Genomic DNA, 55106 nt, shown 5'->3' with positions numbered 1-55106 from the left:
TCCAGCGTTGCAGTGCCGGGTTATCCGAGCGCGTCGACGTCAGTTGCGCCCCCAGTAACAGGGTGTCGCCCTGATGCTTGAGGAGGATTTCGTCGTTGCCTTCGAACACGCTCAGTTGCGCTTGGCGGCTGTTCAACCAGTCGTTGATGACCCCGCGCACGTTATTGAAAGCTCTCGAAGGCACTTTTGAGCAACAGATGGTTGACGCGGTTATGTTCCAGATACGCCATCTGGGTGGTTGAACTCTTGACGGCCAGGTTGAAGAAGTAATCGGCGTCTTCACTGTTTTCCATCGCCTCTCCCGAACTGGAGGTAAAACGTTTGTGGGCGGTGGTGCTGTTGTTCAGCAGTTGACGCGACAGATCCTTGTAAAAGTCCATGGGGTGTTCCTCTCATGTTCTGTGGATGTGCTGGGATGAAACGAGGGGTGATTTTTCGCGCGGAGCGTTTAGTCAGATGTCTATCCAGTAGTCCTTGCCTTGGTTGAAGAACGTGTCGAGCATCGAGCGCCAACTGATGCGGAAATCGCCTTCGTCGGTGTTCAATACCAGTGTCTGGAGCGGGATCGTTTCGTCGGCGTGGAGCTTCCAGAACGTCGCCTTGTGCTTGGCCAGACAGCGTTTGATCTCCTCCAGGTCTTGGGGGTGGCAGAGCAACGTCGCGTCGATCTCCTGAACCTGGCTCGCGAGCAATTGCTTGAGCAGGGCAGCCAGTCGCTGGGGCGCGACGGTTTCGTCCAGCAGCGAGCGGATCGCTTGGTGGGTGATGGCGGTCGCGTAGTGTTCCAGGCTGTCGTGCATCGCCTGGCGCTCGCGCTCCCAGCGTTTGAGCTGGGCATCCGCGCGTTGCCAGATTTCCAGCGAGGCCTGTTCGCGCAGTGCTTCGCATTGTTGCTCTGCCTGCCTCACTTGCTCTTCGGCCTGGGCCTTGGCGCGGCTCAGGAGTTGGTTGGCCTGCTGCCAGTTGGCGAGCTCTTCGCGGGGGATCAGGCTGGTGCGCACGCCAGACAGGTTCTGGGGCAATTCGATCGTGTGTCGGCATAACATCGCGGGTGTCCTTACTCGTTCGAGTCCGGTGGCAAGGGGTCGCTTGCCAATGTGGTCACGCGCCACACGACGGCTTGCCATAGGGTGTTCAGTCGGCTGCTGCCGTTTTCCAGCGAGAGGTTTTGCTGCTCAACCTGGTGCACGCGCTCGCGGGGAAAGCGCAATCGAAGGCGCTGCCAGGTCGTGGGGTCCACCCAGCTGTGGAGCAATTGCAACGGGTCGGCATCGGGCGCCAGCATGGCCGGCGGCAGCGCTTTGGAAAGACGCATGCACCACAGGTGATGGCTGTCGCTCAAGGGCGTGGCGGCTTGCGGGTTGAAGGTGTCGTGAACCAATGTCAACGCCAGGTTGAGTTGTTCCGTCGAGGCCAGGGCCAGGCGTAGCACGGTTGGATGGGGAGCGGGCGGCAGGCACGGCGCAATGCCCGTGAGGCTGGCCGGCGCCGAGCATCCACTGTGATGAAACGCGTCGATCGCGGGGTGTTTGTCGCCTTTCCAGTCGCCGTGGGCGTACTTCCAGGGGAACGCCCACCATTGCGCCCAGGCCAGGTGTTCGCTCATGGGATGATCGGACCTAGACGTCATGGGCAGTGCCGGTCAATTCGCCCGCGCCAGGCGACCTTTGCGCAAGACGCTGACGCCGATTGTGCAGGAACAGGGCGGCGACCACGGCTGACACCAGGCCGAGCAGGGTGACGATTATGCTGCTTCGCCAGTACCCGAGGTCGTCGCTGGGCACCAGGAACGGGCCGAAATACACCAGGCGTTGTTGTTCCTGATACGTGGCGGCCGGCACGAATATCACCGTGAGTTTCTGCGGGTTGTCGACGGCCGTGGTCATGCCCGGGATGCTGCTCGCCACCATTCGGCGAACGCGTGCGCGAATATTGTCGGGGTCCAGGCGCGGATCATGCTTGATGAAGACCGACGCGGAGGCAGGCTGGACCGGCTCGCCCGGTGCGATGCGCTCCGGCAGCACCACATGCACGCGGGCAACGATCACGCCATCAATGTTGGACAGTGTGGCCTCAAGCTCCTGGGACAAGGCGTAGATATAGCGCGCACGCTCTTCCAGCGGTGTGGAAATGACCCCTTCCTTGCGAAACGTATCGCCCAGTGTCGTCCTGGCCACGCGGGGCAGGCCGGCGGCCTCCAGCGTGCGCACGGCACGCCCGATGTCCTGCGCGTTGACCGCCACGACTACACCGTCCTTGGCCGGTATTTTCTGCGCGCGTATATGTTTATCCGCCAATTCGGCGACGACTTCGTTGGCTTCCTGCTCGGAGAGTTGGCGATGAAGTTCCACGCGGTCACTGCAGCCGCTCAACATCAACGTAACGGCCAGTAGGAAAGCGGCAGGCAGAAAGTTAGTCATCTTCACTATTGCAGGTTACTGAGTTTGTCGATGCATTGGGTTGCTTTGCCAAGGCTCTTGACGAGCAATTGCGACGTGAGCACCGCATTGGACAATTCCCGTGGGTATTCTTTGAATTGATCCATCTCGATGCCTTTGCTTGAAGACTTCAGTGCACGCGCAAGGCGGCTTTCCGAAGCCTTGAGCTGCTTGGAGACGTCGCTCAGCAGCGTCGATGCGCCCGTGTTCGCTGTGGCGGTGGGGGGCGGTGTCGAGTGCTCCAGCATCGACCTGAAGAACGTGACATCGGTATTGGGGCCTGAAAACTCTCGCGTGTTGTAGGCGCCTTCCAGACCGTCAGGTTGGGGGCGCGCGCCATATTCTTTTATCTGCATACAAGGCCTGCGATGGAAGTGACTGAAGCAGGCTCCCCGGCCGCTGAGCCGGGGAGGTAAACGTTGTTATCGGATCTCTTTGGCGGCCGCATACTTGTTGGTGATTCGGCGAGCGGCCAGTGTTTGCTGGAAACCTTCTTCGGCGACCGCTTCGGCTTGTTTGGCCTGACTGCTTGAACTACCTGAACTTCCACTTCCCAATCCGCTGCTGGACCAGGAATTTGCGCCATATGAGTTGTTACCCGAAGACAGACCCTGAATAGACATGATAAGACTCCAATTTCAATTTAAGAGTTGGTTCATTTGCCGTGGGTTAAGTTGTGCTGATGTTCAGCCCTGTTTTCTCGCTTTAACCAGGCTATGACTGTGTGGTGCAGGCCGATAAAGCGTTCCAGATGTTTCCGAGAGCAAATGTTTCTATATGTTTGATGGCGAACGGTCTTGTGCCAGTGATATGCCCAGTTGTTTCATCCTGTGGTACAGCGTGCGCTTTGCAACGCCCAGATCCATGGCCACGGTGTCGACACAGTGCTGATGGCGGTGCAGTGCTTCTTCAATCAGGGCTTTTTCAATCTGCTGCAGCCGTTCCTTGAGGCACAGCGGGGTGTCCTGTTGGCTGCTCCCGGGCGTCGATAGCGGTGGCAGGCCCAGGACGAAGCGTTTGGCCGTTGACCGCAGTTCACGCACATTGCCCAGCCACGGATGGCACAGCAGCTGTTGCAGCAGCCCACTGGAGGGGAGCGGGGCGGTGCATTTGAAGTGGTTGGCTTCCTGCTGGATCATGTCCAGAAACAGCGGAATGATGCGCTCGCGCCGCTCCCGCAGGGCCGGGAGCTGGATGTTGACCACATTGAGGCGAAAGTACAGGTCGCGCCTGAAGGTGCCGTGCTCGACCATCGTATGCAGCGAGTGCTGGGCAGACGCGATGACGCGCATGTCCACCGGGATGAACCGCGTCGAACCCAGGCGCTCCACGCCGCGCGACTCCAATACGCGCAGCAGCTTGGCTTGCAAGCTCAAGGGCATGCTGTCGATCTCATCGAGGTACAAGGTGCCCAAGTGGGCGGCCTCGACAAAACCGGCACGGGATTGCATCGCGCCGGTATAGGCACCGCTGTTCACGCCGAACAATTGACTTTCGGCGAGGCTTTCAGGGATGGCCGCACAATTGACGGCCACAAAGTTACCCCGCCGGCCCGATAAATGATGAACCCGTTGAGCCAACGTATCCTTGCCCGTGCCGGTTTCTCCCAGTAACAGAATGTCAATGTTCAGGGCGGCAGTGCTGTTGAGTGTGCGTTCAATATCCGGGCCTTCGATGAGTGAAATGCCTGTTTCATGTTTCCTGTGGACGAAGGCCGACATCGGATGCAGCTCCATTATCGTGATGACTTCACTGTAGAAAGGCCCGCATACAGACGCCGATCAGAAGAACGCAGATTATAAAAATTGTCCTGTGTGCTTAAAGTAGTCACGTGCCGGAATGCTGTAGGAAAATGTTGGTAAATGAGTGATTTATAGTGAAAGAGGGTGAGCGTGAGGTTCAGCTGGAAAGGTAAATAGGAGAAATCCGGGAATGTTTTTTAGGGTGTGGCGGATGTTCGTTTTATTTTGAATTGAAATGAAATGAGCTTTTTTTGTGTGCGCGGCGGTGATGGTTTGTCGTCAGGTGGGGCTTGGTAGGGGGCAGTAAGTCGAGTATTTGCTTTTGATGCCCCTTGTTATAGCCGTTAGTCAGTGCTCATGGGGACATTTACCTTGGCTTTGATGAACGGTACGTCTGGAGATAGATAGGGCTTGATGAAATTTGCTACCGCTTCTTTTTGTTTGCGCTTGCAGAAGATATTGAGGTTCCATTTCACTATTCGTCCAAGACGTTGATCAAAGTGACAAAACTTCAAGTCCACTACTTCTCTATTGGTTGCAATTGCTAATTGCGTGAAATCTTTCCATTCGCAGCACTCTATTCCAGAACGAGTAAAGCGATAGGCAAAGTTCATTCGTTGGTGGGTTATTGATATTAAAGCGGTAGTGACGGTAATGAGAAATAATAGGGTTGATATTACGTTGAAGACTGGATCTTCTTCCGTGCTTCGATATAGGAAGATGGATCCGGTTGTTATTGTGATGAAGCAAAACCAAAACATTGCGTTGGCTACAAAAGTGTTGTAGTTGCGCGCGCGGATTGCCCACGCCAATAGTTCCGGTTCATTTGTATACTTCCAATGAAGTTCTGGCGGCAGAACAAGTGGTTTGCTGATATTAAACATCGTTGGGCTCGTTAGTTTGATTGTTTGGGATGTTTAGCTTTAATGGCTGCGTTGCTTTTTGGCTAAGCACGATGCCATCTTCTTCTGTTAATTCACCGCTAAAGGCATTGTTAGCCCGGTCGGCCTCATGGGTGGACCATTCGAGTTTCAGCCGACATATATAACCGCGCCCATCCCCTCTCTGAAGCACCCCAGGCGGATACTTGATTTCGAGTTCAAGGATTGGATTGTCTATCGGTGTGCCAATCCACACCTGCCAAAGTCGGTGTTGTTTGGTGTTTGTATAAGTGAAGTCAGCCGGATTGGGTTTGCCGCCGGGGCCGTTGGGCAGTTGTCCAAGCTGTGTTGGATCAACCCAATTGCCATCGAGAAATTGCTCGTAAAAACCAGCAGGCATGGTTCGCAGCCTATTCTCGGCGCGCAATAACGCGATAGCGACTCAGGCGTTTGCCGGCGTCGCCTTGGGCGACACGGTAGACCTGGCCGTGTATGCCGTGGCCTCGTGGATCGAAGGACAGGAACGCCTGCTTATGCAGGAGTTTTTCCAGGTCGATGTCAGGTTTTTCGCTGACCAGTTCGAGGTCGAAGCGATAGGGTTGGCTGATGCCTTCGGTGCCTGTGAACGAGAGGACTTGCAGGTCGCCGGTGAAGTCTTCGATGGTGAGGCTGAAGTTAATTTTGTTAAAGGGGTTGAACATGGTTGGCTCCCTGTTTAGTGGTCATCCGTAGTCGTAAATAAATGGGGTTTAGTTCACATCGCACAATCACGGGAAACAGCCGTGCATGAAAATCACCAAATCACTAACGATGCTTGCCCCTAAACATGTCCGCATTTTTTCAACTAATTAACTTTTTCAAATTTTGGCGACTGGTAATTTTCGTCTATTGAAACGCCCGCAGCTTTAGCTCGTGCCTCTGTACTAAAGCGCTTATTTAGAAGCTGTTGCAAGCGGGCAGGAAAAAGTTGTTTCCAGTTAGGCCTCAGCGTTTCTTCAAAGTCTGCCCTCCAGAATTTATCAAAAGACATAACCTCCAGCTTTATGAGGTACACGCCGGCCTGAGTTGGATCGGCGACTGCATTCCTTCTCTGGACTTTTACATGCGCCACATAATCACCACTGTATATATACCAGTTATAAAATCCATCAACCGCCAACCACTCCGAAAGGCTCATTTCATAATTCACATCAAATAGAGGGTGGCTGAGCGGCATAGCGCCAAATACGCTATCACTCCAATTAAACTTATTTAATTCGGCACGGACAATTCGAGGGTCGGATGGGAAATAATATTTTGTCCAGCCAGCCGACTTTAAATTAGATATCAGTTCGTAGACAAGTTTCCTGTTCGCCTCGTGAGCACTATTGTCGGGTAGGCCGCGCAGGGTAACAATAAGCTTTTCAATATTGTTGGTTTCTGCACCGTCCACAACGACGTTCAGACCTACTGCCTTTTCAATTAACGTTATGCCCTGAGGCTGATAGATAGATACGTTAATCAACGACTGATCCTTACCGCCACGTCTAATTTCGTACCAACACATGTCTACTGCAGCCAAGCAGTCCTTGGAAAATTTCAAAGGGCTGTTCCTCAATAAAACCTCAACAGGCTGCCCTAGTTCTACACTGATACTCATCATTTCATTTCTCAATTTATCTTCACCTTTATCCTTGCTGCTGTCATCGCCACCAAGACTAAAAAAAAGCAAGACCCAAAACCACCTCATGTTTTGCTTCTCCATCCTGAGAGTTCAACAAGCACACGTTCCATATATTTATTTTTATATATCATCAGTTCATGATATTTATCAGCAACCTTTTGAATAAACTCCATCCGATCCTGAGCATTATATAAATCACCTTCGTGCATCTGCTCTCGTAATTCAGGCTGTTTCAGATCGCAAGCCGCCGCAAATGCAACTGACCGTAGAGGAACAAAGGGGAGTCCTTCCGCCGTCTTCTGTACGTCAAGAATTGCTCGAAAGGCAGGGGCCTCATATATCAGGGGCTGAAGTATATTCAGCTGTTCATGATTTGCCGTCGCAATCAACGAGTCATATTGGAGATATTGTCTGTCTACACCCACTGCCATTTTTTCAATTTTTTTGATTTTCGAAAACGCATCCAACACCTCTTTCTTAATCTTAAAACCATCAACAATAGTTAAAGACTCTTCCGCCCAAGGTAGACTTCTTAAAACACGTTTGACTTTTTTATCAAGATTTTCACTATTGCGCTCACCGGAACACTCCTCAAACTTATGTGGATATTTGCTATAAAACCAATGCCAGCAAAATATATCTTGAAATAGCCAAAAATTTCCTTTGCCCAGTCCGTTCTTCCCGATATCAACCAGCGGTTTTCCTATTGGCATTGCGGCAATGGCTAGCGTTGTAAAGTCCAGACCACACATCACCTGTTTACTTGCGAATGCCGCCAACCCCATCCAGTAAAAGCGGCCCTTGAACTTTTCGTTGCCGCCATCCTCTTTCTCTAAATAGAAAGAAGCATAAATACCCGCGATACGAGCAGCACGAAGGCTGAAGTCACCTTCCAGCATCCACTTCGTCTTACCAAACAGGTGATATTCTTTTCGATAGGTACTTAGCCGCTTTATTGCCTGCACTTGTGCAAGGGACCAAAGATGATTGCACGTTATTTCGATTTGGCGAGGTGGGTGATTTTTAGTCTTATTAATCTCGATTTTCGCGAGCGGGACGGGAGCATTGTTCATTTTTTTCGACTCCGCTCATAATCATCTGCGCCCTCTGGAACACCGAAATCATCCCAAATGAGATGCACGTCTGCCGTTTGTATAGAGTCCGCTTTTGTCTGCGGCGAATGACCATTGGCATCACTGAGAAAAATCAGTGGCGACGCCTTATCTGGGAAAATAAAGGCGGCGGCAAGATCATCAACTGGATCACCAGAACGCGTCACGAATTGAACTTTTTCGTAATAGGTCTTGACCGCTTTGTTATCTAAAACATTTCCCGCCCGGGCCTGATCAACGATCAACGGCAAGCCTGGCGACAACACACCGATCCCCGTCCCATTCCCCGGCGAACCGCCCGCATTCACTTTCACCTCCGGCCCCATTACTGCGATCCCACCCACATCCACCTTGATAAAACTCCCTCCGGCTTTCACCGTGAGTTCCATCCCGGCGTCGATGACGATCTTCTCGCCGGCCTTCAGGTGAATTTCGTTTCCCGCGCTCACCAATTGCGCCATGCCCACCTTTACGTGCTGGTTTTTTTCGATGGTCAGGTGGTCGTCCATGCGCACTTCAACCTTGCGGTCGGCGTGGGTGATGCGATGTTCTTCGGCCTTGAGTTCGGTGTAGGTGTTCTGCTCGACCGTGTCGTGGCGTTCGTTGCCGACGCGGATTTTCTGGTCGTGTTCGATGTTTTCATCCCAGTCGCGCTGGGCGTGCAGGAAGATTTGTTCCGCCCCTTTTTTGTCTTCGATGCGCAGTTCGTTGAAGCCACTGCCGCCGGGCGAACTCAGGGTTTTGAACACGGTGCGGGTTTTGTTCGCTGGCAGCGGATACGGAACGGGGTGTTCCTTGTGGTACAGGCAGCCGCTGATCAGCGGTTGGTCGGGGTCGCCTTCGAGGAAGGCCACCAGCACTTCCATGCCGACGCGGGGGATGGCGATGCCGCCATAGCGGTCGCCGGCCCAACTGCTGGAAACACGCAGCCAGCAACTACTTTTGTCGTCGCCCCGTCCTTCGCGGTCCCAGTGAAATTGCACTTTGACGCGGCCGTACTCGTCGCAGTGGATTTCTTCGCCTTTAGGGCCGGTGACCACTGCGCTTTGGCTGTCGAGGATGCGCGGTTTGGGATGTTTCAACGGCGGGCGGTAGAACACGTCCCACGGGGTGGCAAGAAAACGGTTGCGGTAGCCCTGGTGGAAATCGTCTTCGCTGGTGATGGATTCTTCCAACACTTGAGGCTGTTTGCCTTCATGGGTGACTTGGGTCAGCAGCCACAGGTCGTTCCAGGCTTTGCGCGGGTGATCGGAGAGTTCGAGGAAGTGGCCACTGTTCAACGTGGTCTGGTCTCCCCAGCCCTCTGCCAGCTGATAGTCGGCACGGTGGCGCTCGACCGCGCGTTGGCTGAGGACGTTGCCACGGTCGCGTGTGAGAAAGCGGCCGGGGTAGTCGTAGTCTTCAAGGTCCGGGCCGGGGTCATCGCCGTGGGGTTTGTAGTCGGCTTCGAGTTGCAGCCTGGGCTTTTCAAAATCGTAGTCGCGACGGGTTACGCGACCGGTGCGCGCGGCCAGGCGCACGCTGAAGCCTTTGATCACCGGTTCGTCGGCCACCAGGCCGCTGCCTTGGACGTAGGCGGTGGGTTGGCCGAGCCTGGGGAAGACGGTCTGGTCGTCGCCGAACACCAAAACATGGCCGCGGGTGCTGTGCTGGAAGTGGTAGTGCACGCCTTCTTCTTCACACAGGCGCTGGATGAAATGCAGGTCGGTTTCATCGTATTGCACGCAGTAATCGCGATCCGGGCATGGCTGGCTGAGGTGGAAGCGGTAGGCGTTGCTGTGGATGCCATGTTCTTCGAGGATCAGGGCGATGATCTGCGGTGCCGACATCTGCTGATAAATACGTTGGTTGGTGCGGTGATGCAGGTATTGAAGCTGTGGCACCAAGGAGATGCTGTAGCGACTCAGGCGCTTGCCGGCATCGCCTTGGGCGACACGGTAGACCTGGCCGTGTATGCCGTGGCCTTGTGGGTCGAAGGACAGGAACGCCTGTTTATGCAGGAGTTTTTCCAGGTCGATGTCAGGTCTTTCGCTGACCAGTTCGAGGTCGAAGCGATAGGGTTGGCTGATGCCTTCGGTGCCTGTGAACGAGAGGACTTGCAGGTCGCCGGTGAAGTCTTCGATGGTGAGGCTGAAGTTAATTTTGTTAAAGGGGTTGAACATGGTTGGCTCCCTGTTTAGTGGTCATCCGTAGTCGTAAATAAATGGGGTTTAGTTCACATCGCACAATCATGGGAAACAGCCGCGCATGAAAAACACTAACGATGATTGCGCCTAAACATGCTTGTGAATTTTTAATTAGTTAACGCGCTCCATTCTGGGCGGCAGGTAATTTTCGTCTATCGAAATTCCAGCAGCTTTAGCACGCGCCTCTACTTTTAATCGCTTGCTCATAAGTTGATGTAAGCGGTCCGAAAAAAAATCTTTCCATTTAGGACGAATTGCCTCGTCAAAATCTACTCTCCAGAAACGTTCCAAAGACATAAAATTGATATTTATCAGGTAAGTGCCCGTTCGAGATGGATCGGTGACTGAGTTTCTCTTCTGAACTTTTATATGGGCAATGTAATCACCATTGTACATATACCAATCATAAAAATTATTGACTGCCAACCACTCTGGCAAGCTCATTTTATAGTTCACATCAAATCGCGGATGATTGAGTGGTGTTTCATCAAATACGCCGCCACCCCCCTCAAACCGGCTAAGCTCCGCACCTGAAATACGAGGATCGGCGGGGTAATAATATTTCTCCCAACCTGCGCTTTTCAGATTGGATATCAATGCGTAGATGATCTCTTTATTTTCATCATGAGAACTGTTGTCTGGCAACCCGCGAAGCGTCACTGACAAATTTTCGATATTTTTTGTTTCTAGCTCATCTACAACGATATTTAGATTCACTGTGTTTTTTATTAAAAACGTGCTTTCTGGCGTACCAATAGACACATCGATCAGAGCCTGATTTTTATCTCCGGCGCGAACTTCATACCAACACATACGTACTGCGGCCAGGCAATCGGTAGAAAATCTTAAGGGACTACTTTTTAATAACATCTCCACAGGCGTGCCTAGCATCACCTCGATATTGGCTAATTTGTTTTTCATTTTATTGGCACCTTCTTTTTTGGCTTCATCACATCCGGCAAGAGATACAAACAGAAACACCCAATACGCTCTCATGTCGTATGCCTCCACTCTGAAATTTCTGTAATTACCTTCTCCATATATTCATGCCTAGTAATCATCAGTTGATGATACTTATTGGAGATTCTTAGAATAAATCCCATCTGATCCTGAGTGTTATATAAATCCCCTTCATACATCTGCTCTCGTAGTTCTGGCTCTTTGAGGTCGCAGGCTGTCGAAAACGCTGCCGACCGTAAAGGTACAAGTGGCAAACTCTCAGCGCTTCTTTGAATATCAAGTACAGCTTGGAATACTTGATCATCATAGATGAGTGTTTGAAGAATATTTAGTTGTTCGTGATTTGCCATCGCAAGTAATGATTTGAGCTGGAGTTCCTGTCTTTCTCTCCCCGACTCTGTCACCTCAGCCTGTTTTATTATTAAAAAAGCATCAATCACTTCTTGTTTCACCTTGAAGTTATCGATAGCGTCTAAAGCCTCCCTTGCCCAAGGCAGACGTCTTAAAGCGCTCTTGACTTTTTCATCAAGATTTTCACTGTTGCGCTCGCCGGAACACTCCTCAAACTTATGTGGATATTTGCTATAAAACCAATGCCAGCAAAATATATCTTGAAATAGCCAAAAATTTCCTTTGCCCAGTCCGTTCTTCCCGATATCAACCAGCGGTTTTCCTATTGGCATTGCGGCAATGGCTAGCGTTGTAAAGTCCAGACCACACATCACCTGTTTACTTGCGAATGCCGCCAACCCCATCCAGTAAAAGCGGCCCTTGAACTTTTCGTTGCCGCCATCCTCTTTCTCTAAATAGAAAGAAGCATAAGTACCCGCGATACGAGCAGCACGAAGGCTGAAGTCACCTTCCAGCATCCACTTCGTCTTACCAAACAGGTGATATTCTTTTCGATAGGTACTTAGCCGCTTTATTGCCTGCACTTGTGCAAGGGACCAAAGATGACTGCACGTTATTTCGATTTGGCGAGGTGGGTGATTTTTAGTCTTATTAATCTCGATTTTCGCGAGCGGGACGGGAGCATTGTTCATTTTTTTCGACTCCGCTCATAATCATCTGCGCCCTCTGGAACACCGAAATCATCCCAAATGAGATGCACGTCTGCCGTTTGTATAGAGTCCGCTTTTGTCTGCGGCGAATGACCATTGGCATCACTGTGAAAAATCAGTGGCGACGCCTTATCTGGGAAAATAAAGGCGGCGGCAAGATCATCAACTGGATCACCAGAACGCGTCACGAATTGAACTTTTTCGTAATAGGTCTTGACCGCTTTGTTATCTAAAACATTTCCCGCCCGGGCCTGATCAACGATCAACGGCAAGCCTGGCGACAACACACCGATCCCCGTCCCATTCCCCGGCGAACCGCCCGCATTCACTTTCACCTCCGGCCCCATTACTGCGATCCCACCCACATCCACCTTGATAAAACTCCCTCCGGCTTTCACCGTGAGTTCCATCCCGGCGTCGATGACGATCTTCTCGCCGGCCTTCAGGTGAATTTCGTTTCCCGCGCTCACCAATTGCGCCATGCCCACCTTTACGTGCTGGTTTTTTTCGATGGTCAGGTGGTCGTCCATGCGCACTTCAACCTTGCGGTCGGCGTGGGTGATGCGGTGTTCTTCGGCCTTGAGTTCGGTGTAGGTGTTCTTCTCGACGGTGTCGTGGCGCTCATTCCCGACGCGGATTTTCTGGTCGTGTTCGATGTTTTCATCCCAGTCGCGCTGGGCGTGCAGGAAGATTTGTTCCGCCCCTTTTTTGTCTTCGATGCGCAGTTCGTTGAAGCCACTGCCGCCGGGCGAACTCAGGGTTTTGAACACGGTGCGGGTTTTGTTCGCCGGCAGTGGGTAAGGAACTGGGTGTTCCTTGTGGTACAGGCAGCCGCTGATCAGCGGTTGGTCGGGGTCGCCTTCGAGGAAGGTCACCAGCACTTCCATGCCGACGCGGGGGATGGCGATGCCGCCATAACGGTCGCCGGCCCAACTGCTGGAAACACGCAGCCAGCAACTACTTTTGTCGTCGCCCCGTCCTTCGCGGTCCCAGTGGAATTGCACTTTGACGCGGCCGTACTCGTCGCAGTGGATTTCTTCGCCTTTAGGGCCGGTGACCACTGCGCTTTGGCTGCCGAGGATGCGCGGTTTGGGATGTTTCAACGGCGGGCGGTAGAACACGTCCCACGGGGTGGCAAGAAAACGGTTGCGGTAGCCCTGGTGGAAATCGTCCTGGGTGGTGTCGCTGGTGATGGATTCTTCCAACACTTGAGGCTGTTTGCCTTCATGGCTGACTTGGGTCAGCAGCCACCGGTCGTTCCAGGCTTTGCGCGGGTGATCGGAGAGTTCGAGGAAGTGGCCGCTGGTCAACGTGGTCTGGTCGCCCCAGCCCTCTGCCTGCTGATAGTCGGCACGGTGGCGCTCGACGGCGCGTTGGCTGAGGACGTTGCCACGGTCTCGTGTGAGAAAGCGGCCTGGGTAGTCGTAGTCTTCAAGGTCCGGGCCGGGGTCATCGCCGTGGGGTTTGTAGTCGGCTTCGAGTTGCAGTTTGGGCTTTTCAAAGTCGTAGTCGCGACGGGTCACGCGACCGGTGCGGGCGGCCAGGCGGACGCTGAAGCCTTTGATCACCGGCTCGTCGGCCACCAGGCCGCTGCCTTGGACGTAGGCGGTGGGTTGGCCGAGCCTGGGGAAGACGGTCTGGTCGTCGCCGAACACCAAAACATGGCCGCGGGTGCTGTGCTGGAAGTGGTAGTGCACGCCTTCTTCTTCACACAGGCGCTGGATGAAATGCAGGTCGGTTTCATCGTATTGCACGCAGTAATCGCGATCCGGGCATGGCTGGCTGAGGTGGAAGCGGTAGGCGTTGCTGTGGATGCCATGTTCTTCGAGGATCAGGGCGATGATCTGCGGTGCCGACATCTGCTGATAAATACGTTGGTTGGTGCGGTGATGCAGGTATTGAAGCTGTGGCACCAAGGAGATGCTGTAGCGACTCAGGCGTTTGCCGGCATCGCCTTGGGCGACACGGTAGACCTGGCCGTGTATGCCGTGGCCTTGTGGGTCGAAGGACAGGAACGCCTGTTTATGCAGGAGTTTTTCCAGGTCGATGTCAGGTTTTTCGCTGACCAGTTCGACGTCGAAGCGATAGGGTTGGCTGATGCCTTCGGTACCGGTGAAGGACAGCACTTGCAGGTCGCCGGTGAAGTCTTCGATGGTGAGGCTGAAGTGGGTCTGGTTGGCCGGTGCGAACATCCTTTTTTCCTTCTGTCATGCAGCGAAAAAACGACATCGGCCAGCCGCACTGACCGATGTCCGCAGGGTTCAGCCAGGCTTAGCCAGCGACCGGTACGCGCCAGTCATCGGAGCCGGAAGTGCCGGACACTTCGTGGGTCCAGGTGATCTTGCGGTAGGTGAACGCGACGTCTTCGAGGTGGGTGAAATGCGCATTCGCCGGGTCCTGACAGTTGTGCATGTGGTCCCTGATATCGACGATGATTGCGTCCTCGAGCTTGGTGGTGAAGTAGTGCTCCTGGGTGCCGGCCGCCGAGGTGCGGAACCACTGGATGGTGATTTCGCTCAGGCGCTCGCCGGAGGTGAGGGCCGCCAGCAGCAGCGGCGAGGATTTGTCGAAGACCTTGGTGATCTTGACGGGCTTGTGCACGCGCTGACCGGTGGGTTGGCCGGACTGTGGGTCGCGGGGGATGATCACTTCGTGACTGAAGCCCTGGACCATGACCTGGTCTTCGTGACCTTCCTGATAGGTGTTGCCCACCGAGTCGGCAGTGAAGGCCCCGGCGGTGATCAGACCTTGTTTGGTGCCGGTGATGGACATGTAAGCGGGGGTTGCCATGGAGATGCTCCTTGCTTGAAAAATGAAGGTGCCCAAGGGGCGAAATTGCCCGTTGGGGAGCGTCTTCATATCAAACGGCGTGCCAAGACAAATAATTGCTATATAGAACAGTGGCTTAGTTTAAAAAAGGCAGGCAAAACAGCTTTTTTGGACGAAAAAAGGCGAAAAAGTGCGCAAGAAGTTGCACAGTGCTGTGCAACTTCTTGCGCACTTGGCTGTAGCCCTTGTGAATCAAGGGCTGTAGGGGATTTAGGGATGGTTTTTCAGCGTTTTACTGTGCAACTTTTTGCCATGTAGGGTGAGTGGCGTAGATCGGGTTTTTGCATCGAAAAATGCCTCACCAGAGTTTCCAGGTGTAGTCGATATTCACCCGTAGTTCATTGTCATCCCGATGGCTGGCCTGGGCGGTGAAGTCATTGCGATACCATGCGTTGCGCACGCGCAGATTCAGGCCTTTAAGGGGCGTGCTCTGAAGCACATAGTTCAGTTCGATATCTTTTTCGCTTTCCTTCAGGTTGCTGCCGCCCAGTTTGGGCAACTCAATGTTGTCGCCGCTGACGTAACGCAGCATGCCATTGAGCCCGGGCAAGCCCAGCGCGGCAAAGTTGTAGTCATAGCGCACCTGCCAACTGCGCTCTTTGGGGTTGAGAAACTCCGAGCTCAGCGTGCCTTCGGTGATGACCAACGGCTCGGTGCCGAACAGATAAGGCATGGCGGTCTTGCCGGTCAGTTGCATGTAGCCGGCGCCGAATTTGTGCGCGCCGAGGCTGTACGTCAGCATCAGCGCGGCGTTGCGATTGTCCACCGGGCCGGCTTTGGCCGCGCCGTCCTCGCCGGTGACGAACAGGCGAAAGTCACTCTTGAGGCTGCCGGGCCCGATCGGGTGGTTGTCGACAAAGCCGTAGAAGTCTTTGCGATACAGATCAGCCAGTTCGGCGTGGTAGTACTTCAGCGTCAGTTGTGGCGACCAGGCATAGTCCCCACCGATAAAGGAAAACCGGTCCGACTCGGCGGCACCCTTGAAGCGTCCGTTGGGCGAAGCCACTGACATTTTTTGATAGTCGGTGGAGTCGCGCAGGTTGATACGGTCGAGCCAGCCGAGGTGCAGCGTCAGGTTGTCGATTTCCTGGGACTTCAGATACGCGCCACGGAAGGTCTGCGGCAGCAGGCGGGTCGGGCTGGCGAAGGCGATGGGCAGGAAGGTACTGATGGTGCCCAGTTGCAACTCACTCCTGGAGGCACGGACCTTGGCGGTCAGGCCCAACTCCGAATATTCACTGGCCGGTTCGCGGGTCGTGGCGTTGTACGGCAGCAGGCCGGTCCCGGCGCGATCGGGCGAGGAGTCCAGGCGAACCCCCAGCAAACCCTGGGCGTCCAGTCCGAAGCCCACAGGTCCTTCGGTATACCCCGAGCGCACGTTGAGAATGAAACCCTGCGCCCACTCCCGAGCCGCCGCCTGGGGCGTCGCGTTCACGTAGTTGCGATCGAAGTAATAGTTGCGTATCTGCAAGTCGGCATGGCTGTCGTCGACGAAACCGGCGGCGCAAGCCTGGCCAATGGACAAAACGCAGGTGCAGGCGCTGAAGGCCCGAAGAAAATTCCTGAGCATGGCAGTGTTCACTTTTATTGTTGTTGGGATAACCCCCGCGCCATCACGACGCGGGGGGGAAGAGCGGGTTGGACCTCAGTCCTCCGGGGAGCGGTTGCGGCGTACCGACAGGTAAAACACCGCCAGCGCCGCCATGACGATGCCCGGTGCCGAGGCCATCATCACGCCGGTGGTGCCCGTGCCCAGGGCGAGCATCTTGCCGGCCACCAACGGGCCGCTCATCGCGCCCAGCCGGCCGATGGCGACGGCGCTGCCGACACCCGTGGCGCGAATCGACGGACGATAGAAATGCGGTGCCAGGGCATACAACACGCATTGCCCGCCCGTGGCGAAGAAACCGGCGACGAAGCCGGCCACCAGCATGCTTTGCAGTTGGGTGGCGATACCCAGAGCCGTCAGCGACGCGAGAATGCCGAGGTAAATCAGGGCCGACAACGCCCAGGCCGGCAACCGATCCATGACCCAGCCCAGCAACAACGTGCCGGCCGCCGCGCCGAATTGCAGCGCCAGCATCACCCAGCTTGCCTGAGCGCCACTGAAGCCCTGGCCGATCAACAGGCTTGGCAGCCAGTTGATCAGGATGTAGACCACCATGAGGGTAAAGAAGTAGCTGACCCAGATCATCGCGGTTGGCAATGCCGCGCCGTTGCGGAACAGCCCGCTGACCACGCCGATCGGAGCGGCATCGCGCACACTGCGAAACGCCGCGGATTCCGGCAGATAAAGGCCCAGCAGCGGCACGATCAGCAACGGCACGATGCCGCCGACGTAGAACACCACTTGCCAGCCACCGGCCAGTTGGGCGATGCCAATGCCGGCTGCGAGCGCGGCGCCCAGGGGCACGCCGCAATACATCAGGCTCACGGCGGTGCCACGCAGGCGTGGGCCGGCCACTTCACTGCTCAGGGCGATGAGGTTGGGCAGTGCGGCGCCCAGGCCGACCCCCGTGAGGCAGCGGGCGATCAACAGGCTGTTGAAGTCCCAGGCCATGGTCGTGACCAGCGAGAACAACCCGAACAGGGCCACCGACGCCATCAACACCCGTTTACGACCGATTCGATCAGCCAGCAAACCGCCGAGAAACGCCCCGGGCAGCAGGCCGAAAATGCCGGCGCTGAAGACCCAGCCCATGTGTAACTTATCCAATTGGAACGCCGCCGCCATACCTTGCGCGGCGATCCCCGAAGCTTGTAGGTCGAGGCCTTCCATCAGGGCGACGAGGAAGCACAGACCGATGGTCCGCGCCATGTACAACGGTGTGAGCACGTTTAGCGATGTCATGGGAAATACCCGTTTTATTGTTGTAATGGGCACAGCAAAACCGTCCGACCGCTGCGTGGGCGACCGGACGGGGGGATGCACGGTTCAGCGGTTGAGCAGGTCCAGCGCCACGTCGACGATCATGTCCTCCTGGCCACCGACCATCCGGCGCTTGCCCAGTTCGACGAGGATGTCCACGGTCTTGAGGCCATACTTGGCCGCCGCAATCTCGGCATGGCGCAGGAAGCTCGAATACACCCCGGCATACCCCAACGCCAGGGACTCGCGGTCGACCCGCACCGGGCGGTCCTGCAACGGCCGCACGATGTCGTCGGCGGCGTCCATCAGCGTGTAGAGGTCGGTGCCGTGGTTCCAGCCCAAACGTTCGGCGGCGGCGATGAATACTTCCAGTGGTGCGTTGCCGGCCCCGGCGCCCATGCCGGCGAGGCTGGCGTCGATGCGGTCGCAGCCTTCTTCGACGGCGGTGATCGAGTTGGCCACGCCGAGCGAGAGGTTGTGGTGGGCGTGCATGCCGGTTTCGGTTTCCGGCTTGAGCACGGCTTTGAACGCGCGGAAGCGATCGCGGATGTCCTGCATGTTCATCGCGCCACCGGAGTCGGCCATGTACACGCAGGTCGCGCCGTAGCTTTCCATCAGCTTGGCCTGGGCGGCGAGCTGCTCGGCCGGGATCATGTGGCTCATCATCAGGAAGCCGACGGTGTCCATGCCCAGTTCGCGGGCGTACTCGATGTGCTGTTTGGAGACATCGGCCTCGGTGCAATGGGTGGCGATGCGCACCACGCGAGCACCAGCGTTGTAGGCGGCCTTGAGGTCGTGCACGGTGCCGATGCCGGGCAGCAGCAGCGTGGTGATCTTGGCGTGGCTGATCACGTCGGCGGCGGCTTCGATCCATTCCAGATCAGTGTGCGCGGCGAAGCCATAGTTGAAGCTCGAACCTTGCAGGCCGTCGCCGTGGGCGACTTCGATGGAGTCGACCTTGGCCTTGTCGAGGGCGCGGGCGATGTCCTGCACGTTCTGCAGCGAATACTGGTGGCGCACCGCATGGCTGCCGTCACGCAGGGTCACGTCGGAGATGTAGAGTTTCTTGCCGGGATTGAAGGTCATGTCGGTCTCCTCAGGCGTTCAGCATCGACTGCGCCATGCGCTCGGCGGTGGCCAAGGCAGCGGAGGTCATGATGTCGAGGTTGCCGGCGTAGGCCGGCAGGTAATGGGCGGCGCCTTCGACTTCGAGGAACACCGAGGTTTTCAGGCCGGAGAATTTGCCCAGGCCGGGAATGTTCAGCGGCGCGTCTGCCGGGATCACGTCGAACTGCACGTTTTGCTTGAGGCGATAACCCGGCACATAGGCCTGCACGGCAGCGGCCATCTCGACGATGGAGGCTTCGACCAGCGCCTGATCCGCCGCTTCGGACAGCACGAACACCGTGTCGCGCATGATCAACGGCGGCTCGGCCGGGTTCATCACGATGATCGCCTTGCCCTTGGCCGCGCCGCCGATCACTTCGATGGCCTTGGAGGTGGTTTCGGTGAATTCGTCGATGTTGGCGCGGGTACCAGGGCCGGCGGATTTGCTCGCGATCGAGGCGACGATTTCGGCGTAGTGCACCTTGGCCACCCGCGACACTGCCGCGACCATCGGAATGGTCGCCTGGCCACCGCAGGTGACCATGTTGACGTTGAGCTGCTCGAGGTTCTGCTCCAGGTTCACCACCGGCACGCAGTACGGGCCGATGGCCGCCGGCGTCAGGTCAATCAGGCGGATACCGGGTTTGATCGCGCGCAGGAACGCATCGTTCTGCACATGGGCACCGGCCGAGGTGGCATCGAAGACGAAGTCGATGTCCTTGAACACCTCCATGCGGGTCAGGCCTTCGACGCCTTCGTGGGTGGTGGCCACGCCCATGCGCTGGGCGCGGGCGAGGCCGTCGGAGGCGGGGTCGATGCCGACCATCACCGCCATTTCCAGATGCTTGGCGTTGCGCAGGATCTTGATCATCAGGTCGGTGCCGATGTTGCCGGAGCCGATGATGGCGACGTTGAGTTTTTTCATTATGGTTGCCTCATGTGCACGCAAGTCGCCGATCACTCGGCGTGACTGTCTACCGAGAAATTCACACCGACGCGGCCGATGCCGTCGATCTCGGCCTCGAACCGATCACCGGCGGCTACCGCCACCATGGGCCCCAGCGCACCGGTGAGAATGATGTCGCCGGCCCGCAGCGGATCGCCCAGGCGCGCCATGGTGCAAGCCAGCCAGACCGCCGCATTGAGCGGATGGCCGAGGCATTCGGCCCCGCTGCCGCTGGACACGTCTTCGCCGTTGCGGGTCATGCGCATGCTGGCCTGGCGCAGGTCGAGCCCATCGAGACGTCGAGCCGGACCGCCGAGTACGAAGCAGCCGCTGGACGCGTTGTCAGCCACGGTATCGACGAAGCGGATGTTCCAGCCCTGGACCCGGCTGCCGACGATTTCCAGGGCCGGGACGACCCAGCCGGTGGCCGCCATCACGTCGGCGAATGTGGTATCGGCGCGGGGCAGGTCGCGGTCGAGGATCAGGGCGATTTCAGCCTCGATCTTCGGTTGCAGTACGCGGTCGACGGGCATGGTTTGGTTGTCGCCGTAGCACATGTCGGCAAACAACGTGCCGAAGTCCGGTTGGCCCACGCCCAGTTGGGCCTGGACCTTGGGGTTGGTCAGGCCGATCTTGCGGCCGACCACGCGGCGCCCGTTGGCCACGCCATGGTCGACGTTGAGGCGCTGGATGGCATACGCGGCTTCGGCGTTGTCTTCACCGATCTGCTCGCGCAGCGGCCCGATGGCTTCGCCTTGGGCTTCGGCCTGGCGCAGATCGGCGGCGAGTTGTTGCAGGGTGTCTTGAGTCAGGTGCATGTCAGCCTCGATGATCAGTGGGTCAGGAAGTCCAGGACCATGCGGTTGAACTTGTCGGCGTGTTCCCACTGCGCCCAGTGACCGCAGCGGTTGAACACGTGCAGTTGCGCCCTCGGCAGACCTGCCAGCAGGCGCAAGCCGGTGTCCATCGGCACGAAGCGGTCCTCGCGACCCCAGACGAGCAGGGTGTCGGCGTTGATCTCGTGCAGGCGGTGGCTGAAATCCGGAAATTGCTTGGGGTTGAGGGTGCTGCTCTTGACGAAGTTGTCCAGGTGATCGCGGCGCGACAGGATGTTGTCCAGGCGGGTCTGGAACAGTTCGTCGGTGAGGCCGCTGGCATCGAAAACGAAGACGTTCATCATCCTCTTCAAGTTCTCGATGGTCGGGTCGCGGTACAGCGCGCCGATCAGTTTGATGCCTTCGGTGGGCTGCGGCACGAAGGCGCTCGGGCCGCCGGTACCGCCGCCCATCAGGATCAGTTTGCCGATCCGCTCGGCGTATTCGAGGGCGAAAGCGACGGTGCTGTGAGCCCCCATCGAGTTGCCGATGATGTGCACGCGCGCAAGCTTCAGCACGTCGAGCAGGCCCTTGAGCGCTTGTGCATTGAGGTTCGAGCGCGAGCCTTCGCTGACGATCGTGTCGCTTTTGCTCCAGCCCGGGCAGTCCATCAGGATCACGCGAAAACCGGCATTCACCAGCGGCTCAATGTTGCGATTGAAGTTGGCCCAGCCGCTCGCGCCCGGCCCGGAGCCGTGCAGCATGACCACGGTTTCGGCACCTTCGCCAAGGTCGTTGTAGTGCAGTTGCAGGTCCAGCTCGCCTTCCTTGATACGGGCAAAGCGGCTGGTGGAAGCTTCACTGAATGCAGTGGCGGTCATGGCAGTGTTCCTTGAATTCATGGGTGATGGTTCAGCGGCTGGGCGCCGAGCGCACCGAAGCCTGCAATCCATTCGGGAATCGGGCGGTAGTAGCGGCCCTCGGTCCGGTACGGGCCGAAGGTACTCAGGGCCGCGAAGGCGGCGACCCAGGTTTTGACTTCATGGGTCGACTTGCCGGCCAGCGCCGACAACGCGTCATTGCCCAGGCTGTCGAGGTCGCTCATGCGGCCCTGTTCGAGGGTGTCGAGAAATTGTTTATCCCACGTCGGGTTCAGCGGGTGCAGGCTGTACGGGTCGTCGACGAAGACGCGGGCGGCTTGAATGACCCGGTCCTGGCGGGCCTGTCGTTCATCGGCAGGAAGCTGACGGCCGCTGCCCATCAGGCGGTCGGCCATCCGCGCATCGACCTTGGCCAGTTCCGGTACCGGCGGCTGATGGGACAAGCCGCCGGAAGCCAGGAACAGCACACGTTTATCCAGCGATTTCGCCCATTGGCCAATCGCCTCGCCCAGCAGCCGGGCACGTTTGAAACTCGGCAACGGTATGGCCACGGAGTTGATGAACACCGGGATCACCGGGCAGTTGTGCAAGCCGCCGAGCAACAGTTCCAGGGGTTGGGCGAACCCATGGTCGACCTGCATGCGATACGACACCGCCGTGTCGACACCGGCTTCCAGCACCGCCTGGGCGCAGGATTCGGCCAGCGTTTTAGGCACCTCCAGCGGGCCGGCGGCGGTGTCGAAATCACCAATCGCGTGGGCCGCCATGCCGATGCAAAAGGCCGGCATCACGTCGTAGAAAAAGCCGTTGTAATGGTCGGGACCGAACAGCACCACCAGCTCTGGGTCGAAGCGGGCGATGCGTTCGCGAGCGGCGTTGATCACGCCGTCGACTTCGGCCAGCACATGCGGTTCAGGGTCGACGTAGCCCACCAACGGCGTGTGAGACAAACAATGCAGATAGGCGCTCATGTCACGCGACCTTGCTGACGACAGCGTTCGCCGCCGGCTGTGGCAGGGCTTTGAGCGCCCGGGCCAGTTCATCGCAGGCCTGGCCGACGGTTTGCGGGATGGCCAGCCCGGCGAGGAAGCGGTCCGGACGCACCAGGGCGATGGACGACGTGCCGAGGGCGAACCACTCTTTCAAGCGACCGGTGCTGTCACCCACGCGGATCACGTCGGGGCCGGCATCGCTCGGTACTCTGAGCTGGACGTCCGGCAACACTTGAATAAAGCGGGTGCCCAGGGCTTTCCATTGCGCGATTTGCGCGGCTGTCAGGCCCCAGGTCGGATCGCAGCCCCAGGCGATAATCGCAAAGTTTTCGCCGATCACTTCATCCAGCAGCACCGTGGTGCCGGCGTCGGTCAACACCATCGGCTGAATGAACATCTTGCCGACCGGCGAGCCCTTTTCCCTCGGCACGATCAACGCGCCCTGGGTGTATTGCGGCATCGGTTTGAAGCGCATTTCCACGAAGTAGCGCTTGACCGGCGGCAGGTAATTGAGCAACCACGACACGCCATCGCGCAGGGTGCCTTGCCAGCGTTTCGGCGGCGCCAGCACGTGGCCGGCGAGTACGGAGAGATTGATCATCGCCTGGGCGTGGTCGCGACGTTCCTGTTCGTAGCTGTCGAGCAGGTTGTCGGCGGCCAGGCCCTTGATCACCAGCGCCAGCTTCCACGCCAGGTTCAAGGCATCGCGCATGCCGCTGTTGTAACCCTGGCCTTGCCATACCGGCATGATGTGCGCGGCGTCGCCGGCCAGCAGCACGCGGCCCTGGCGGAAGCGACCGGCCAGACGCGCGTTATGGGTGTAGACGCGGCTGCGGATCAGCTCGATGCGGTCCGGGTTCGGCAATACCTTGCTCAGCAGTCGACGCAGGTTCTCGGGCTTGCTCAGTTCGGTCTCGGTTTCGCCGGGCATCACCATGAACTCGAAACGGCGCACGCCATGGGGCAGGGCGGCGGACACGTAAGGACGCACGGGGTCGCAGCACAGATAAACATGGGGCGTGGCCAGCGGGTCGTTGGCAATGTCGACCACGATCCACTGATTGGGCGCGGTCTTGCCTTCAAAGCTGATATCCAGGCTACGCCGTACCAGGCTGTTGCCGCCATCGCAACCAATCAGGTAACGGGCGTTCAGGCGTTCGCTACGACCCTGCTGATCCTTGAGGTCGAGCACCACCGCGCTGTCGCTTTGTTCGAAGCTGTTGAGCTCACGGCTGAACAGGACCTTGACGTTATTGAAGCGCTGCAGACCGTCGAACAGTACCCGGTCGGCCAACGGTTGGATGAACGCGTTGCGTCGGGACCAGCCGAACTCGTCAGTCTTCGGTTGAATGTCGGCAAAGCAGCGACCCTTGGGGGTCAGGAAACGCATGGCGTGCCAGGGTGTGGTATGCGGCAGCACTTCGTCCGCCAGACCGACGGCCTGGAAAGTGCGCAGGCTTTCGTCGTCCAGGCCGATGGCGCGAGGGTAGTCGATCAGGCTGTCGAGCTTTTCCACCACCGTGACGTTTACGCCGCATTGTCCCAGGTAATTGGCAATCATCAGGCCGACAGGGCCGGCGCCGACGATGGCAACGTCGGTGGTCAACTCCAATGGGGAAGGAGTGTGTGCAAGGCTCATGGGTATCTCCGTACAGCGCTTTTGGATTTTTTGTTGGGCGCAGTATGGAAATCACGAGGCTGGTGGACAACGAAAACCCTTGCTAGTGTGCACCAGGTGCACAAGCCTGATTTATAACAAAAAAGGAGTTCCCATGAGCGAGACAGAGTACAAGGCTGTTCGTGGGTTGATGCGCGGTTTGGCCCTGATCAACGGCTTGAACCGTTTCGATGGCGGGGCCAGTACGGCGCAGTTGGCCGAGCAAAGCGGGTTGCATCGCACCACCGTTCGACGATTGCTGGAGACCTTGCAGGCCGAGGGTTACGTGCGCCGCAGCGAGTCGGATGACAGCTATCGCCTGACGCTGAAAGTGCGCGAACTGAGCGAGGGATTTCGCGACGAACAATGGATTTCTTCGATTGCTGCACCACTGCTGGGGGAGTTGCTGCAACAAGTTGTGTGGCCAACCGACCTGTGCACGCTGGATGGCGACGCCATGGTGATTCGCGAGACCACTCATCGCTTCAGCCGGCTGTCATTTCACCGCTCCATGGTTGGTCGGCGCTTGCCATTGCTGATGACGGCGATTGGACGCGCGTACTTTGCATTCTGCCCTGCGGCTGAGCGCGAAAAGCTGATTGAGTTGATGATCAGCCGCGAAGATGAACAGTCGGCGCTGGCGGCCGATCGCGGTTTTGTCGAGCGGTTGGTGGAGCACACGCTTTCGAAGGGCTACGGCGAAAACAATTCCCACTGGGGCCAGGAACGCAAAATTGCCGCCATCGCGATTCCGATTGAACACGATGGCCGGGTGATGGGCTGCCTGAATCTGGTTTACATCGCCAAGGCGATGTCCGTTGAAGAGGCCGCGCGCCGCTATCTACCGGCGATGCAAGATGTGGTGCAAAAAATCAGGGCGCAATTGGCGTAGGGTTGGCGGCAGTCTGCGTGCTTTGCCGTGCGGCGCGATTCGGGCCTGCAAGACGCAAAAATCCCCGTATCAGCGAGTGATTACGGGGATTTTTGTGTCTGTCGCCTTGCGTGAAAATTTACACGTTGAAGCGGAAATGCATCACGTCGCCATCTTTGACGATGTATTCCTTGCCTTCCAGACGCCACTTACCGGCTTCCTTGGCACCGGCTTCACCCTTGTATTGGATGAAGTCGTTGTAGGCGATCACTTCGGCACGGATGAAGCCTTTTTCGAAGTCGGTGTGGATCACGCCAGCAGCCTGTGGCGCGGTGGCACCGACCTTGACGGTCCAGGCGCGGACTTCTTCGACACCGGCGGTGAAGTAGGTCTGCAGGTTGAGCATTTCGTAACCGGCGCGGATTACGCGGTTCAGGCCAGGCTCTTCCAGGCCCAGGGCCTCGAGGAACATGTCTTTCTCTTCGCCGTCATCGAGCTCGGCGATTTCCGCTTCGATCTTGTTGCACACCGGTACCACGATGGCGCCTTCTTCGTCGGCGATGGCCTTGACCACGTCGAGCAGCGGGTTGTTCTCGAAGCCGTCTTCGGCGACGTTGGCGATGTACATCACCGGCTTGGTGGTCAGCAGGTGGAAGCCCTTGACCGCGGCCTTCTCGTCAGCGCCCATGGTCTTCATCAGGCTGCGTGCGGGCTTGCCCAGGGTGAAGTGAGCGATCAGTTGCTCCAGCAGGCCTTTCTGGACCACTGCGTCCTTGTCGCCGCCCTTGGCATTGCGCGCGACTTTCTGCAGTTGCTTCTCGCAGCTGTCGAGGTCGGCAAAGATCAGTTCCAGGTCGATGATCTCGATATCGCGTTTCGGGTCGACGCTGTTGGAGACGTGAATCACGTTCTCGTCTTCGAAGCAGCGGACTACGTGGGCGATCGCATCGGTTTCACGGATGTTGGCCAGGAACTTGTTGCCCAGGCCTTCGCCTTTCGACGCGCCGGCGACCAGGCCTGCGATGTCGACGAATTCCATGGTGGTCGGCAGGATGCGCTTGGGGTTGACGATGACCGCCAGTGCTTCCAGGCGCGGGTCCGGCATCGGCACGATACCGCTGTTGGGTTCGATGGTGCAGAAGGGGAAGTTCTCCGCCGCAATACCGGACTTGGTCAAAGCGTTGAACAAGGTGGATTTGCCGACGTTGGGCAGGCCGACGATGCCGCAATTGAATCCCATGGTGTTTCCCCTCGGTAAGAGTCAGGCCTTCTGGCTGTGCAGGTTTTTCATCGCGCGGTTCCATTCACCGGCGAAGATATCCGGCAGCACGCCGAGGGCAAAGTCGATGCTGGCATCGAGTTTTTCCTGTTCGGCGCGTGGCGCACGACCCAGGACGAAATTTGAAACCATACTGGCAACGCCTGGGTGGCCAATGCCGAGCCGCAGGCGGTAAAAATTATTCTGATTGCCCAACTGCGCGATGATGTCGCGCAGTCCATTGTGCCCGCCATGCCCGCCGCCTAGCTTGAGCTTGGCAACGCCGGGCGGCAGGTCCAGTTCGTCATGGGCCACCAGGATTTCTTCGGGTTTGATCCGGAAGAAACCCGCAAGCGCCGCGACAGCCTGGCCGCTGCGGTTCATGTAGGTGGTGGGAATCAACAGACGAACATCCTGACCCTGATGCGAAAAGCGTCCGGTCAGGCCGAAATATTTGCGATCGGCCACCAGGTTCACACCTTGGGCGTGGGCGATGCGCTCAACAAAAAGGGCCCCCGCGTTATGCCGGGTCTGTTCGTATTCGGCGCCTGGATTTCCCAGGCCAACGATCAGTTTAATGGCAGTCACGACAGGGGCCCTTCCTTTGGAGTTGTGGATAACATCGCCGACCTGAGTGCGGCGAAAGTGGACGACAAGAGCTCGTTACCTCATGAGGTGAACTTCGCGTTATCGCCCGCTTTCTCGCTACGTTTCGGTCCGCGATGTGTCCTCAAGCTCCGACATTACAGAGTGAATTACTCTGCAGCGCCTTCTTCAGCTTCTGGAGCAACGCGTGGAGCGTGTACGTTGGCAACAGCTTTGTCATCACCGTGTACCAGTGCGACAAACTCAACGCCTTTAGGGGCCTTGAGGTCGGACAGGTGGATGATGTCGCCGATTTCCATCGCCGACAGGTCGACTTCGATGAACTCAGGCAGGTCTTTCGGCAGGCAGGTCACTTCGATCTCGGCAACAACGTGCGAAACTTCGCCGCCTTTCTTGACCGGAGCTTCTTCGCCAACAAAGTGCACAGGCACGATGGCGGTCAGTTTCTGGCCGGCGACAACGCGGACGAAGTCAGCGTGCAGTACGTGGCCTTTGGCTGGGTGACGTTGCAGAGCCTTGATGATGACGTTCTGCTTGGTGCCGCCGATGTTCAGCGAAATGATGTGGCTGTAGGCCGCATCGTTTTCCAGCAGTTTGGCAACTTCTTTGGCCAGCATGCTGATGGATTCAGGGGCTTTGTCGCCACCGTAAACTACAGCTGGAACCAGGCTTGCGAGACGACGCAGGCGGCGGCTCGCACCTTTCCCCAGGTCGGAACGCACTTCAGCATTCAGAATAAATTCGTTCATGTTGTATCTCCAAAATAACCACATTCGCCCCAGCGTTTGCGACCAGCGCTAAAGGCGATATGGGCAAAAAAGCCCCGCCCCAACAGTATGTTGGGGCGGGGCGCTTTTCGTCAGTGAGGTGTTCCGAAAGGGTTGACCCTTAACGGAACATCGCGCTGATCGATTCTTCGTTGCTGATGCGGCGAACCGCTTCGGCAACTACCGGTGCGATATCCAATTGACGGATACGCGAACAGGCTTGAGCTGCAGCGGACAACGGGATGGTGTTGGTCACCACCAGTTCGTCCAGCATTGAGTTCTCGATGTTCTCGATCGCTCGGCCCGACAGCACAGGGTGTGTGCAGTAGGCGAAGACTTTAGCCGCGCCGTGCTCTTTCAAGGCTTTAGCCGCGTGGCACAGGGTGCCGGCGGTATCGACCATGTCATCGACCAGAATACAGGTGCGCCCTTCGACATCACCGATGATATGCATCACTTCAGAGTGATTGGCTTTCTCACGGCGTTTGTCGATGATCCCGAGATCCACGCCCAGGGATTTGGCGACAGCCCGTGCACGCACGACGCCACCAATGTCCGGGGACACGATCATCAGGTTTTCAAAGCGCTGGTCTTCGATGTCATCCACCAATACGGGAGAGCCGTAGATGTTATCTACCGGAATATCGAAGAACCCCTGGATTTGGTCAGCGTGCAGGTCAACCGTGAGAACACGGTCGATGCCTACCACGGTGAGCATGTCAGCCACGACTTTCGCGCTGATAGCCACACGTGCGGAACGCGGACGGCGATCCTGACGGGCATAACCAAAGTAAGGGATTACAGCTGTGATTCGAGTCGCTGAGGAGCGGCGGAAGGCATCAGCCATCACGACGAGTTCCATCAGGTTATCGTTGGTCGGAGCGCAGGTCGGCTGAATAATGAAGACGTCTTTACCGCGGACGTTTTCATTGATCTCGGCGGTAATTTCGCCGTCGGAAAACTTGCCGACAGAGATGTCACCGAGAGGGATATGCAGCTGACGTACGACACGTCGAGCCAGATCGGGGTTGGCGTTCCCCGTAAAGACCATCATCTTGGACACGCGCAGTACCTAGAGGCTGAGGGTAACCTGGATGAGTATAGGAAAATGGCAGGGGCGGCTGGATTCGAACCAACGCATGGCAGGATCAAAACCTGCTGCCTTACCGCTTGGCGACGCCCCTGTATCTGTTGCAACGAGTACCCAGTACTCGATTCCTTTTAGAGCAGACTTTGCAGCTTGCGATGCAACATCGAAACGTTGCTTCCCTTTGCTACAAACCCTGTAAGGGTCTCTGTAAGAAGGGCCGAGACTTTATCAGCTTCAGCTTTGTTTGGGAAGCCCCCAAACACACAACTTCCAGTGCCGGTTAATTTTGCTTCGGTAAATTTACCTAACAAATTCAAAGCGTTACGTACCTCTGGATAACGCCTTGCTACAACCGGTAAGCAGTCATTTCGACTGTTTCCCTTGGGAACGGGGCGCACTTTAATGGGAGGAGAGTTACGTGTCAACAGTGGATCTGAAAAAATTTCTGCTGTACTTACAGATACTTGCGGGACAAGCACGACATACCACGGCTCTTCTGGGTATTCGGGGGTGAGTTTTTCGCCGACGCCCTCGGCAAAAGCTGCGTGCCCACGCACGAAAACCGGGACGTCGGCGCCGAGCGTCAGGCCCAGCGCGGCCAGGCGATCGAGGTCCCAGTCGAGCTGCCACAGGTGGTTCAGACCCAGCAGTGTGGTGGCGGCATTCGAGCTGCCGCCGCCGATGCCGCCGCCCATGGGCAGGATCTTATCGATCCAGATATCGACGCCGAGGGCGCAGCCGGATTGTTCCTGGATTTTTTTTGCGGCCTTCACAATCAGATTGCTGTCGTGGGGCACGCCTTCGAATTCGGTATGCAGCTGAATCACGCCATCGTCGCGCACGGCGAACGTCAGTTCGTCGCCGTAGTCGAGAAATTGAAACAGCGTCTGCAACTCGTGGTAGCCGTCTTCACGGCGACCGAGAATGTGCAGCATCAGATTGAGTTTGGCCGGGGAGGGCAGGGTCAGTTTTTCTACCGTCACGTTATTGCCCCAGCTTGCGCGGTTGCCAGTCCTTGATCACCAGCGTGATATCAAGGTCGGTGCCGTGCAGCTTGATGCGCTCGGGCAGCCAGTAACCGCTTTGTTGCACATAGCTCAGGTATTCGACCTGCCAGCCATCCTGTTCGAGGGTCGCCAGGCGGCTGTCGCTGTTGAGGCTCAGGCGACTCTTGCTGTCGGGGGCGGGCAAGCCGCGTACCCACCACACCAGATGCGATACGGGCAGCTTCCAGCCGATCTGTTCTTCCAGCAGCGCTTCCGGCGAGGTCGCTTCATAGCGCCCCTGATTGGCCACTTCGAGGCTCACCTGTCCCGGTCGGCCGGTCAGGCGCGCGGCGCCTCGGCCCAGTGGGCCGGACAAGCGAATGTCGTAGTAGTCCTGGCGTTGCAGCCAGAACAGGGTGCCGCTGCCGGAATCTTTCGGGGCGCGAACCCCGACCTTGCCGTCGATCTGCCAGCCGTCGATGCTGCCGAGCTGTGCCTTGTGTTGTTTCCATTGCGCCGGGTTGCCCGGGCCTTCAACGGATTCGCGGGCACCGAAACCCGCGCAACCGGCGAGCAGGGCGATGAAGCTGAAAACGATAACGTGGCGCAAAAACATAAGCTTATAGGGTCTCGGATCCGGTCAGGCGCTTGATGGTGCTGCGCAGAATGGGGCTTTCGGGTTGTTCCTTGAGGAATTTTTCCCAGATTTGGCGGGCTTCGCGTTGCTTGCCGTTAACCCACAGCACTTCGCCCAGGTGGGCGGCGACTTCCTGGTCGGGGAAGCGCTCCAGTGCCAGGCGCAGCAAGCGTTCGGCTTCGTCCAGGTTGCCCAGGCGGTAGTTCACCCAGCCCAGGCTGTCGAGCACGGCCGGGTCTTCCGGGTTGAGCGTGTGGGCCTGTTCGATCAGCACCTTGGCTTCGTCGTAGCGCGTGGTGCGGTCGGACAAGGTGTAGCCCAGGGCGTTAAGCGCCATGGCATTGTCCGGATCGCGTTTGATGATCAGGCGCAGGTCTTTTTCCATCTGCGTCAGGTCGTTGCGTTTTTCCGCCTGCATGGCGCGGGTATACAGCAAGTTCAAATCGTCGGGAAATTGCAACAACGCTTGTTGCAGCACTTTCCAGGCGCGCTCGCCCTGGTTGTTGGCCGACAGGGTCTCGGCCTGGATCAGATAAAGCTGGATCGCATAGTCCGGTTCGGCATCCCGCGCGGCGGCCAGGCGTTTTTCCGCTTCGTCGGTGCGTCCGTTGCTCATCAGGATATCGGCCTGGCGCAGTTGGGCCGGCAGGTAGTCGTTGCCGGGGTTGACCTGGGCGTATTCAAGCAGGGCTGCCTGCGGGTCGTTGCGTTCTTCGGCAATGCGGCCGAGGTTCAGGTGCGCCGAGTCCACATGACTTTCCCGTGCGATCAGGTCTTCCAGGTAGCCTTTGGCCTCGTCCCAGGCCTTGGCTTCCAGGCACACCAGCGCCAGGGAGTAACGCAATTCGTCGTCGTCCGGGTATTGCTGGACCAGGTTGGCGAACTGCACTTTGGCGTCCTCCATGCGGTCCAGCTCCACCAGCGTACGCGCGTAAGTCAGGCGTAGACGCTTGTCTTCCGGGTACTTCTTGATGCTTTTTTCCAGCAGCGGAATGGCTTCCGTGCCGCGATTGAGATTCTGCAGCAGGCGTGCGCGCAACAGGATCGGCGCGATCTCGCCCTCTTCCGGCGGGTTTTTCTCCAGCAGCTTCAGTGCGGCTTCGGCTTCGTCATCCTGTTGCAGCAGCAAGGCCTTGCCGAACACCAGTTGGCTGTTCTTCGGGTGTTTTTGCAGCAGGCGGTCGAAACTCTTCATCAGGCCATTGCGTGTGTCCTGGTCGGTGTCGGCGGCCGACAGCGCGAGGAAGTCGAAATGCGTGTCGCCCTTGCCCTGCAGGACTTTCTCCATATACGCCATGGAGTCGTCGTAACGCCCGGCGCGTGCCAGTTGAATGGCCGCTGCGCGCTGCGCTTCGAGATCGTCCGGGGCGTTTTTCGCCCAGATCAGCGAGGTGTCCAGCGCTGCCTGGTCGGCGCCCAGGTACTCGGCGATGCGAAATGCCCGCTCGGAAATGCCCGGATCCTGGGTGTTGATGGCCTGGGTTACGTAATTATCCAGTGCAATGTCGAAGCGGTTGCGTTGGCCGGCCAGCTCTGCGGTCAACAGGCTGAACACCGTTTCTTCAGTGAACGAGGAGTAAACCTTGGGCTTTTCAGGGGCGGGGGTGCTGTCTTCCACCGGCGGCGTACCGTCCGGCGACACGGGTGCCAAGGCCTGGCAGCCGCTGAGGAAGACAAAAGCAAGGAGCAACGCGGAGGATCTATTCATATAGGAAGAGGACGACTAACCTGCGGTCGGATCATCATGACACAAGCCTTCGGCCAAACATAACCGAGTCTCAATGGATGCCTTTATAGACACAAGGCATTAGGACAATAGACGACGGTGGTTGTTCTGAATCTATCGAAGTAGGACAATTGCCGGCTTCCCGACATCATCAGCGATATTGAATGGCCTTCCTCGCACTCGGTATTAACCACAAGACTGCCTCCGTAGACGTGCGCGAGCGCGTAGCGTTTACCCCAGAGCAGTTGGTTGAGGCCTTGCAGCAGCTCTGCCGACTCACCGACAGCCGCGAAGCTGCGATCCTTTCGACCTGCAATCGCAGCGAGCTTTATATAGAGCAGGAGCATCTCTCAGCGGATGTCGTCCTGCGCTGGCTGGCCGATTACCACCATTTGAGCCTCGACGAACTGCGCGCAAGCGCTTATGTGCACGAAGAGGATGCGGCAGTTCGTCACATGATGCGTGTGGCCGCAGGCCTCGATTCGCTGGTGTTGGGCGAACCGCAGATCCTCGGCCAGATGAAATCCGCCTACGCCGTGGCGCGCGAGGCCGGCACCGTTGGCCCGCTGCTGGGCCGGCTGTTCCAGGCCACGTTCAATTCTGCCAAGCAGGTGCGTACCGACACGGCCATCGGTGAAAACCCGGTGTCCGTGGCGTTTGCCGCCGTCAGCCTGGCCAAGCAGATTTTCAGTGACCTGCAGCGCAGCCAGGCCTTGCTGATCGGCGCCGGTGAAACCATCACGCTGGTTGCCCGTCACCTGCATGAGCTGGGTGTGAAGCGTATCGTGGTGGCCAACCGCACCCTGGAGCGCGCCAGCCTCCTTGCCGAACAGTTCGGCGCCCACGCGGTGCTGCTGTCGGACATTCCGGCTGAACTGGTGCGCAGCGATATCGTCATCAGTTCCACGGCCAGCCAGTTGCCGATCCTCGGCAAAGGCGCGGTGGAAAGTGCGCTGAAGCTGCGCAAGCACAAGCCGATCTTTATGGTCGACATCGCCGTTCCCCGGGACATCGAGCCCGAAGTCGGCGAGTTGGACGACGTTTACCTCTATAGCGTCGACGATCTGCACGAAGTGGTCGCTGAAAACCTTAAGAGTCGTCAGGGCGCTGCCCAGGCCGCCGAGGAAATGGTCAGCATCGGCGCCGATGATTTCATGGTGCGCCTGCGGGAACTGGCGGCGGTCGATGTGCTCAAGGCGTATCGTCAGCAGGGCGAACGCCTGCGCGACGAAGAACTGCTCAAGGCCCAGCGCGCGCTCGCCAACGGCGCTAACGCCGAGGACGTGTTGATGCAACTGGCCCGTGGTCTGACCAACAAGTTGCTTCACGCGCCCAGCGTACAACTCAAGAAATTGACCGCCGAAGGCCGCCTCGATGCGCTGGCCATGGCCCAGGAACTCTTTGCCCTCGGTGAGGGCGCGTCAGATAGCTCTTCGGATAAAAAATCGCAATGAAAGCGTCACTGCTCAATAAACTGGACGTGCTCCAGGACCGTTTCGAAGAACTGACCGCCTTGCTCGGCGATGGCGAGGTCATTTCCGATCAAACCAAGTTCCGCGCCTATTCCAAGGAATACGCCGAAGTTGAGCCCGTGGTGGCGACCTATAAAAACCTGCTGAAAGTGCAGGCCGACCTCGAAGGCGCCCAGGCGCTGCTCAAGGACAGCGACCCGGACATGCGTGAAATGGCCGTGGAAGAAGTCCGTGAAGCCAAGGAAAAACTCGCCGAACTCGAAGGCGACCTGCAACGCATGCTGTTGCCCAAAGACCCGAACGACGGGCGCAACGTCTTTCTCGAAATCCGCGCCGGTACCGGCGGCGACGAGGCGGCGATTTTCTCCGGCGATCTGTTCCGCATGTATTCGCGCTATGCCGAACGGCGTGGTTGGCGGGTCGAGATATTGTCCGAGAACGAAGGCGAACACGGCGGCTATAAAGAAGTGATTGCGCGGGTCGAAGGTGACAACGTCTACGGCAAGCTGAAATTCGAATCCGGCGCGCACCGCGTGCAACGGGTGCCGGCGACGGAATCCCAAGGCCGCATCCACACCTCGGCGTGCACCGTGGCGGTGTTGCCCGAGCCGGACGAACAGGAAGCCATCGAGATCAACCCGGCGGACTTGCGGGTCGACACCTACCGCTCGTCGGGCGCTGGCGGCCAGCACGTCAACAAGACCGACTCGGCGATCCGTATCACTCACTTGCCGTCGGGCATCGTGGTGGAGTGCCAGGAAGAACGGTCCCAGCACAAGAACCGGGCGCGGGCCATGTCCTGGCTGTCGGCCAAGCTCAATGACCAGCAGACCAGCGCCGCCGCCAACGCGATTGCCAGCGAACGTAAATTGCTGGTGGGCTCGGGCGACCGTTCCGAGCGTATCCGCACTTACAACTTTGCCCAGGGCCGGGTCACCGACCACCGGGTCAACCTCACGCTCTATTCCCTCGACGAGATTCTCGCCGGTGGCGTGGACGCCGTGATCGAGCCGCTGCTCGCCGAATACCAGGCCGATCAATTGGCGGCGATAGGTGAATAAATGACCATTATCGCCAGCCTGCTGCGCGCCGCCGACCTGCCCGATTCGCCGACTGCGCGCCTGGACGCCGAATTGTTGCTGGCGGCGGCCTTGGGCAAGTCGCGCAGTTACTTGCACACGTGGCCGGAGAAAATCGTCAGCAGCGAACACGCGCTGACGTTTTCCGATTACCTGCAACGCCGCCGTGGCGGTGAGCCGGTGGCCTACATCCTCGGCCAGCAGGGTTTCTGGAAGCTGGACCTGGAGGTGGCGCCCCACACCCTGATCCCACGTCCGGAAACCGAAATGCTGGTGGAAGCGTCGCTGGAATTGTTGCCGGCCGCGCCGGCCAAGGTCCTCGACCTGGGCACCGGCAGCGGCGCCATCACCCTGGCCCTGGCCAGCGAGCGCCCGGCCTGGCACGTCACCGCCGTCGACCGCGTGCTGGAGGCCGTGGCCCTGGCCGAGCGCAATCGCCAGCGCCTTGGCTTGAACAACGCCACGGTGCTGAACAGCCATTGGTTCAGCGCGCTGTCAGGTCAGACCTATGACCTGATCATCAGCAACCCGCCGTATATCGCCGATAACGATCCGCACCTGGTGGCCGGCGATGTGCGTTTCGAGCCGGCCAGCGCCCTGGTGGCGGGTCCCGATGGCCTGGACGACTTGCGCCTGATCATCGGCGAAGCCCCGGCGCACCTGAACGCCGGTGGCTGGTTGCTGCTGGAGCACGGTTACGACCAGGCGGCGGCGGTGCGCGACCTGTTGCTCAGCCAAGGCTTTGAAAGCGTGCATAGCCGCATCGACCTTGGCGGCCACGAACGCATCACCCTGGGACGCCGGCCGTGCTGACCGATCAGGAGCTGTTGCGCTATAGCCGACAGATTCTGTTGCCGCATGTCGACATCGACGGCCAGTTGCGCCTGAAAAACAGCCGTGCGCTGATCGTCGGCCTGGGCGGGTTGGGCGCACCGGTTGCGCTCTATCTGGCTGCTGCCGGTGTTGGCGAGTTGCACCTGGCGGATTTCGACACCGTCGACCTCACCAACCTGCAACGCCAGATCATTCATGACACCGACAGCGTCGGCCAGACCAAGGTCGATTCGGCCCTGCGCCGCCTGGCCGCCATCAACCCTGAAATCAAGCTGATTGCCCACCGCACCGCGCTGGACGCCGATTCCCTGGCCGCAGCGGTGACGGCGGTGGATCTGGTACTCGATTGCAGCGACAACTTCTCCACCCGCGAGGCGGTCAACGCCGCCTGCGTTGCGGCCGGCAAGCCGTTGGTCAGCGGCGCGGCGATTCGCCTCGAGGGGCAGTTGTCGGTGTTCGACCCGCGCCGCGCCGAAAGCCCGTGCTACCACTGTTTATATGGGCACGGCAGCGACACCGAACTCACCTGCAGCGAAGCCGGTGTGATTGGCCCTCTGGTGGGCCTGGTCGGCAGCCTGCAAGCCCTGGAAGCCCTGAAACTGCTGGCCGGTTTCGGCCAACCCTTGGTCGGGCGGCTGTTGCTGATCGATGGGTTGACCACGCGTTTCCGTGAGTTGCGCGTCAAGCGCGACCCCGGTTGCAGTGTCTGTGGGTCGCAGCATGGTTAAGGACGCACCCATCGGTGTGTTCGACTCCGGTGTCGGCGGGTTGACGGTGCTCGAGGAAATCCAGCAACTGTTGCCCCATGAGTCGCTGCTGTACGTCGCCGATTGCGGGTACATCCCCTACGGCGAGAAAACGCCGGCCTTTATTTGCGAGCGTTTACACCGGGTTGCGGCGTTTTTCCGCGAGCGGGGCGCCAAAGCCTTGGTGATTGCCTGCAACACGGCGACGGTCGCCGCCGTGGCTGACTTGCGCAAGAGCTACCCCGACTGGCCGCTGGTGGGGATGGAGCCCGCCGTCAAACCCGCCACCGCCGCGACCCGCAGTGGCGTGGTCGGTGTACTCGCCACCACCGGCACCCTGCAAAGCGCCAAGTTCGCCGCATTGCTCGACCGTTTCGCCACCGACGTGCGGGTGATCACCCAGCCGTGCCCAGGCCTGGTGGAGCTGATTGAAACCGGCGACCTGGGCAGCCCGGCCCTGCGCCAGTTGTTGCAAAGCTATATCGAACCGTTGCTCAGCGCCGGCTGCGACACCATCATCCTCGGTTGCACCCATTACCCCTTCCTCAAGCCGCTCCTGGCGCAGATGCTGCCCCCCAGCATTATCCTGATCGACACCGGCGCCGCCGTGGCCCGCCAACTGAAACGTCTGCTGGGCGAGCGTGACTTGCTGGCCAGTGGTACGCCTGACCCTGCGGCGTTCTGGACCAGCGGCGACGTGTATCACTTCAGAAATATCCTACCGACGCTATGGAAACATCCTGGAGTTGTGCGAAGCTTCAGCGCGTGAAAAATTCGTGAAAAGTCGGCGTTAAAAGCTGAACTTCTGATACTGCGTCGGCTTCTATAAGCGAGATTTCCTGTAACAAACCATACAACTTCGTTCGGAAAGGATGTTTCTTATGAAGCGCTTGTTCTGTTTGGCTGCGATTGCGGCCACTGTGGTCGGACACTCTTTTTCGGCGCAAGCCGCCGGCCTTGAATTTGGGATGGGGAGCACCGGCGATTCGACCATGACCTATCGGTTGGGCCTGACGTCGGATTGGGACAAAAGCTGGTGGCAGAGTGACGTCGGTCGTCTGACCGGCTACTGGAACGGTGCCTACACCTTCTGGGACGGTGATAAGCGCGCCAGCGTCAGCAGCCTGTCGTTTTCGCCGGTGTTTGTGTATGAGTTCGCCGGGGAAAAGGTCAAGCCCTACATCGAAGCCGGGATTGGCGTGGCGCTGTTCTCCCGCACGCACGTCGAGGACAACAACATCGGCCAGGCCTTCCAGTTCGAAGACCGCCTGGGGTTCGGTTTGCGTTTTGCCGGCGGGCATGAAGTGGGCATCCGCGCCATGCACTACTCCAACGCCGGGATCAGCAGCCACAACGACGGTGTAGAAAGCTATTCGCTGCACTACACCTTGCCGCTGTAAGTTCAGAACCTTGCAAAACCCTGTGGGAGGGGCCCCCTCCCACATTGAGATCAGCGGTAGGCCGTCGCAATCCCTTCGCGCTCGACCAGGCACTCCGGGGCGCCCATCTCGAACTCGCGGCAAATCAGCGGTCGTCGTTCATAAATCGTGCACATCATCGTGTCCCGATCCAGCGCCGCGCACCAGCCGTCGTCCAGGCGCAGCATGACTTCGCCACCCCAATCGTCGGTATCGATATAGCGCTGCGGCACGCCGGTGTCGGTGATCAGCATGACTTCCAGTTGGCAGCAGCAGGCCGCGCACGTCGAGCAAGTAACGGCGGGTTCGGCGATTTGGGTATGGGGGATGTTGGTCATAGGCGCGCAGTGTAAGGCAAGCAGATGATGCGCGTCTGAATGCTCTGACGGACGTCAGTGCGCCAGTTGCCGGGCGACTCCGTGCAACAGGGGAAACAGCAGAGCCCAGAGCAGGGCCAGGCCGATCAGGGTGGGTGTTGTGCCATAGGCGAAACTGACCCCCGCCAATTGGCTGCCTGCGTAATACGACAGCGGCCCGCCGATCGCCCCCAGCAGGCTGGCGCGCCACCACGGGCGTGCACTCCAGGCCAGGCAATGCCGCAAGGTCGTGGCCAGCAGCGCCCACAGCAGGATCAGCCAAAACGGAATCAGCGGTCCGGGCTGGCTGAAGTGAAACACGCCGAAGGTACGCAGCAAGGTGTCGATCAGCGTCCCCAGCAGCGTCACGGCCAGGAGCGCCCGAACCTCCTGGGACGCTGTCGTCGTCCACAGCAGATGGACGCCCAGCGCCGCCAGCCCGACCAGCAGCCATGGACCGTTACCGCCCATCACGCAGGCAAACCAACCGCACTGGAAGAGCACCGCGTTGACGAGAGTCTTAAGCACTGAAACGCCCGAGCAGCGGTGGATTGATGGCCGATGGCTTGGCCAACAGCAGTTGCGCGGTGCCAATGCTGCGTTCCATGAACCCACCCTCGCAGTAGCACAGGTAAAACTCCCACAACCGCAGGAAATACTCGTCGTAGCCCAATTCTGTAAGGCGACCGTGGGCGCGGCGAAAGTTCTCATGCCACAGGCGCAAGGTTCGCGCGTAGTGCAGGCCAAAATCCTCCATGTGCAGCAGGTTCATGTCGGTGTCGCGGCTGACGATCTGCAGCATGTTCTGCACGCTGGGCAGGGCGCCGCCGGGGAAGATGTAGCGCTGGATGAAGTCGACGCTGTTCTTCGCCTGTTCAAAACGTTGCTCGCGGATGGTGATGGCTTGCAGCAGCATCAGGCCGTCGCGCTTGAGCAATTGCGCGCACTGTTTGAAGTAGGTCGGCAGGAACCGATGGCCCACCGCTTCGATCATTTCGATGGACACCAGTTTGTCGTACTGGCCGCTCAGGTCGCGGTAGTCCTGCAGCAGCAGGGTGACCTGGCCTTGCAGCCCCAGGGCTTGGATGCGTTTTTCGGTGTAGGCGAATTGCTCCTTGGACAAGGTCGTGGTGGTGACCTTGCAGCCATACTGCTGCGCCGCATACAGCGCCATGCTGCCCCAGCCGGTGCCGATTTCCAGCAGGTGATCGCTGGGCTTGAGGGCCAGCTTCTGGCAGATGCGTTCCAGTTTGTTCAGTTGCGCCTGTTCCAGGCTGTCGTCGGGCGTCAGAAATTGCGCGGCCGAATACATCATGGTCGGGTCGAGAAACTCTTCGAACAGGTCATTGCCGAGGTCGTAATGGGCGGCGATGTTTTTCTGCGAGCCCTTGCGCGTGTTGCGGTTGAGCCAGTGCAAACCCTGGGTGAAGGGGCGCGCCAGCCTGGCCAGGCCACCTTCCATGGCATCGAGCACATCCAGGTTGCTCACCATCACCCGCACCACGGCGGTCAGGTCCGGGCTGGTCCAGTAACCGTGGATAAACGCTTCGCCGGCGCCGATGGAACCGTTGGCGGCCACCAGGCCCCACACCGCCGGGTCGAGGATCTGGATTTCCCCCAGCAGGTGCGCTTCCCGTGCGCCGAATACCTGGCGTTCGCCGTCTTCGATCACCACCAACTGGCCATGGCGCAGTTGACTGAGTTGACGCAGCACGCCCTTGCGCAGCAGCGCGGTGGTCATGCCGTTGACGTTCAGGCGATTGGCCTTGACCGATACGTTAGGGGATTTCATGGCGGCGATCCTTGGTATACCCGACTGCGGTGCGCGAGGCACCTTCGGCAACCTGATGGGAAAAAATCGGTGTGCGTTTGAGGAGCAGGCGAAGCGCCTGCCAATAGATGGCCAGGCAGGTTTTGGCGGTCATCCACGGAAAGCGCCTCAGGTAGCGGTGCAGGCTGGCGCGGTCCAGCGTTTCTTTTTGCAGGCTCAAGGTGGCGTCGAAGACCTTTGTCTCGCCTTGCCAATCGGCCATGTGCACGCCAAGCCTGGTGGCGGGTGGGCTGAAGCTCATGCGGTATTCCAGATCGCGCGGCAGAAACGGCGACACATGAAACGCTTTGGCCACCGCGAAGTGCTGGTGCTCATCCGCGCCCAGGGGCAGGGCCGGCAGTACGTAGTGATAGCGCTCGCGCCATGGGGTGTTGGTCACTTCACACAGGATCGCGGCCAGTTGCCCGTCGGCCTCGAAGCAGTAGAAGAAACTCACCGGATTAAAAGCCAGGCCCCAACTGCGGGCCTGGGTCAGCAGGCAGATAACGCCTTGGGGTGTATGCCCCAGGGCCTTGCCGACTTCCTGGCGCACGGCATCGCTCAATCCCATGCCGTGACGGGTGAATTCACGCAGGTAGTCCTGCTGGCGAAAGCCGAAGGGCGCCAGGCGACTTGCGCCGGCCAGGGGCGAGAGCCCGAGCACGGCGTCCTGTTCGCTGAGGTCCAGGTACAGCAGGCCGATGCGGTAGCGAAAGGCGTGGGCCTTGGGCGCAAACCGGCGATGGGCGATCCAGCCGCTGTACAAGGCGCTGTTCACAGGCGTTCCCCAAAGGCCTGGGCCACGCGCAGTGCGCTGACCACGCCGTCTTCATGGAAACCGTTGGCCCAGTAGGCGCCGCAATAATGGGTGTGCTGCACGCCGTTCAACTCTTCCCAGCGCGCCTGGGCGGCCACGGCTGCCAGGCTGTATTGCGGGTGGGCATAGGTGTAGCGGGCGAGAATTTTCAGCGGGTTGATCATTGGCGTCTGGTTGAGGCTGACGCAAAAGGTGGTGGCGCTGTCGATGCCTTGCAGGATGTTCATGTCATAGGTGACGGCGGCCTGGGGCTGCGCGTTGCCGGTCAGTCGGTAGTTCCAGCTGGCCCACGCCAGTCGGCGGTCTGGCAACAGTCGGGTGTCGGTGTGCAGCACCACGTCGTTGTCGGCGTAGGGCAGGGCGCCGAGGATTTGCTGTTCGGCTTCGCTGGGCGCGCCGAGCAAGGCCAATGCCTGATCGCTGTGGCAGGCGAACACCACTTTGTCGAACGCCTCGGTGCCGGCGGCGCTGTGGATAACCACGCCTTCGACATTGCGGTCGACCAGGTGCACCGGGCAGTTGAGGCGGATCCGCTCACCAAAGCTGCGGGTCAACGGTTCGATGTAGCTGCTGGAGCCACCCTCGATCACACACCATTGCGGGCGGTCGTCGATCGACAGCAAACCGTGGTTCTTGAAGAAGCGCACAAAGAATTGCAGCGGAAACTTAAGCATGTCGGCCAGGGACATCGACCAGATCGCCGCGCCCATCGGCAGGATGTAATGCCGGATGAAGCGCGGGCCATAACCGCCGGCTTCGAGGTAATCGCCCAGGGTCATGTCTGCGCTGATGCGTTGCTCATGCAAGTCCTGCGGCGCCTGGCGATTGAAGCGCAGGATGTCGCGCAACATGCCCCAGAAACCCGGCGAAAGAAGATTGCGGCGCTGGGCGAACAGACTGTTGAGGGTGTTGCCGTTGTACTCGAACCCGGCATGTTCGTCGCACACCGAAAAGCTCATCTCGGTGGGTTTGAACGTCACCCCGATCTGCCCCAGCAGGCGTATGAAATTAGGGTAGGTCCAGTCATTGAACACGATGAAACCGGTGTCCACCGCGTAGGCCTGGCCCTCGACGGTGACGTTGACCGTGTGGGTATGCCCGCCGATGCGATCGCCGGCTTCGAACACGGTGACGTCGTGGCGACGGCTGAGCAGGTAAGCGCTGGTCAGCCCGGCGATGCCGCTGCCGATAATGGCGATCTTCACAGGTCGTCCTTCTGCGGTGGCGGGCTGCGCAGCATGCGTTTGCCGATGATCAGTTGCGCCCGGCTGGGCAGTTTCGACAGCGGCCACAAGGTGGCGATGAACAGCGCCGGAAAGGCGATTTCCAGCGGGCGTTTGTCCAGCTTGGCGAAGATGTGTCGCGCGGCTTTGTTGGCTGACCAGCTCAGGGGCATCGGGAAGTCGTTGCGCTCGGTCAGCGGTGTATCGACAAAGCCTGGACTGATCACCGTGACGTCGATGTTCTCGGGCGACAGGCTGATGCGCAGGGATTCGAACAGGTAGCGCAGCCCGGCCTTGGACGCGCCATAGGCTTCGGCACGGGGCATCGGCAGGTAAGTCACCGCGCTGGCGACACCGACCAGATGCGGCCTTTTCCCTGTGCGCAGCAACGGCAGTGCGGCTTCGATGCAATAGCTGCTGGCCAACAGGTTGGTGCGCACCACATGCTCGATGATCGATGAGTCGAACTGCTTGGCGTCCACATACTCGCAGGTGCCGGCGTTGAGGATCACCGTGTCGAGCGCGCCCCAGACTTCGCCGATGTGCTCGCCGATTTCGCGCACGGTCTGGCTATTGGTCAGGTCGCCGGCCACCACCAGCACCTGGCCGGGGTAACGCTGGGCGAGCGCTTGCAGCGGGGCCTTGGTGCGCGAGCTCAGCGCGACATGGGCGCCGCTGTTGAGCAACTCCACGGCCAGCGCGGCACCGATGCCACTGCTGGCTCCGGTCAGCCAATAACGGCGAGGCGACACTGCGTTCATCCCATTCTCCTTTTCAGCCAGCTAACGACTCGACCCAAGACGGGAAGGTGTTCGTAGAGCATGGCGCCGGCATCGAAATAATCGCGATGGCGGTAGACCTTGTCACGCCACATCAAGTGCGAGCAGCCTTCCACCCGGATCACCTTGCCGTTGGCCAGGCGCGGGTGGCAGAAGCTCATTTTCCAGCGCAGGTAACCTTCGCCTTCGGCCACCTGATCGAAACCGTGGAAGTCGAAGCGTAGCTGGCTGACGTTGCTGTACAGGTCGGCGAAGTAACGCTGCAGTGCGGTCAGGCCCTGGATGTCGTGCAGCGGGTCGGTGAACGCGATGTCCTTGCTGTACAGGCTGTCGAGCAGGTGCAGGTTGTGCTTGTCCAGCGTGGCGAAGGCCTGGGCGAAGCGCGGCAGGAAGTCACTCATGTCCAGCTCCCACCGCTGCGCGGGATGGCAGGCTGCGGAAGGCGGCCAGGGCGCGTTCGCGGGATGTCTTCAGGACGACGATCGACTGCGGATAATCCGCGACGCCGAACAGGCCGCCCAGCGCTTGTGGGTTGTGCACTTCTTTTTTATTCAGCGCCGCCAGTTCCGGCAGCCAGTGCTTGATGAACACGCCGTCGCCGTCGAATTTTTCCGACTGGCTCAAGGGGCTGAAAATCCGGAAGTACGGCGCCGAATCGGTGCCCGTGGATGAACTCCACTGCCAGCCGCCGTTATTGGCCGCCAGGTCGCCGTCGATCAGGTGACGCATGAAGAAGCGCTCGCCTTCGCGCCAGTCGATCAACAGGTTCTTGGTCAGGAACATCGCCACTACCATGCGCAGGCGGTTGTGCATCCAGCCGGTCTCCAGCAGTTGACGCATGGCCGCGTCGATGATCGGCAGGCCGGTGCGGGCTTCTTGCCAGGCGGCGAGGTCCTGGGGCGCATCGCGCCAGGCCACGGCTTCGGTCTCGGGGCGGAACGCGCGGTGGCGCGAAACCCGTGGGTAGCCGACGAGGATGTGTTTGTAAAACTCACGCCACAGCAGTTCGTTGATCCACGTGATGGTGCCGATGTCGCCGCTTTCGAATTCGCCCTGGTTGGTTTGCAACGCCGCGTGCAGGCATTGTCGCGGCGACACCACGCCTGCGGCCAGGTAGGCCGAGAGCTGGCTGGTGCCGGGTTTGGCCGGGAAGTCGCGCTCATCTTTGTAGTGGCTGATCTGTTGGTCGGCAAACGCGTCGAGGCGGCGGCGGGCTTCGTCTTCACCGGCGGGCCAAAGGGCACGCAGGGTGTCGCTGGGTGGCGCGAAGCCGTCGACGTGTTCGGGGATCGGATCACGTTTGAGCGGGATGGGCGCCTGGGCGTGGGGCGCTGCGACCAACCGCGGCAGGGCGCTGTGCAGGCGGCTGTAACAGACCTTGCGGAACTGGCTGAATACCTGGAAATAGGTGCCGGTCTTGGTCAACACGCTGCCCGGTTGGAACAGCAGTTGGTCCAGGTAGCGGTGGAAGGTCACGCCGTCGGCCTCCAGGGCCTGGGCCACCGCCGCATCGCGACGGCTTTCATGAATGCCGTATTCCTCGTTGACGTGCACCGAGGCCACCGACAGCTCGCGGCACAGCGTGGCGAGCACGGCGGGGGCCTGGTCCCAGGTGGTGGCGTGGCGGATCAGCAAGGGGATATTCAACTCGGCCAGGGCCAGGCTCAGGGTCTGCAGGTTGCGCAGCCAGAAATCCACTTTGCACGGGGCATCATCGTGGGCCAGCCATTGTTGCGGCGTGATGAGGTACACGGCCGCCACCGGGCCACGCTCGCAGGCAGCGGCGAGGGCGGTGTTGTCGTGCAGGCGCAGGTCGGTGCGCAGCCAGATTAGGTGCATTTAGAGGAGTCCACGTTGGATCAGGAGCTGGTGGGCCGACAGTGGGTCTTCGGCGACGAACAATGCTGGGATGTCATGGGTTAATACCGACAACTCGGCCTGGTGGATGCATACCGCCGGTCCGGTCATCACGGTGGGGCAATCGACGCCGCTCAGCAGTTTGGTCAGGGTTGCCACATTGAGGGCCTTGCTTGAGTACAGCAGCACGGCGCGGGGCTTTAGGTGTTCCACCGCCAGGGCCAGTTCGCCGGCGGGCAGCGGCCAGTCGAAGACCTCCACCGGGCAGTCGGCGCTGCTGGCCAGCCAGGCGCTGAGCCACAGGTGCGGCTCCAGGGGCAGGTCGGAGTGATTGATCAGCAGCAGCGGCGCGCCCTGCAACTGGCGATTGTTGTGGTAGATGCGTGCCCCGAACTTGCTGCGCAGCCAGGACAGGAAAAACACCCGCTCCATCTGCGCGCCGAACTGGCCTTGCCAGCGCTGTTCCAGGGCCTGGAGCAACGGCAACAACAGTTGTTCGCAGAGCGTGCGCGGCGGGTACAGGGCCATGGCCTGGTTGAAGGCGTCATCGACTCGGCGTTCCGCCAATTCGCCGATGGCGCTCACCAGGTTCTGGCGCAGGGCATGCCACTCGTTTTCCACGGCATCGGGCAGGGCCTGGGCGGAGTCGATCAGGCCTTTGACCTGGCTGACCGGTACCCCGCGATTGAGCCAGGTCAGGATGGTGTGGATGCGTTGCACATGCTCGGCGCTGAACAGCCGATGCCCTTTGGCGGTGCGCTGGGGCACGATCAGGCCATAGCGGCGCTCCCAGGCGCGCAGGGTCACCGCGTTGACGCCGGTCTGGCGCGCCACTTCGCGAATCGGCAGCCAGCCGTTTTCGAGGGCTTGGGCGACGTCGGGTTCGTCTTGCAGGGCAACTGTCATAGTGAGTTAGATCGCATTCCGCAGGCTGAGGTTTTCCGGGTGCGGCTGCAGGTAGGCCTGTTGCGCGATGTAGCGGTCCGGGTGTTGGCGAAAGTGATGTTTGAGCAAGGTCAACGGCACCACCAGCGGCACGATGCCCTGGTGGTATTGGCCGATGACGGTCTGCATTTCCTGTTTGTCGTCGGCGCTGATGGCTTGCTTGAGGTAGCCGCTGATGTGTTTGAGCACATTGGTGTGGGTGCCCCGGGTGGCGCATTTTTTCAGGCCGGTCATCAGGTCGCTGAAGTAGCACGCGGCCAGTTCGTCGAGGTCGACACCCTTGACCATGCTGCCCAGCCGATTGCCCAGGCGCTTGTAATGCGCCGGGCTGTGGGCCATCAGCAGGTATTTGTAGCGCGAGTGGAAGGCCAGCAAGCGATGCCGGGTCAGGCCCTCGGCCAACAGTTGTTGCCAACTGGCGTACACGAAGACCCGGGTCAGGAAGTTCTCCCGCAGCACCGGGTCATTCAGTCGGCCGTCCTCTTCCACCGGCAGGTTGGGGTGCCGCGCGCAGAACGCCTGGGCATAGATGCCGCGCCCGCCGCCGTCCACCGGTGCGCCGTTTTCACGGTACACCTTCACGCGTTCCAGGCCGCAGGACGGCGACTTCTGCATGAAGATGTAGCCACACAGGTCGGTGTGCTCGGCGGCCATTTTCTGACCGTAGGCGTCCAACGGGGCGGTGACGTTCAACTCGCGGTGCACGGTGCCGACGGCTTGAGGGTTTGCGCCGTCGCCCACTAGGCGAATGGTTTCGCGTGGAATGCCCAGGCCGATCGCCACTTCCGGGCACAGCGGCATGAAGTCGAAGTATTCGGTGAGCACTTCACTGCATAGCTGTGACTGTTTATGGCCGCCGTTGAAGCGCACGTTCTCGCCCAGCAGGCAGGCGCTGATGCCAATCTTCGGCTTGATGGACGGGGAGTTGGACATGGCCAAACCTCTGCAGGATTCCTGTACAAGCTAAAAAGTCTGTACAACTAAATCTCATCATAGGTTCGATGCTGTACAAGTCAAATTATTTGTATAGGTTTTTCTGCGAGGGCTATTTCCAGCCGATTTTCCATGCCTCGGCATCCTGCAAGGTTTGCCACGGCAGACGCTCGCCACGCCGGGTCATGACGGCTTGCAGTTCGATTTCCAGCACCGTGCCTTCTTCGTCGCGAAACAGCTCGGTGACGAGGAAGTGTTTTTCCTTGTGTCGAGGCTGGGCTGCTGTCCACTTCGACAGCAGCAGTTTGGCGGGATTGATGCGGTTCATCGCAGGTGCTCGATCAAGCGTCGTGCCGCTTCCTGGCCGCTGAGCCAGGCGCCCTCGACGCGGCCGGACAGGCACCAGTCGCCGCACACGTACAGGCCCAGGTCGGCGTCGGCCAGCACGCCGAACTCGTGGGCGCTGGACGGTCGGGCATACAGCCAGCGGTGCGCCAGGCTGAACGACGGCGCAGGCATGGCGCTGTGCAGCAATTCGGCGAAGGCGCCGTGCAGGTGTTCGATCACGGCTTCCTTGGGCAGGTCCAGATGGGCTTTGCTCCAGGCGCTGGTGGCGTGCAGTACCCAGGTGTCGAGGGTGCTGTCGCGTCCGGGTTTGCTGCGGTTGCGCGCCAGCCAATCGAGTGGGCTGTCTTGCACGAAGCAGCCTTCCATCGGCGTATCCAGCGGTTTGTCGAAGGCCAGCGCGATGGCCCAGGTAGGGTCCATCTTCACACCCGCGGCGGCACTCGCCAGTTTTGGCGCGGCGGCCAGCAGGGTGGTGGCCTGGGGCGCGGGCGTGGCGATCACCACATGGCTGAAGGGGCCGCGATTGCCGCCGTCGGCGTCCAGCAGGTTCCAATGCTGCTTGCCTTGGAACACTTCGGTGATGCGGCAACCGAACTCTACCGGCAGGTCGTCGCGCAGGGCACGGGTGATCGCGCTCATGCGCGGCGTGCCGACCCAGCGGATCTGTTCATCGGGGGAGGGGGTGAGCTGGCCTGCCTTGAAGTTGTATAGCTGAGGCTTCCATTGTTCGGCCCAGCCGTGGCTTTGCCAGCGTTGCACTTCGTTGACGAAGCGCCGGTCGCGGGCGGTGAAGTATTGGGCGCCCATGTCCAGTGAGCCGGCATCGCTGCGCTTGCTGGACATGCGGCCACCACTGCCGCGGCTTTTATCGAAGAGTTGTACAACGTGCCCGGCGTCTCGTAACGCTTGGGCGGCGGAGAGACCGGCGATGCCGGTGCCGATGATCGCGATGGGGACAGTCATGGGAGGCCTCGTTTTACCGTTGGGTACAGACTACGCCGACACCAATAGCTGTACAATATTGTTTTTTGGTATAAGTTTTGGCTTACCTGTTCTTAGAAGCGTGACCTATGGTTAAGGCTGAGGCCTGAACCCGCATCACGCCCGATTACAAAATCATCCCTGCATACAAAATAGACCAGTGACGGGTGGCGAACGTTACATGAGGAAGATCCCATGCATATTTTGCTGACCGGCGGTACCGGTTTGATCGGTCGCCAACTCTGCCAACACTGGCTCGCCCAGGGCCATCGCCTGACGGTGTGGAGCCGCAAGCCTGAACATGTCGCCAAGATCTGCGGTGCCCAGGTGCTGGGTGTCGGGCGCCTGGAGGAGGTGGTCGGCGCGGTCGATGCGGTGGTCAACCTCGCCGGTGCGCCCATCGCCGACCGTCCCTGGACCCGCAAGCGCAAGGCGCTGCTGTGGAGCAGTCGCATCAGCCTGACTGAAACCCTGCTGATGTGGCTGGAAGGCCTGGCGCAAAAACCGGCGGTGCTGATCTCCGGTTCGGCGGTGGGTTGGTATGGCGACGGTGGCGAGCGTGAACTGACCGAAGCCAGCGGACCGGTGCAGGACGATTTCCCCAGCCAGTTGTGCATCGCCTGGGAGGAAACCGCCCAGCGTGCGCAAGCCCTGGGCATTCGCGTGGTGCTGGTGCGTACCGGCCTGGTGCTGGCGGCCGAGGGCGGCTTTTTGTCGCGGCTGTTGCTGCCGTTCAAACTGGCGTTGGGCGGGCCTATCGGCAACGGTCGGCAGTGGATGCCGTGGGTGCACATCAACGATCAAATCGGCCTGATTGATTTTCTTCTGCACAAGCAAGACGCCAGCGGTCCTTATAATGCCTGCGCGCCGCACCCGGTGCGTAACCGCGAGTTCGCCAAGACGCTGGGGCAGGTGCTGCACCGCCCGGCGTTCATGCCGATGCCGGCCTTCGCGTTGAAGGTGGGCCTGGGTGAGTTGTCCGGCTTGTTGCTGGGCGGCCAGAAAGCACTGCCCGAACGCCTGTTGGCCGCCGGTTTCACTTTCCAGTTCACTGAGTTGCACGCGGCCCTGGACGACTTGTCCAGCCGCCTCTAGAGATAGGATGTTGCATGACGGATCACGCGTTGTTATTGGTCAACCTGGGCTCACCGGCGTCCACTTCGGTGGCCGATGTGCGCAGCTACCTCAATCAGTTCCTGATGGACCCGTATGTCATCGACCTGCCTTGGCCGGTGCGGCGCTTGCTGGTGTCGCTGATCCTGATCAAGCGCCCCGAGCAGTCGGCCCATGCCTATGCGTCCATCTGGTGGGACGAAGGTTCGCCGCTGGTGGTGCTCAGCCGCCGCCTGCAGGCGCAGATGACCGCGCAATGGACCCAGGGCCCGGTGGAACTGGCGATGCGCTACGGCGAGCCGTCGATTGAAACGGCCCTGACCCGCCTGGCTGCCCAAGGCATTCGAAACGTGACCCTGGCGCCTTTGTACCCGCAGTTTGCCGACAGCACCGTGACCACGGTGATTGAGGAGGCCCGGCGTGTGGTGCGCGACAAGAAACTGAATGTGCAGTTTTCGATCGTGCCGCCTTTCTACGATCAGCCGGAGTACATCGATGCCCTGGCGCAGAGTGCGCGGTCTTATGTGGAGCAGGATTACGATCACTTGCTGCTGAGTTTTCACGGCCTTCCCGAGCGCCATATCAAGAAGCTCGACCCTACCGGCGCACATTGTTTCAAGGATGCGAACTGCTGCCAGAACGCGTCGCCCGAGGTGCTTGCCACCTGCTATCGCGCGCAGTGCTTCAGTGTCGCCCGCGATTTCGCCGCGCGATTGGGTTTGCCGGACGGAAAATGGTCGGTGGCGTTTCAGTCGCGCCTGGGCCGGGCCAAGTGGATCGAACCCTACACCGAGGCACGCCTGGAGGCGTTGGCCCAGCAGGGCGTGAAAAAGCTGCTGGTGATGTGCCCGGCGTTCGTCGCCGACTGCATCGAGACTTTGGAAGAGATCGGCGACCGCGGCCGCGAGCAGTTCCGCGAGGCGGGCGGCGAGGAGTTGGTGCTGGTGCCGTGCCTGAATGATGACCCGCAGTGGGCGGCGGCGCTCAACACCCTCTGCGAAAGAGCACCACGGTCACTGTAGGGGCGGGTTAGAGATTGAGGGTCAGGCTGACGGTGAGGTTGCGCGGTTCGCCGGGACTGACCCAGTAGCTGCTGTAGGACCTTTCGTAATACTTTTCATCGAACAGGTTGTTGAGGTTCAGGCCCACGGTGACGTTATCGGTGGCCTTGTAATGGGCCAGCAGGTCGACGGTGTGGTAGGCGGGCAGTTCAAAACTGCCGCCGGCTTCACCGGAGCGATTACCCACGTAAGTGAACGCCGCACCCAGGTCTGATCCGCGCAACGCTCCGTCCTGGAATTCATACACCCCCAACAGACTGCCGCTGCGCTTGGCCACGCCGAGAATCCGGCTGCCCGCTGGAATGGCTTTATCACCCTTGGTCACTTCGGCGTCGATGTAGGCAAAGGCACCAATCACCCGTACGGCATCGGTCACTTGCCCGGTCAGTTGCAGGTCGAAACCCTGGCTGCGGGCCTTGCCCATGGCGCGGTTGGTGTTGGTGGCCGGGTCCAGGGCCAGGACGTTTTCCTTTTCGATATGGAACGCGGCGAGGGTGGCGCTGAGGCGGTCGTCGAACAGCTCGCTCTTGATCCCCACCTCATACCCCACGCCTTCTTCGGGCTTGAAGGATTGGCCATCGGCGTCCAGGCCGCTGTTGGGCTTGAACGAGGTGGAGGCATTGGCGAACACGCCGACTTCGGGCGTGAGCTGGTAGAGCAGGCCGGCGCGTTGGGTGAGGGCGTCGTGGGTTTGGCGGTTCTTGGCGGGGTTGCGGGTGAAGTCTTCGGTGCGCTGTTCGAAATGCTCGAAACGCGCGCCGAGCATGCCGCGCAGACGGTCGGTGAAGATGATCTGGTCTTGTAGGTTCAGTGCCTGGCTTTGGGTCTGTTCAAAGAAGTCGGTGCCCGAGCGCGTGCCGTTGGGTTTGGGCTGGCCGTAGACCGGGTTGTAGAGGTCGATCGTGTAGGAACTGCCGGCGATGGCGGTCACGCGTTCTTTCTTGCGGTAGTCCTCGTACTCGGTGCCGATCAGCAGTTCATGCTGCCAACTGCCGATGTCGAACAGTCCGTGCAGTTCCAGTTGGGTGATGCTGTCATGCCAGCCCATGGAGCGTTCGCGGTAGCGTCGGTCGAGGGTGTGGCCGTCGGCATTCAGCGCGCGGTTTTCCGAGGCGTCGCCCCACAGGCTGCCTTGCTTGTAGTGGCTGGCCAGGCGCAGTTTCCAGGCGTCATTGAGGTGATGCTCAAGGCTGGCCTGGAGACGGTTGTTGTGATTGTCGATATCGCCGTCGTTGGGTTCGCCGAGGAACGTCGAGCGCGACACACCCGATGCCGCGACGATGCCACGATCGAAGGTGGAGCTATGGCGGACGAATTCGCTCTCCACCAGCAGGGTGGTGGAGGGGTCCAACTGCCAACTGAACGAGGGCGCGACAAACACCCGCTTGCTCTGCACGTGATCGCGGAAGCTGTGGTTGTCCTCTACCGCCAGGTTGACCCGCGACAGCACGCGGCCTTCGCTGTCCAGCGGTGTGTTGACGTCCAGCGCGGTGCGATAACGGTCCCAACTGCCGGCGCTGGTTTGCACGGTGGTGAAGGCCTCGGGCTGGGGCTTCTTGGTGACGATATTCACCGTGCCGCCGGGATCGCCACGTCCGTACAGGCTGGCGGCGGGGCCCTTGAGCACTTCGATGCGTTCGATATTGGCCGTGTCCGGCGTGCTCGGGTAGCCACGGTTGGCGCTGAAACCGTCCTGGTAGAACGCCGAGGTGGTGAAGCCGCGCACGCTGTATTCGTAGAGGGTCAGGCCGCCGAAGTTGTTTTGCTTGGACACACCGCCGGCGAATTCCAGGGCGCGCTCCACAGTGTGGCTGCCCAAGTCGTTGAGCACCGTGGCGGGAATCACGCTGATGGATTGTGGGATATCGCGCAGTGCGGTGTCAGTTTTTGTCGCGCTGGCGGAGCGGGTGGCGCGATAGCCTTTGACCGGGCTGGTGGCGGACTCATAGGCGTCGGCGGTGACGCTGATGGTATCGAGTTCCAGGGTGTTTTCTTCGGCGAAGGCGGGGTCGAGCAACAATCCCAGGGCCAGGCCAGCCAAGGGGGCAATTCTTCGAGACGGCATGATAGAGCGTTCCAATAGCGATATTGAAACAATATAACATGTCTAATGAGAATGCCTTCGCTCTGAAACATTAGCTTACAGGTACCCGCGAGCGGGTACCTGCGAGGCGCTTTATTCCTCTTCTTTGACCGGCGCAGGCGGTGGGCGCAGGCCGATTTCCGCCATCAGCTTGAGTTCTTTACCGTTGCGCATCACCTGGATCGCCACCTTGTCGGTCGGCTTGATCCGCGCCACCTGGTTCATCGACTTGCGGCCATCGCCGGCCGGTTCGCCATTGATGCTGAGGATCACGTCGCCCAGTTGCAGGCCGGCTTTCTGCGCCGGGCCGTCGCGGAAGATCCCGGCGACCACGATGCCAGGGCGACCGGTCAGGCCAAAGGACTCGGCCAGTTCCTTGGTCAGCGGCTGCACCTCGATGCCCAGCCAGCCGCGAATCACCTGGCCGTGCTCGATGATCGACTTCATCACTTCCATCGCCAGCTTTACCGGGATCGCAAAACCGATACCCTGGGAGCCGCCGGACTTGGAAAAGATCGCCGTGTTGATGCCGGTCAGGTTGCCATTGGCATCCACCAGCGCACCGCCGGAGTTGCCCGGGTTGATCGCCGCATCGGTCTGGATGAAATCTTCGTAGCTGTTGAGCCCCAGTTGGTTACGCCCGGTGGCGCTGATGATGCCCATGGTCACAGTCTGGCCGACCCCGAACGGGTTGCCGATGGCCAGCGCCACGTCACCGACGCGCAGGCCGTCGGAGCGGCCGAGGGTGATCGACGGCAGGTTCTTCAAATCGATCTTCAGTACCGCCAGGTCGGTTTCCGGGTCGCTGCCCACCACGCGGGCCAGGGTCTCGCGGCCGTCACGCAGGGCGACCACAATCTGGTCGGCACCGGTGGTCACGTGATTGTTGGTGAGGATGTAGCCTTCGGGGCTCATGATCACCCCGGAACCGAGGCTGGATTCCATGCGTCGCTGCTTGGGCCCGTTGTCGCCGAAATAGCGACGGAACTGCGGGTCTTCAAACAACGGATGGGCCGGTTTGTTGATGACCTTGGTGGTGTACAGGTTGACCACGGCAGGGGCCGCCACGACCACCGCGTCCGCGTAAGTCACCGGGCCTTGCACCACCGCGCTGGTTTGCGGGGCCTGTTGCAGGTTGACATCAAGGCTGGGTAAGCCCACCAACTCCGGGAAACGCTGAATAATCAGCATCGCTATCAGCACGCCAGCGAGCAATGGCCATCCAAAAAAACGCAGTGCCTTGAGCATCAAGTAAATCCTGACAGGTTGCAGGGGGCGGGGGAGCGCCCATAATGTGGCGCATTATACGAGGCTGCGAGCGCCTCGGAACGGGATATTTAGGAGTCTTTTATGGCCGTTGCTTTGAGCACTCTCGTCGAGGAAGCGGACCGCTACCTCGGCAGCGCAAAAATTGCCGATTACTGCCCCAATGGCCTGCAGGTCGAGGGGCGCCCGCAGGTGATGCGCATCGTCAGCGGCGTCACCGCCAGCCAGGCATTGCTGGATGCCGCCGTCGACGCCCAGGCCGACCTGATCCTGGTGCACCACGGTTATTTCTGGAAGGGCGAAAACCCCTGCATCACCGGCATGAAGCAGCGCCGCCTGAAGACCCTGCTCAAGCACGACATCAGCCTGCTCGCTTACCATCTGCCGTTGGACTTGCACCCCGAGGTCGGCAACAACGTGCAACTGGCTCGCCAGTTGGACATCACCGTTGAAGGCCCGCTGGACCCGGACAACCTGAAGATCGTCGGCCTGGTCGGCTCCCTCGCTGAACCCCTGTCGGCCCGCGATTTCGCCCGGCGTGTGCAAGAGGTCCTGGGGCGCGAGCCGCTGTTGATCGAAGGCAGCGAAATGATCCGGCGCATCGGTTGGTGCACCGGCGGCGGGCAGGGCTACATCGACCAGGCGATTGCCGCCGGCGTCGACCTGTTCCTCAGCGGCGAAGCCTGCGAGCAGACCTTCCACAGCGCCCGCGAGAACGACATCAGCTTTATCGCCGCCGGTCATCACGCCACCGAGCGTTACGGTGTGCAGGCGTTGGGCGATTACCTGGCGCGGCGTTTCGCCCTGGAGCATGTGTTCATCGATTGCCCCAACCCGATTTGACGGCCAAACCTCGGGGCATATCCATATACCGTTTCGATCTAGTCGGCGCCCTGAATAGAAGAAGGTGCTGTGCTAGCATGCCCCGCTCGAACACGGCCCGCTGGCCGTCCATAAGATCGTTTTTCCGTGAGTAACCATGGTCGACAAACTGACGCATCTGAAACAGCTGGAGGCGGAAAGCATCCACATCATCCGCGAGGTCGCCGCCGAGTTCGATAACCCGGTGATGCTCTACTCGATCGGTAAAGACTCCGCCGTGATGCTGCACCTGGCACGCAAGGCCTTCTTCCCGGGCAAGCTGCCGTTCCCGGTGATGCACGTCGACACCCAGTGGAAATTCCAGGAGATGTACACGTTCCGTGACCGCATGGTTGAAGAACTGGGCCTGGACCTGATCACCCACGTCAACCCGGACGGCGTGGCGCAGGGTATCAACCCGTTCACCCACGGCAGCGCCAAGCACACCGACATCATGAAAACCGAAGGCCTCAAACAGGCCTTGGACAAGTATGGTTTCGACGCCGCCTTCGGCGGTGCCCGTCGCGATGAAGAGAAATCCCGTGCCAAAGAGCGCGTGTACTCGTTCCGCGACAGCAAGCACCGCTGGGACCCGAAGAACCAGCGTCCCGAGCTGTGGAACGTGTACAACGGCAACGTCAACAAGGGCGAGTCGATCCGTGTGTTCCCGCTGTCCAACTGGACCGAGCTGGACATCTGGCAGTACATCTACCTTGAAGGCATTCCGATCGTGCCGCTGTACTTCGCCGCCGAACGCGATGTGATCGAGAAGAACGGCACGTTGATCATGATCGACGATGACCGCATCCTCGAGCACCTGTCCGACGAAGACAAAGCCCGCATCGTCAAAAAGAAAGTACGTTTCCGCACCCTTGGCTGCTACCCGTTGACGGGCGCGGTGGAGTCCGAAGCCGAGACGCTGACGGACATCATTCAGGAAATGCTCCTGACGCGAACTTCCGAGCGCCAGGGCCGGGTCATCGACCACGATGGCGCAGGCTCGATGGAAGATAAAAAACGTCAAGGCTATTTCTAAGGGGCTGT

58 protein-coding genes, 1 tRNA gene and 1 pseudogene (1 of these 60 only partly in view) are annotated in these 55106 nt (G+C 59.5%); 12 read left to right on the top strand and 48 right to left on the bottom strand.

Annotated elements, in window-relative coordinates:
• From ACLH0J_RS30875 to ACLH0J_RS30790, 18 genes and pseudogenes are all read right to left on the bottom strand, one after another.
• A protein-coding gene (locus ACLH0J_RS30875) for a type III secretion protein (protein WP_411390315.1) crosses the window boundary here: on the bottom strand, positions 1 to 160 show its start. Its footprint begins 233 nt before the window's first position; the window shows 160 of its 393 coding nt (coding positions 1–160); it begins with the start codon at positions 158 to 160; its stop codon lies off the left edge, out of view.
• A 1-nt stretch (position 161) separates the two neighbouring features.
• A complete protein-coding gene (locus ACLH0J_RS30870) occupies positions 162 to 380 on the bottom strand; it encodes a hypothetical protein (protein WP_010566806.1) in 219 nt (72 codons plus the stop codon).
• Positions 381 to 452: 72 nt separating this feature from the next.
• Entirely contained in the window at positions 453 to 1046 is a 594-nt protein-coding gene (gene sctL / locus ACLH0J_RS30865) for a type III secretion system stator protein SctL (RefSeq protein WP_411390314.1), read from the bottom strand.
• Between the two features lie 11 nt (positions 1047 to 1057).
• Positions 1058 to 1606, bottom strand: a complete 549-nt coding sequence (locus ACLH0J_RS30860; protein WP_411390313.1) for a type III secretion protein — start codon at positions 1604 to 1606, stop codon at positions 1058 to 1060.
• Positions 1607 to 1619: 13 nt separating this feature from the next.
• On the bottom strand, positions 1620 to 2420 hold the full coding sequence (sctJ, locus tag ACLH0J_RS30855; RefSeq protein WP_411390312.1) for a type III secretion system inner membrane ring lipoprotein SctJ: 801 nt from the start codon (positions 2418 to 2420) through the stop codon (positions 1620 to 1622).
• A gap of 5 nt (positions 2421 to 2425) precedes the next feature.
• The gene (locus ACLH0J_RS30850) at positions 2426 to 2794 is read right to left on the bottom strand and encodes an EscI/YscI/HrpB family type III secretion system inner rod protein (RefSeq protein WP_411390311.1); all 369 of its coding nucleotides are present in this window, start codon (positions 2792 to 2794) and stop codon (positions 2426 to 2428) included.
• A gap of 66 nt (positions 2795 to 2860) precedes the next feature.
• Positions 2861 to 3061 carry a hypothetical protein gene (locus ACLH0J_RS30845; protein WP_411390310.1) on the bottom strand — a complete coding sequence of 67 codons (201 nt, stop codon included), beginning with the start codon at positions 3059 to 3061 and terminating at the stop codon, positions 2861 to 2863.
• Positions 3062 to 3211: 150 nt separating this feature from the next.
• The gene (locus ACLH0J_RS30840) at positions 3212 to 4159 is read right to left on the bottom strand and encodes a sigma 54-interacting transcriptional regulator (RefSeq protein ID WP_411390309.1); all 948 of its coding nucleotides are present in this window, start codon (positions 4157 to 4159) and stop codon (positions 3212 to 3214) included.
• Positions 4160 to 4524: 365 nt separating this feature from the next.
• Positions 4525 to 5064, bottom strand: coding sequence for a hypothetical protein (locus ACLH0J_RS30835; RefSeq protein ID WP_411390308.1), 540 nt, complete (start codon positions 5062 to 5064; stop codon positions 4525 to 4527).
• Positions 5057 to 5461, bottom strand: a complete 405-nt coding sequence (locus ACLH0J_RS30830) for a hypothetical protein (RefSeq protein ID WP_411390307.1) — start codon at positions 5459 to 5461, stop codon at positions 5057 to 5059. Before ACLH0J_RS30830 ends, ACLH0J_RS30835 begins: the two co-directional genes overlap by 8 nt.
• 28 nt (positions 5462 to 5489) lie before the next feature.
• Positions 5490 to 5762, bottom strand: a pseudogene (locus ACLH0J_RS30825) (contractile injection system protein, VgrG/Pvc8 family); the annotation flags it as partial.
• Positions 5763 to 5905: 143 nt separating this feature from the next.
• Positions 5906 to 6790, bottom strand: a complete 885-nt coding sequence (locus ACLH0J_RS30820; protein WP_411390306.1) for a hypothetical protein — start codon at positions 6788 to 6790, stop codon at positions 5906 to 5908.
• Positions 6787 to 7797, bottom strand: a complete 1011-nt coding sequence (locus ACLH0J_RS30815; protein WP_411390305.1) for a DUF2515 family protein — start codon at positions 7795 to 7797, stop codon at positions 6787 to 6789. Before ACLH0J_RS30815 ends, ACLH0J_RS30820 begins: the two co-directional genes overlap by 4 nt.
• Positions 7794 to 9998: a type VI secretion system tip protein VgrG gene (locus ACLH0J_RS30810; protein WP_411390304.1), complete on the bottom strand. Its 2205-nt coding sequence runs from the start codon at positions 9996 to 9998 to the stop codon at positions 7794 to 7796. The genes ACLH0J_RS30815 and ACLH0J_RS30810 overlap by 4 nt, the downstream gene beginning before the upstream one ends.
• 135 nt (positions 9999 to 10133) lie before the next feature.
• Positions 10134 to 11018 carry a hypothetical protein gene (locus tag ACLH0J_RS30805; RefSeq protein ID WP_411390303.1) on the bottom strand — a complete coding sequence of 295 codons (885 nt, stop codon included), beginning with the start codon at positions 11016 to 11018 and terminating at the stop codon, positions 10134 to 10136.
• Positions 11015 to 12025, bottom strand: a complete 1011-nt coding sequence (locus tag ACLH0J_RS30800) for a DUF2515 family protein (RefSeq protein ID WP_411390302.1) — start codon at positions 12023 to 12025, stop codon at positions 11015 to 11017. The genes ACLH0J_RS30805 and ACLH0J_RS30800 overlap by 4 nt, the downstream gene beginning before the upstream one ends.
• Positions 12022 to 14235: a type VI secretion system tip protein VgrG gene (locus tag ACLH0J_RS30795; protein ID WP_411390301.1), complete on the bottom strand. Its 2214-nt coding sequence runs from the start codon at positions 14233 to 14235 to the stop codon at positions 12022 to 12024. Before ACLH0J_RS30795 ends, ACLH0J_RS30800 begins: the two co-directional genes overlap by 4 nt.
• A 79-nt stretch (positions 14236 to 14314) precedes the next feature.
• A complete protein-coding gene (locus ACLH0J_RS30790; protein ID WP_411390300.1) occupies positions 14315 to 14833 on the bottom strand; it encodes an Hcp family type VI secretion system effector in 519 nt (172 codons plus the stop codon).
• Between the two features lie 15 nt (positions 14834 to 14848).
• On the opposite strand from ACLH0J_RS30790, the gene ACLH0J_RS30785 reads away from it, so the two are divergent.
• Positions 14849 to 15130, top strand: a complete 282-nt coding sequence (locus ACLH0J_RS30785) for a hypothetical protein (protein ID WP_411390299.1) — start codon at positions 14849 to 14851, stop codon at positions 15128 to 15130.
• A gap of 40 nt (positions 15131 to 15170) precedes the next feature.
• Here the strand turns inward: ACLH0J_RS30785 and ACLH0J_RS30780 are convergent, their stop codons facing one another.
• The 8 genes from ACLH0J_RS30780 to ACLH0J_RS30745 form a co-directional block, all read right to left on the bottom strand.
• Entirely contained in the window at positions 15171 to 16442 is a 1272-nt protein-coding gene (locus tag ACLH0J_RS30780; protein WP_411390298.1) for an OprD family porin, read from the bottom strand.
• 75 nt (positions 16443 to 16517) lie between these two features.
• The gene (gene mhpT, locus ACLH0J_RS30775; RefSeq protein WP_411390297.1) at positions 16518 to 17723 is read right to left on the bottom strand and encodes a 3-(3-hydroxy-phenyl)propionate transporter MhpT; all 1206 of its coding nucleotides are present in this window, start codon (positions 17721 to 17723) and stop codon (positions 16518 to 16520) included.
• Between the two features lie 84 nt (positions 17724 to 17807).
• Positions 17808 to 18827 (bottom strand): 4-hydroxy-2-oxovalerate aldolase, encoded by a 1020-nt coding sequence (dmpG, locus tag ACLH0J_RS30770; RefSeq protein ID WP_411390296.1) that lies wholly within the window; start codon positions 18825 to 18827, stop codon positions 17808 to 17810.
• A gap of 10 nt (positions 18828 to 18837) precedes the next feature.
• Positions 18838 to 19773 carry an acetaldehyde dehydrogenase (acetylating) gene (locus ACLH0J_RS30765; RefSeq protein ID WP_411390295.1) on the bottom strand — a complete coding sequence of 312 codons (936 nt, stop codon included), beginning with the start codon at positions 19771 to 19773 and terminating at the stop codon, positions 18838 to 18840.
• Between the two features lie 32 nt (positions 19774 to 19805).
• Entirely contained in the window at positions 19806 to 20612 is an 807-nt protein-coding gene (mhpD, locus tag ACLH0J_RS30760; RefSeq protein WP_411390294.1) for a 2-keto-4-pentenoate hydratase, read from the bottom strand.
• Positions 20613 to 20626: 14 nt separating this feature from the next.
• Entirely contained in the window at positions 20627 to 21490 is an 864-nt protein-coding gene (locus ACLH0J_RS30755; protein ID WP_411390293.1) for an alpha/beta fold hydrolase, read from the bottom strand.
• 17 nt (positions 21491 to 21507) lie between these two features.
• Positions 21508 to 22461: a 3-carboxyethylcatechol 2,3-dioxygenase gene (gene mhpB / locus ACLH0J_RS30750; RefSeq protein WP_411390292.1), complete on the bottom strand. Its 954-nt coding sequence runs from the start codon at positions 22459 to 22461 to the stop codon at positions 21508 to 21510.
• Between the two features lies 1 nt (position 22462).
• On the bottom strand, positions 22463 to 24121 hold the full coding sequence (locus ACLH0J_RS30745) for a bifunctional 3-(3-hydroxy-phenyl)propionate/3-hydroxycinnamic acid hydroxylase (RefSeq protein ID WP_411390291.1): 1659 nt from the start codon (positions 24119 to 24121) through the stop codon (positions 22463 to 22465).
• A gap of 133 nt (positions 24122 to 24254) precedes the next feature.
• Between ACLH0J_RS30745 and ACLH0J_RS30740 the strand changes: the two genes are divergently transcribed.
• On the top strand, positions 24255 to 25031 hold the full coding sequence (locus tag ACLH0J_RS30740; RefSeq protein ID WP_411390290.1) for a DNA-binding transcriptional regulator: 777 nt from the start codon (positions 24255 to 24257) through the stop codon (positions 25029 to 25031).
• Between the two features lie 118 nt (positions 25032 to 25149).
• Here the strand turns inward: ACLH0J_RS30740 and ychF are convergent, their stop codons facing one another.
• From ychF to ACLH0J_RS30700, 8 genes are all read right to left on the bottom strand, one after another.
• Positions 25150 to 26250 (bottom strand): redox-regulated ATPase YchF, encoded by a 1101-nt coding sequence (ychF, locus tag ACLH0J_RS30735; RefSeq protein WP_411390289.1) that lies wholly within the window; start codon positions 26248 to 26250, stop codon positions 25150 to 25152.
• Between the two features lie 21 nt (positions 26251 to 26271).
• Complete coding sequence (gene pth, locus ACLH0J_RS30730; RefSeq protein ID WP_010213318.1) at positions 26272 to 26856, bottom strand: aminoacyl-tRNA hydrolase; 585 nt, start codon at positions 26854 to 26856, stop codon at positions 26272 to 26274.
• Positions 26857 to 27023: 167 nt separating this feature from the next.
• Positions 27024 to 27623 (bottom strand): 50S ribosomal protein L25/general stress protein Ctc, encoded by a 600-nt coding sequence (locus ACLH0J_RS30725; RefSeq protein WP_411390288.1) that lies wholly within the window; start codon positions 27621 to 27623, stop codon positions 27024 to 27026.
• Between the two features lie 139 nt (positions 27624 to 27762).
• On the bottom strand, positions 27763 to 28704 hold the full coding sequence (locus tag ACLH0J_RS30720) for a ribose-phosphate pyrophosphokinase (RefSeq protein ID WP_003208392.1): 942 nt from the start codon (positions 28702 to 28704) through the stop codon (positions 27763 to 27765).
• A gap of 46 nt (positions 28705 to 28750) precedes the next feature.
• Positions 28751 to 28825, bottom strand: a tRNA-Gln gene (locus ACLH0J_RS30715).
• 37 nt (positions 28826 to 28862) lie between these two features.
• Positions 28863 to 29666: a 4-(cytidine 5'-diphospho)-2-C-methyl-D-erythritol kinase gene (gene ispE / locus ACLH0J_RS30710; protein ID WP_411392914.1), complete on the bottom strand. Its 804-nt coding sequence runs from the start codon at positions 29664 to 29666 to the stop codon at positions 28863 to 28865.
• Between the two features lie 49 nt (positions 29667 to 29715).
• Positions 29716 to 30333: a lipoprotein insertase outer membrane protein LolB gene (lolB, locus tag ACLH0J_RS30705; protein WP_010565628.1), complete on the bottom strand. Its 618-nt coding sequence runs from the start codon at positions 30331 to 30333 to the stop codon at positions 29716 to 29718.
• Between the two features lie 4 nt (positions 30334 to 30337).
• Positions 30338 to 32062: a tetratricopeptide repeat protein gene (locus ACLH0J_RS30700; protein WP_411390287.1), complete on the bottom strand. Its 1725-nt coding sequence runs from the start codon at positions 32060 to 32062 to the stop codon at positions 30338 to 30340.
• A 182-nt stretch (positions 32063 to 32244) separates the two neighbouring features.
• On the opposite strand from ACLH0J_RS30700, the gene hemA reads away from it, so the two are divergent.
• The 6 genes from hemA to ACLH0J_RS30670 all read left to right on the top strand — a co-directional run bounded on the left by hemA (position 32245) and on the right by ACLH0J_RS30670 (position 37611).
• Positions 32245 to 33534 carry a glutamyl-tRNA reductase gene (hemA, locus tag ACLH0J_RS30695; RefSeq protein ID WP_411390286.1) on the top strand — a complete coding sequence of 430 codons (1290 nt, stop codon included), beginning with the start codon at positions 32245 to 32247 and terminating at the stop codon, positions 33532 to 33534.
• Positions 33531 to 34613, top strand: a complete 1083-nt coding sequence (gene prfA / locus ACLH0J_RS30690) for a peptide chain release factor 1 (protein WP_010565625.1) — start codon at positions 33531 to 33533, stop codon at positions 34611 to 34613. Before hemA ends, prfA begins: the two co-directional genes overlap by 4 nt.
• A complete protein-coding gene (gene prmC / locus ACLH0J_RS30685) occupies positions 34614 to 35444 on the top strand; it encodes a peptide chain release factor N(5)-glutamine methyltransferase (protein WP_411390285.1) in 831 nt (276 codons plus the stop codon).
• Positions 35438 to 36193, top strand: coding sequence for a molybdopterin-synthase adenylyltransferase MoeB (locus tag ACLH0J_RS30680; protein WP_411390284.1), 756 nt, complete (start codon positions 35438 to 35440; stop codon positions 36191 to 36193). Before prmC ends, ACLH0J_RS30680 begins: the two co-directional genes overlap by 7 nt.
• Positions 36186 to 36980, top strand: a complete 795-nt coding sequence (gene murI / locus ACLH0J_RS30675; protein ID WP_411390283.1) for a glutamate racemase — start codon at positions 36186 to 36188, stop codon at positions 36978 to 36980. Before ACLH0J_RS30680 ends, murI begins: the two co-directional genes overlap by 8 nt.
• Before the next feature lie 112 nt (positions 36981 to 37092).
• Positions 37093 to 37611 carry an acyloxyacyl hydrolase gene (locus ACLH0J_RS30670; RefSeq protein ID WP_411390282.1) on the top strand — a complete coding sequence of 173 codons (519 nt, stop codon included), beginning with the start codon at positions 37093 to 37095 and terminating at the stop codon, positions 37609 to 37611.
• 50 nt (positions 37612 to 37661) lie between these two features.
• Here ACLH0J_RS30670 and ACLH0J_RS30665 read toward each other — a convergent pair whose 3' ends face one another.
• The 12 genes from ACLH0J_RS30665 to ACLH0J_RS30610 form a co-directional block, all read right to left on the bottom strand.
• Positions 37662 to 37967, bottom strand: coding sequence for a YkgJ family cysteine cluster protein (locus tag ACLH0J_RS30665; RefSeq protein WP_411390281.1), 306 nt, complete (start codon positions 37965 to 37967; stop codon positions 37662 to 37664).
• A gap of 54 nt (positions 37968 to 38021) precedes the next feature.
• Entirely contained in the window at positions 38022 to 38513 is a 492-nt protein-coding gene (locus ACLH0J_RS30660; protein WP_411390280.1) for a DUF2878 domain-containing protein, read from the bottom strand.
• Complete coding sequence (locus tag ACLH0J_RS30655) at positions 38506 to 39777, bottom strand: class I SAM-dependent methyltransferase (protein WP_411390279.1); 1272 nt, start codon at positions 39775 to 39777, stop codon at positions 38506 to 38508. Before ACLH0J_RS30655 ends, ACLH0J_RS30660 begins: the two co-directional genes overlap by 8 nt.
• Positions 39764 to 40573 carry a DUF1365 domain-containing protein gene (locus tag ACLH0J_RS30650; protein WP_411390278.1) on the bottom strand — a complete coding sequence of 270 codons (810 nt, stop codon included), beginning with the start codon at positions 40571 to 40573 and terminating at the stop codon, positions 39764 to 39766. Before ACLH0J_RS30650 ends, ACLH0J_RS30655 begins: the two co-directional genes overlap by 14 nt.
• A complete protein-coding gene (locus tag ACLH0J_RS30645; protein ID WP_411390277.1) occupies positions 40570 to 41817 on the bottom strand; it encodes an NAD(P)/FAD-dependent oxidoreductase in 1248 nt (415 codons plus the stop codon). Before ACLH0J_RS30645 ends, ACLH0J_RS30650 begins: the two co-directional genes overlap by 4 nt.
• Positions 41814 to 42596: an SDR family NAD(P)-dependent oxidoreductase gene (locus tag ACLH0J_RS30640; protein ID WP_411390276.1), complete on the bottom strand. Its 783-nt coding sequence runs from the start codon at positions 42594 to 42596 to the stop codon at positions 41814 to 41816. The genes ACLH0J_RS30645 and ACLH0J_RS30640 overlap by 4 nt, the downstream gene beginning before the upstream one ends.
• On the bottom strand, positions 42593 to 43015 hold the full coding sequence (locus tag ACLH0J_RS30635; protein WP_411390275.1) for a nuclear transport factor 2 family protein: 423 nt from the start codon (positions 43013 to 43015) through the stop codon (positions 42593 to 42595). The genes ACLH0J_RS30640 and ACLH0J_RS30635 overlap by 4 nt, the downstream gene beginning before the upstream one ends.
• Positions 43008 to 44453 (bottom strand): deoxyribodipyrimidine photo-lyase, encoded by a 1446-nt coding sequence (phrB, locus tag ACLH0J_RS30630; RefSeq protein ID WP_411390274.1) that lies wholly within the window; start codon positions 44451 to 44453, stop codon positions 43008 to 43010. The genes ACLH0J_RS30635 and phrB overlap by 8 nt, the downstream gene beginning before the upstream one ends.
• The gene (locus ACLH0J_RS30625; protein WP_411390273.1) at positions 44454 to 45377 is read right to left on the bottom strand and encodes a MerR family transcriptional regulator; all 924 of its coding nucleotides are present in this window, start codon (positions 45375 to 45377) and stop codon (positions 44454 to 44456) included.
• A 6-nt stretch (positions 45378 to 45383) separates the two neighbouring features.
• A complete protein-coding gene (locus ACLH0J_RS30620) occupies positions 45384 to 46349 on the bottom strand; it encodes a YbgA family protein (protein WP_411390272.1) in 966 nt (321 codons plus the stop codon).
• Between the two features lie 112 nt (positions 46350 to 46461).
• Complete coding sequence (locus tag ACLH0J_RS30615; RefSeq protein WP_411390271.1) at positions 46462 to 46677, bottom strand: TIGR02450 family Trp-rich protein; 216 nt, start codon at positions 46675 to 46677, stop codon at positions 46462 to 46464.
• Positions 46674 to 47660, bottom strand: a complete 987-nt coding sequence (locus tag ACLH0J_RS30610; RefSeq protein WP_411390270.1) for an NAD(P)/FAD-dependent oxidoreductase — start codon at positions 47658 to 47660, stop codon at positions 46674 to 46676. Before ACLH0J_RS30610 ends, ACLH0J_RS30615 begins: the two co-directional genes overlap by 4 nt.
• 213 nt (positions 47661 to 47873) lie before the next feature.
• Between ACLH0J_RS30610 and ACLH0J_RS30605 the strand changes: the two genes are divergently transcribed.
• Positions 47874 to 48773 (top strand): TIGR01777 family oxidoreductase, encoded by a 900-nt coding sequence (locus tag ACLH0J_RS30605; RefSeq protein WP_411390269.1) that lies wholly within the window; start codon positions 47874 to 47876, stop codon positions 48771 to 48773.
• 14 nt (positions 48774 to 48787) lie between these two features.
• Positions 48788 to 49813 (top strand): ferrochelatase, encoded by a 1026-nt coding sequence (gene hemH / locus ACLH0J_RS30600; RefSeq protein WP_411390268.1) that lies wholly within the window; start codon positions 48788 to 48790, stop codon positions 49811 to 49813.
• Positions 49814 to 49820: 7 nt separating this feature from the next.
• On the opposite strand, the gene ACLH0J_RS30595 is transcribed toward hemH, so the two are convergent.
• Positions 49821 to 51917 carry a TonB-dependent siderophore receptor gene (locus ACLH0J_RS30595; RefSeq protein WP_411390267.1) on the bottom strand — a complete coding sequence of 699 codons (2097 nt, stop codon included), beginning with the start codon at positions 51915 to 51917 and terminating at the stop codon, positions 49821 to 49823.
• 111 nt (positions 51918 to 52028) lie between these two features.
• Entirely contained in the window at positions 52029 to 53183 is a 1155-nt protein-coding gene (gene algW, locus ACLH0J_RS30590) for a Do family serine endopeptidase AlgW (protein ID WP_411390266.1), read from the bottom strand.
• Between the two features lie 102 nt (positions 53184 to 53285).
• Between algW and ACLH0J_RS30585 the strand changes: the two genes are divergently transcribed.
• Positions 53286 to 54044, top strand: coding sequence for a Nif3-like dinuclear metal center hexameric protein (locus ACLH0J_RS30585; RefSeq protein ID WP_411390265.1), 759 nt, complete (start codon positions 53286 to 53288; stop codon positions 54042 to 54044).
• 136 nt (positions 54045 to 54180) lie between these two features.
• A complete protein-coding gene (gene cysD / locus ACLH0J_RS30580; RefSeq protein WP_010565604.1) occupies positions 54181 to 55098 on the top strand; it encodes a sulfate adenylyltransferase subunit CysD in 918 nt (305 codons plus the stop codon).
• Positions 55099 to 55106: the final 8 nt, after the last annotated feature.

It is taken from the genome of Pseudomonas sp. MPB23 (assembly GCF_046605395.1).
Classification (GTDB): domain Bacteria; phylum Pseudomonadota; class Gammaproteobacteria; order Pseudomonadales; family Pseudomonadaceae; genus Aquipseudomonas.
The sequence above is the reverse complement of the archived record's forward strand: the minus strand, read 5'-3'. Positions and strand labels throughout refer to the sequence as shown.

What these genes read in the sequence shown, in the direction of transcription:
- ACLH0J_RS30625 (WP_411390273.1), bottom strand. Translation starts at nt 45,377, where the DNA reads ATGACAGTTGCCCTGCAAGACGAACCCGACGTCGCCCAAGCCCTCGAA.
- ACLH0J_RS30810 (WP_411390304.1), bottom strand. Translation starts at nt 9,998, where the DNA reads ATGTTCAACCCCTTTAACAAAATTAACTTCAGCCTCACCATCGAAGAC.
- ACLH0J_RS30845 (WP_411390310.1), bottom strand. Translation starts at nt 3,061, where the DNA reads ATGTCTATTCAGGGTCTGTCTTCGGGTAACAACTCATATGGCGCAAAT.
- ACLH0J_RS30795 (WP_411390301.1), bottom strand. Translation starts at nt 14,235, where the DNA reads ATGTTCGCACCGGCCAACCAGACCCACTTCAGCCTCACCATCGAAGAC.
- ACLH0J_RS30815 (WP_411390305.1), bottom strand. Translation starts at nt 7,797, where the DNA reads ATGAACAATGCTCCCGTCCCGCTCGCGAAAATCGAGATTAATAAGACT.
- ACLH0J_RS30725 (WP_411390288.1), bottom strand. Translation starts at nt 27,623, where the DNA reads ATGAACGAATTTATTCTGAATGCTGAAGTGCGTTCCGACCTGGGGAAA.
- prfA (WP_010565625.1), top strand. Translation starts at nt 33,531, where the DNA reads ATGAAAGCGTCACTGCTCAATAAACTGGACGTGCTCCAGGACCGTTTC.
- ACLH0J_RS30585 (WP_411390265.1), top strand. Translation starts at nt 53,286, where the DNA reads ATGGCCGTTGCTTTGAGCACTCTCGTCGAGGAAGCGGACCGCTACCTC.
- ACLH0J_RS30835 (WP_411390308.1), bottom strand. Translation starts at nt 5,064, where the DNA reads ATGTTTAATATCAGCAAACCACTTGTTCTGCCGCCAGAACTTCATTGG.
- sctJ (WP_411390312.1), bottom strand. Translation starts at nt 2,420, where the DNA reads ATGACTAACTTTCTGCCTGCCGCTTTCCTACTGGCCGTTACGTTGATG.
- mhpB (WP_411390292.1), bottom strand. Translation starts at nt 22,461, where the DNA reads ATGAGCGCCTATCTGCATTGTTTGTCTCACACGCCGTTGGTGGGCTAC.
- ACLH0J_RS30740 (WP_411390290.1), top strand. Translation starts at nt 24,255, where the DNA reads ATGAGCGAGACAGAGTACAAGGCTGTTCGTGGGTTGATGCGCGGTTTG.
- ACLH0J_RS30790 (WP_411390300.1), bottom strand. Translation starts at nt 14,833, where the DNA reads ATGGCAACCCCCGCTTACATGTCCATCACCGGCACCAAACAAGGTCTG.
- mhpT (WP_411390297.1), bottom strand. Translation starts at nt 17,723, where the DNA reads ATGACATCGCTAAACGTGCTCACACCGTTGTACATGGCGCGGACCATC.
- lolB (WP_010565628.1), bottom strand. Translation starts at nt 30,333, where the DNA reads ATGTTTTTGCGCCACGTTATCGTTTTCAGCTTCATCGCCCTGCTCGCC.
- ACLH0J_RS30665 (WP_411390281.1), bottom strand. Translation starts at nt 37,967, where the DNA reads ATGACCAACATCCCCCATACCCAAATCGCCGAACCCGCCGTTACTTGC.
- ACLH0J_RS30840 (WP_411390309.1), bottom strand. Translation starts at nt 4,159, where the DNA reads ATGTCGGCCTTCGTCCACAGGAAACATGAAACAGGCATTTCACTCATC.
- murI (WP_411390283.1), top strand. Translation starts at nt 36,186, where the DNA reads ATGGTTAAGGACGCACCCATCGGTGTGTTCGACTCCGGTGTCGGCGGG.
- ACLH0J_RS30755 (WP_411390293.1), bottom strand. Translation starts at nt 21,490, where the DNA reads ATGACCGCCACTGCATTCAGTGAAGCTTCCACCAGCCGCTTTGCCCGT.
- ACLH0J_RS30610 (WP_411390270.1), bottom strand. Translation starts at nt 47,660, where the DNA reads ATGACTGTCCCCATCGCGATCATCGGCACCGGCATCGCCGGTCTCTCC.
- sctL (WP_411390314.1), bottom strand. Translation starts at nt 1,046, where the DNA reads ATGTTATGCCGACACACGATCGAATTGCCCCAGAACCTGTCTGGCGTG.
- hemA (WP_411390286.1), top strand. Translation starts at nt 32,245, where the DNA reads ATGGCCTTCCTCGCACTCGGTATTAACCACAAGACTGCCTCCGTAGAC.
- algW (WP_411390266.1), bottom strand. Translation starts at nt 53,183, where the DNA reads ATGCTCAAGGCACTGCGTTTTTTTGGATGGCCATTGCTCGCTGGCGTG.
- cysD (WP_010565604.1), top strand. Translation starts at nt 54,181, where the DNA reads ATGGTCGACAAACTGACGCATCTGAAACAGCTGGAGGCGGAAAGCATC.
- ACLH0J_RS30805 (WP_411390303.1), bottom strand. Translation starts at nt 11,018, where the DNA reads ATGAGAGCGTATTGGGTGTTTCTGTTTGTATCTCTTGCCGGATGTGAT.
- ACLH0J_RS30830 (WP_411390307.1), bottom strand. Translation starts at nt 5,461, where the DNA reads ATGCCTGCTGGTTTTTACGAGCAATTTCTCGATGGCAATTGGGTTGAT.
- ACLH0J_RS30850 (WP_411390311.1), bottom strand. Translation starts at nt 2,794, where the DNA reads ATGCAGATAAAAGAATATGGCGCGCGCCCCCAACCTGACGGTCTGGAA.
- ACLH0J_RS30820 (WP_411390306.1), bottom strand. Translation starts at nt 6,790, where the DNA reads ATGAGGTGGTTTTGGGTCTTGCTTTTTTTTAGTCTTGGTGGCGATGAC.
- ACLH0J_RS30655 (WP_411390279.1), bottom strand. Translation starts at nt 39,777, where the DNA reads ATGAAATCCCCTAACGTATCGGTCAAGGCCAATCGCCTGAACGTCAAC.
- ispE (WP_411392914.1), bottom strand. Translation starts at nt 29,666, where the DNA reads ATGCTGCACATTCTCGGTCGCCGTGAAGACGGCTACCACGAGTTGCAG.
- ACLH0J_RS30640 (WP_411390276.1), bottom strand. Translation starts at nt 42,596, where the DNA reads ATGAACGCAGTGTCGCCTCGCCGTTATTGGCTGACCGGAGCCAGCAGT.
- ACLH0J_RS30800 (WP_411390302.1), bottom strand. Translation starts at nt 12,025, where the DNA reads ATGAACAATGCTCCCGTCCCGCTCGCGAAAATCGAGATTAATAAGACT.
- ACLH0J_RS30605 (WP_411390269.1), top strand. Translation starts at nt 47,874, where the DNA reads ATGCATATTTTGCTGACCGGCGGTACCGGTTTGATCGGTCGCCAACTC.
- hemH (WP_411390268.1), top strand. Translation starts at nt 48,788, where the DNA reads ATGACGGATCACGCGTTGTTATTGGTCAACCTGGGCTCACCGGCGTCC.
- ychF (WP_411390289.1), bottom strand. Translation starts at nt 26,250, where the DNA reads ATGGGATTCAATTGCGGCATCGTCGGCCTGCCCAACGTCGGCAAATCC.
- phrB (WP_411390274.1), bottom strand. Translation starts at nt 44,453, where the DNA reads ATGCACCTAATCTGGCTGCGCACCGACCTGCGCCTGCACGACAACACC.
- ACLH0J_RS30860 (WP_411390313.1), bottom strand. Translation starts at nt 1,606, where the DNA reads ATGAGCGAACACCTGGCCTGGGCGCAATGGTGGGCGTTCCCCTGGAAG.
- ACLH0J_RS30700 (WP_411390287.1), bottom strand. Translation starts at nt 32,062, where the DNA reads ATGAATAGATCCTCCGCGTTGCTCCTTGCTTTTGTCTTCCTCAGCGGC.
- ACLH0J_RS30620 (WP_411390272.1), bottom strand. Translation starts at nt 46,349, where the DNA reads ATGTCCAACTCCCCGTCCATCAAGCCGAAGATTGGCATCAGCGCCTGC.
- ACLH0J_RS30635 (WP_411390275.1), bottom strand. Translation starts at nt 43,015, where the DNA reads ATGAGTGACTTCCTGCCGCGCTTCGCCCAGGCCTTCGCCACGCTGGAC.
- ACLH0J_RS30780 (WP_411390298.1), bottom strand. Translation starts at nt 16,442, where the DNA reads ATGCTCAGGAATTTTCTTCGGGCCTTCAGCGCCTGCACCTGCGTTTTG.
- dmpG (WP_411390296.1), bottom strand. Translation starts at nt 18,827, where the DNA reads ATGACCTTCAATCCCGGCAAGAAACTCTACATCTCCGACGTGACCCTG.
- ACLH0J_RS30615 (WP_411390271.1), bottom strand. Translation starts at nt 46,677, where the DNA reads ATGAACCGCATCAATCCCGCCAAACTGCTGCTGTCGAAGTGGACAGCA.
- ACLH0J_RS30670 (WP_411390282.1), top strand. Translation starts at nt 37,093, where the DNA reads ATGAAGCGCTTGTTCTGTTTGGCTGCGATTGCGGCCACTGTGGTCGGA.
- ACLH0J_RS30595 (WP_411390267.1), bottom strand. Translation starts at nt 51,917, where the DNA reads ATGCCGTCTCGAAGAATTGCCCCCTTGGCTGGCCTGGCCCTGGGATTG.
- ACLH0J_RS30745 (WP_411390291.1), bottom strand. Translation starts at nt 24,121, where the DNA reads ATGAGCCTTGCACACACTCCTTCCCCATTGGAGTTGACCACCGACGTT.
- prmC (WP_411390285.1), top strand. Translation starts at nt 34,614, where the DNA reads ATGACCATTATCGCCAGCCTGCTGCGCGCCGCCGACCTGCCCGATTCG.
- mhpD (WP_411390294.1), bottom strand. Translation starts at nt 20,612, where the DNA reads ATGCACCTGACTCAAGACACCCTGCAACAACTCGCCGCCGATCTGCGC.
- ACLH0J_RS30870 (WP_010566806.1), bottom strand. Translation starts at nt 380, where the DNA reads ATGGACTTTTACAAGGATCTGTCGCGTCAACTGCTGAACAACAGCACC.
- ACLH0J_RS30765 (WP_411390295.1), bottom strand. Translation starts at nt 19,773, where the DNA reads ATGAAAAAACTCAACGTCGCCATCATCGGCTCCGGCAACATCGGCACC.